Source organism: Helicobacter sp. 23-1044, assembly GCF_053654695.1.
Genome location: NZ_JBSIUQ010000006.1, coordinates 56,570 through 111,953, shown reverse-complemented (window position 1 = coordinate 111,953; position 55,384 = coordinate 56,570). Strand labels below are relative to the sequence as shown.

Genomic DNA, 55,384 nt, shown 5'->3' with positions numbered 1-55,384 from the left:
TGCAGAGCGCACTTTTTGGCGACTTTGAGCGATGAAACAAAGGTAGGCGTGGAGTTTGAGTTTGTCGCAAATAATGGCGAGGGCAACGCAGCGCAGGAAATGGAGCTAATGCGCGCCTGTAAGCACGCGATTACGGCGAATTCGACTTTTAGCTGGTGGGCGGGATTTTTGATGGAAAATCCGCAAAAAATCGTGATTATGCCAAATCGCTATTTTAACGATGGGCGCGAGTTTTCAAAGGGTGATATTGCTATAAATTTTAAAGGTTCGGTGATGTTAGACTCGATAACAGGCGAAGTTTTGTAGATTCGCAGAATCTAAAAATATTTGTCATTACTAGCGCGATAACGAAGTATCTCAAAAAATGATTAGAGATTCTTCGCTACGCTATCGCTTCGCTCAGAATGACAAATTTTTGGATTGCTTCGGCGAATCTACGATTCTCCTCGCAATGACAGATTATTTTACAATTTGATTCGCGCTGCAAATCACAATCGAAGTAATGGCGGTTTTTGCGAAGCAAAAATAAAAAATAATTAGCGACTAGCGCGGAAGTATTTTGGATGAGAGCCAACGGGTTGCGAGTGAAACGAAGCAAAAATCGGGGTTGCGAAGCCACGAGCGAGGAAATAGAACTAATGGTTCATTGACGAAGCGAGTGGCGAGTCTCCCCGATTTATCGCCAAAAGACAACGCGCACTATGTTTTCAATATCCGCATCGCATTTGACAGCGCGATTAGCGCCACGCCCACATCGCCAAACACCGCTTCCCAAATGTTTGCCACGCCAAAAAGCCCTAGCACGATAAAAACCATTTTCACACCTAGCGCAAAGCCGATATTTTGCCAGATTATGCGCTTTGTTTTTCGTGCGATTTTTATGGCGGTTGCGATTTTTGATAGACTATCATCAACTATCAAAATATCCGCGCTCTCTTTGCTGACATCGCTTCCCACGCCTCCCATACTTATGCCTATGTCCGCACAAGCGATACTTGGGGCGTCATTTATGCCATCGCCCACAAATACGCTTTTGCCCTTTGAAACGCGCGAATCGCGTGAAAATTCGCCAAAGATTCGCGCCTTTTCTTCGGGCAAGAGATTATAATGCACTTCATCTAGCCCCAAACTCGCGCTGATTTCTTTTGTTGCAAACTCATTGTCGCCTGTAAGCATTGCCATTTTCTTCACGCCCAAATCGCGCAATTCACGCACCGCACGGACACTATCGTCCTTTAACTCATCTGCTATCATTATATAACCCGCATATTTGTCATTTACAGCAATATGCGCCACCGTGCCTTGAATCTCGCAGTTATCGTGCGCCACATTGAATTTATGCAAAATCTTATCATTCCCCGCCAAAATATTTTGATAATTGCAAGTCGCTTTTATGCCCATACCGCTTATGTTTTCGTGCGTTGTGTGAGTGCAAGAATGTGAAATAGTGTGGCTATTTACGCGCTTTTCATACTCTGCCTTTATCGCTAGGGCGATTGGGTGATTTGAGAAATTTTCCGCGCAAAAGGCATATTGCAACACTTCATCTTCGCTAAAACCATTTTGCGCTTCGATTTTTATAATCTTAAAGACACCCTTTGTGAGCGTCCCTGTCTTGTCAAAAGCGATGTGGCTAACTTCGCTTAATGCCTCCAAATAATTCGCGCCTTTGATTAAAATCGCATTTTTGGACGCCGCCCCGATTCCCCCAAAATATGCGAGTGGCACAGAAATCACAAGCGCACACGGACAGCTAACCATTAGCACCACAAGTGCGCGGTAAATCCAATCATTAAATGCGCCAAACCCAAGCAGTGGCGGGACAATAGCCACGCAAAGCGCAAAGAAAAACACGATAGGCGTGTATGTTCTTGCGAATTTTGTGATGAAACTCTCTGCCTTTGCTTTGTTTTGAGTGGCATTTTGGACTAAATCAATGATTTTTGCGACACTCGAATCCGCATATAACTTCGTGGCGCGGACTTCTAAAACGCCATTTAGATTGAGCGTCCCGCCTAAAATTTTGCTATCCTTTTTTGCCAAAACGGGGATAGGTTCGCCTGTGAGTGCCTTCGTGTCGATGGTGCTTTCTCCGTTTATCACAATGCTATCAAGCGGGATTTTTTCGCCCGGATACACGATAAAAATATCGTCCTTTTGCAAATCTTTTGGCGCAATGTTTGTGATTTTAGATTCGCGCTTCAAATGCGCGATATTTGGGGCGATTTGGAGCAGCGATTTTATGGATTTTTTGGAGTTATTTAGTGCCATTTCTTGAAAAAATTCGCCTGTGCGAAAAAATAGCATTATAGCCACCGCCTCTTCATAGGCTTCTATCGCAAATGCCGCGATTGTGGCGATAAACATTAGCGCGTTTTCATCAAAAAAATCGCCTTTTTTGAAGTTTGCAAAGGCGTTTATGAAAATCTCTTTGCCTGAGATGAGATAGATTGCCACAAGAATGATGATTGCGCCGTATTGTAGGACTTGGATTTGCGTAAAGTGTAGTGTTGCCACCGCACCCAAAAATATCGCAATTAAAGTCAAAAGAAACGCTAATTCTCTTTTTGTGCTGAAATTCGCAGAATCTTCGCACTCCACGCGAAAATCACAGCAAGAGCAAGGTTTTGGTTTTAGCATAGAAACTCTTTATTTTAAGATTCTGCGTTTTGGCGCAAATTGCGTTTTTGGCGCAATTTGGCGTTTTGGCGCAAATTTAAGGGGCGGATTTTATAGAAATTATGCTTAAAATCTCGCTAGATTCTGCGAAAAACGCAGAATTTAATATGAAATTTACCCACCCCCTTAATCCCCCTCCGCAAGGGAGGGGGAAATTAGATTCTGTAAAATTCGCAGAATCTGCCCTCATTTCGTCATTGCGAGGCGCACGAAGCGAAGCAACCATCCAAAAAAATAAAATGGATTGCCACGAATGGACTTCGTCCATTCTCGCAATGACGGAAAAAATGCGAAAATTCGCAGAATCTCGCAATGACGGATTTTTTTGCACTTTGATTTGCCTTGCGAAGCACAATCGAAGTAATTGCGGTAGTGCTTTCGTAGTTTTTGCTAAATTTTGGGCGTGAGACTAGACTAGCGGTCTGCGAATGCCCGAAATTTAGCAAATCTGCGGAATGATTACCCAAGAACAAATTGCCAAAAAATTCGCAGAATCTTAATAACTTTTAATGCTATAATTCCCCTTTTCGCAAAGAAATTATTTTCACAAAAAAGGACGCACTATGAGCAAAATTTTGCTAATTGAGGATGATTTGGAAATGCAGGGATTGATTGTGGCGTATCTCACGCAAAGCAAATACGAGGTTATCCCCACGCACCTGCCTTCAAAGGCGTTAGAGATTTTGGAGGGGCGCACAAATATTGATTTAATCATTTTGGATTTGACTTTGCCTGAAATGGACGGACTAAAATTATGCAAGCGCATTCGTAAATTAACGCAAGCACCCATCATCATTTCATCCGCGCGGGGCGATATTTACAACAAAGTCGAGGGATTTGATTTAGGTGCGGATGACTATTTGGCGAAGCCCTATGAGCCTGTGGAGCTTTTGGCACGGATAAATGCCCTGCTTCGGCGACTAAAACCAAAGAGCATTAAAGTCGGCAGTATTGAGATAAACGCAGAATCTCGCGCGGTGATTGTCGATGGGATGAATGTGGATTTGACGCCTACGGAGTTTGAGATTTTATTTTTCCTAATTGAAAATCGCCAAAAGCCGATGAGCAGGGAGCAAATCGCAAATAGCATTTCATCGATGGGTGAGGATTCTACGCTACGGAGCATTGATACGCATATTCGCAATATTCGCAGTAAAATCAATGATAACGCGAAGGATGCGAGGTTTATTCAGTCGGTGTGGGGGATTGGGTATAAGTTTTGTGTGTAGATTTTGGTGGGGCAATTTGCCTTTGGGTTTTGGCAATTTGTTCTCGGGTAATCATTCCGCAGATTTGACAAATTGTCACAAGGCACGGACACAAAAGTCCGCTATCCTTGTGTCGATTCACCAAAAACTACGAAAGCACTACTGCGATTCCTTCCGTTGTAGATTCTGCGAATCGCAGAATCTAATGAAAAAAATGCAGATTCTGCGACAGATTCTGCGAATCAAACACAAATCGCAGAATCCGCCACCACGCCGTCATTGCGAGGCGCACGAAGCGAAGCGAGTGCAACGAAGCAATCTAATAACATCAAAAAAACAATGGATTGCCACGATTCTGCTTCGCAGAATCTCGCAATGACGGAAACAGCGCACTAGATTCTGCGATTCGCACGAAAATCGCAGAATCTCGCATTTTCTCGCGCAATCTCACAATCCCAAATTTTAATCAATTTTAATCAAAGCAAAATTTAGTAAAATAAATTCAGCAAATTCAAAGCAAAAAACAAAAAAAGGATTTATTTGCAGTTAAAACATAAATTTTTACTTTTGGCGGTGATTTTATTTGTGGCGTCTCTTGCCTTTGCGTATCGCACAAGTGCGCTGATTTACGAGAGTGAGAGCAAGCGACTGCAAAATGAAATCGTGGTTTTTGCCCAAAGTATCATTCCGTATTATCTAAATGGCAATTTGAGCGTGGTGGAAAAATTTAGGGAAAATTTTGGTTATAAAAAACTGCAAAACGCCCCAAAGGACGCAAAGATTTTATTCGCAGAATCTAATGGCATTTTGGAGTTTAAAATCTATGAGTTTGGCAAAATGATTGGATTTAGCGTGAATTTTATGGATGATGCGCTTTACTTAGCGAGGGATAAGGATTTAGGTGCGTGGGATAGGTATAAAAGATTTATGTTGCTTTTTCAATCTGCGCTAATTGCGCTAATTTTATTTTTTGTATTTTATCAGATTCTGCGTCCGCTTCAAGTGCTAAAAAACTCCATCGATGAACTAAAAAGCGGGGTTTTCGCTAAAAAATTGCACCCGCATTCAAATGATGAAATTGGCGCACTTTTTCGGGCATTTAATGAGATGAATGAAAAAATCACCAAAATGATAAAGGCACGAGAGTTAATCACGCGAAACATCGCCCACGAACTTCGCACGCCACTTGCCAAAATCAAACTTGCATTAGAGCTAAAAAGTGGCGATGAGCTAAAAAAAGATTTGCAAAAATACATAAATTCGCTAAATCGCATTAGCCAAAGTATGCTAGAATTTGAGCGCATTCAAAGCGAAAACTTTAAATTGCGAAACGATTATTTTGAGAGCGAAAGCGCGGTGTTTGAGGCGTTGAAGGATTTGGATGATAGGCTGATTTGCCTAAATGTGATTAAAAGTGTGAAAATTAAGGGCGATTTGCATTTATTTTCCATCGCAATCAAAAATCTAATCGAAAATGCGATAAAATACGGCGAAAATGGCGAAGTTAGCGTGGAGCTAAATGAAAATGGCATTTTATTTACAAATAAAGGACAGATTCTGCGAAATGATATTTCATACTATTTTGAGCCGTTTTATCGTGGCGATATCACGAAACAAGGCTATGGCTTGGGATTGTCGCTTGTGAAAGAAATCGTTTTGCTGCATAAGATGAGTATAAATTATCATTACGATTGCGGAAAGCATAATTTTTATATCAAATGGTGAAAATAAATGAGAGTTATAAACTTTTTTTACGAAAATGACGAGAGTTTGGCGGAGAGATTAAGCGCGATTAAAAGCGAAAAAAATATTTTTATTCAAATCTTTTGCGGGGCATCGTTGCGAAAAAAGGCACTGCCTTTGCTATCATTTATATCGCAGAATCTCCCACAGGCGAAGGTTTTATTAGCATCATCCTTTGCGGAGATGAGCGATGGAGAGTATAAAAGCAACTCTATTTCAATCTCTATTTCCATCTTTCAAAAAACAAATATCAAAACTTTGAGTTTTGGCAATGAAAATCCCACAAATATCGCTGATAAAATCGCAATAAGCACCACAAAGCAAACCAAAATGGTAATTATATTTTGCAATGGGCTGCAAATAAACTCCGCCATTCTTTTAGAATCACTCACAAAGCAAATCCCGCAAGTTGTGATTGCCGGGGGAAATGTAAGCGATGATTTGCACTTTGGCAAGTGCTTTGTAGGGAGTGATAAAGGCATTGAAAATATCGCAGTTAGCGTGGCGATTTTGGATAGTGAAGTGCTTAAAATTTATAGAGATTATATTTTTGAATACAACCGCATAGGACTTGATATGGTGGTAACTCACGCAGAAAATGGCGTAGTTTATAAAATCAACAATCAACCAATAATGGACATTTACAAGCGATATTTGGGAAAATACATTAGCGATACTTTGCCTGAGAATGGATATCAATTCCCGCTGACATTTTTTGATGGCGATTTGCTCGTGGGGCGAACGGTGTTTGGGAAAACAAAGGAAGGCGGACTAATTTATGGTGGCGATATAAAAAAAGGCACAAAAGTCAAATTTGGCGTGGCAAGTAGCTTGGATATTATGACTGAGATGAGTAAGCAGCTAATCTCGCTCTCATCGCAAAATATCGATGCGTTTTATGTGTATTCGTGCGTGGGGCGGTATTTGTATTTCAAAGATACGATTTTGGATTACAATGTCAAAATGTTTAATAATATCGCGCCGATGGCGGGATTTTTCACCTTTGGGGAGTTTTATCACAAAGGCAATAAAAATTACTTGCTAAATAATACAAACACCTTCATCGCCCTAAGCGAGGGCACAAATGAGCCAAAGTCAAACACAATCCACGAGTTAGACGCACAGCCAAATACCGCCGATACGATAATTTATGGATTGCGAAATCTTAGTAGCGTCTCAAATAGCGATTATTTGGAGATTATGAGTATTTTCAAACAATATAAAGATTTGCTAGAAAAGTCGCTAATTGTGATATATTTTGATAAAAATGGAAATATTATCGATGCGAATAATTTATTCTTAAATATCGCAAAATACGCAAAAAGCGAGATTGTCGGGCGGAAGTTTGGCAGTATTATTGCAGCAGATTCTGCGAATAATATTAGCGATATTTGGAATGCGATAAAAGAAAAGCAAATCTTTTCAGGCATTATAAAAAGCAAGGCAAGCGATAATAGCGACTTTTACACAAAAACCATCATAAAACCCATCTTTAACAAGCAAAATGAAATTATGCTTTATGTTTGCTCGATGGATGATGTGACGAACTTTGAGGTAAATAAGCAAAATTTAGAGCGAAGCGTCTCGGTGCTTACGGAAACTTCGCTAGAAAAAAACATAATCATCGATAATTACAACTCGCTTTTGGATAGAAGCACAGCAATGGTGCGAATAAAAAATGAGCGATTTATCGAGGTAAATAAAAGTTGCGAAGAGATGTTTGGCTATGATAGGCAAAGTATGATAAATAAGCACGTCTCGCTGATTTTAAAACCAAATAAAGATATGTCAGCCATCATCGGCAAAATCCGCAAAACTCTGCAAGAAAAAGGTTATGAAAAATTATATATGGACTGCGTGGATAGCAATAATAAAACGATTTTCGTCCAAGTGTATTTGATGGGGATAAAGTCGCATAAAAGTAGCACTTATGATGAAGCCTATGGCATTTTGCATAATGTCACAGAGCTATTCCAAATGCAAAAAGAGCTAGAAGATGTCCAAAAAGAAGTCCTTTATGCGATGGGGACGATAAGCGAGGGGCGTTCGCGCGAGACGGGCAATCATATCAAGCGCGTGGCGGAATTCACCTATTTGCTTTCAAATCTCTATGGATTGGATAAAAAAACCGCCGAGCTTTACAAAATCGCCTCCCCAATGCACGACATAGGCAAGCTAGCAATCCCAGACCATATCTTGCATAAGCCGGGCAAACTCACAGATGAAGAATTTGCAGAGATGAAAACCCACGCACAAAAGGGCTATGATATGCTTTGCTTTTCAAATCGCTCGATTTTAAGGACGGCAGCTGAAATCGCGCTCACACACCACGAATGGTGGAATGGAAATGGCTACCCAAATAAATTAGAGGGCGAAAATATCCCAATTTGTGGGCGAATCGTAGCTGTGGCAGATGTCTTTGATGCGCTAAGCCACGATAGATGCTACAAAAAAGCGTGGCCCATAAATGAAGTCATCGAGCATTTTATCAAAAATAAGGGCGTGCAGTTTGATGCGAAAATCGTGGATTTGTTGCTCGAAAATATCGATGAGTTTTTGAAAATCAAAGAGAGGTATGCGGATACATTTTGCGAGTTAGAGGGCGGGGGACATTAAATGTTTGGCAATTTGTTCTGGGGTAATCATTTGCGTTGTTTTGGCACAAAATTTCGCTCAATGGACGCCCAAGTCCTATTTCGCTCATTTCGCGCCAAAACAACGCAAAGCACCACCGCCATTACTTCGATTGTGATTCGCAATGCGAATCAAAGCGCAAAAAATCTGTCATTGCGAGGCAGTTTGAGCGAAGCGAAAACAACGAAGCAATCCAAACAAAATTTAGTCGCGCAAAGCGCACCCAAAACTCGCCCGCTTCGTGGTGCAAAAAATCGGTTTCAAACGAGCAGTAGTGCGAGTGCCGATTTTTTGCTAGAAGCGGAAAAGCGAGGCACTCCCCCTAAAAGCGAAAAAGCGGCTGCTTTTTGGGAACACAATTTAAATGAAGTCGGGGGGAGCGGGAGCGGGGTGCAGCCCTTTTTGCGAAAAGATTCAAGTGAATCGAATGCTAAAAATGGCGCAACTATCGCAGATTCTGCGAATCAAATAAAAAATGCAGAATCCCAAATTCTCCCCCTCCCTTGCGGAGGGGGACAAAGGGGGTGGGTAAAATTCAACCTTTCGTCATTGCGAGATTTGCCTTTGGCAAATCGTGGCAATCCACAAAAAAAATATTTAGTTTCTACGATTCACACAAAAATCGCAGAATCCACCCCAAAATCGCAGAATCCACACGCAGAATCTAATAAAAAAACCCAAATCCACGCGGAAGTATCTTTGAGTGATTTTGTGGGTTTTGGAGCGATTGGGCGCGAAAATAGGACATTAAGTCCATTGAGCGCACAAGAGCGAACAATCCCGCAAAAGCACCAAAGAGACAACGCGAAAAGAATCTATATGCAAGGATAACGCTATGCTTCGTTTCGCTCCCTCCCCTACCGGCGATATGCACATCGGCAACCTACGCGCTGCGATTTTAAACTATATCATCGCAAAACAGCGTGGCGAAAAGTTTTTGATTCGCATCGAAGACACGGATAAAGCCCGAAATATCGATGGCAAAGACATTGAGATTTTGCAAATCCTAAATCTCTTTGGGCTTTTTTGGGACAAATTAGTCTATCAAAGCGATAATTTTAAGATTCATAACGATTTAGCCGAGCGACTTGTGGCGCAAGGACAGGCATTTTATTGCTACGCCACAAAGGATTTTTTAGACAAAAAGAGAGATGAGGCATTAGCGCAAAAAAGGGCATTTCGCTATGATGATTCGTGGGCAGAAATTTGCAAAGGTGAAAACAAAAACCCTGTGATTCGTTTGAAAGGTGATTTGGGCGCGGAATCTATAAGTTTTACTGACGAGATTAAAGGCACTTGCACTTTTAGCCAAAATGAAATCGATAGCTTTGTGATTATCCGCGATGATGGTGTGCCAACCTACAATTTCGCGTGTGCGGTTGATGATATGATTTATGACATTAGCTTTATCATTCGTGGCGAGGACCACACGAGCAACACGCCAAAGCAGATTTTGGTGCATAAAAAGTTAGGCTATGAGCGCGAAATCAAATACGCGCACCTGCCGATAATCCTAAATGATTCGGGCAAAAAGATGAGCAAAAGAGAGAGCGAATCAAGCGTGAAATGGCTTTTGGAGCAGGGATTTTTGCCCCGCGCGATTTTGAATTATTTGCTTTTGATGGGCAATAATCCGCCAACTGAGATTTTTACGCTTGATGATGCGATAAAGTGGTTTGATTTATCGCAACTCTCAAAATCCCCCGTGCGCTTTGATATGAATCAACTACGCCACATAAATCGCGAACATTTAAGGCGATTAAGCGAAAACGAAATTGGGTTATTGCTTGAATCATCAAGTGCGATTTTAGGCAATTTGTCTTTGGGTAATCATTGCGTAGATTTGCAAAATTTCGGGGCTTCGCAGACCGCTAGTCTAGTCTCAGCCCCAAAATTTCGCAAAAACTCCACAAGCACTACCGCAAATACTAGAATTGATTTAAATACACCCGAATCGTCATTGCGAGGCAGTTTGAGCGAAGCGAAAACAACGAAGCAATCCAAAAAAAATAATCCGTGCGATAGCACCGAATCTCGCAATGACAAAATAAGTGGCAATTCAAACGAATTTATCAAATCTCTTGGCAATCTTGGCAAAATCTTTTTAGAAGAATCCTCCACACTAAATGAGATTCGCGACAAAGTTGAGCGGATTTTTATCCCACGAGATTTTAGCGATTTTGAGTTTGCAGATAATGCAAAAATCTTAAAAAATGCAATTTTGGCGGAGCTAAATGCAGAATCTAGCAAATTCGCAGAATCTACCCACCCCCTAACCCCCTCCGCAAGGGAGGGGGAACAAATTGATTCAATCTCCGCAAGGGAGGGGGAACAAGTTGATTCAATCACCGCAAGGGAGGGGGGAGCATTCGCAGAATCTTCCGCAAAGTCAAATCAAAACGCCACTTCAAGCGCATTTGCCGACTTTGATTCACTAAAAAGCACCCTTTTGCAAAAGTGCGATTTTAAGGGCAAGGCGTTTTTTGCGCCACTTCGATTTTTGCTCACAGGTGCGCACAAAGGACCGCATTTGGATATTTTGTATCCGCATTTGCGCCCATTTTTGGCGCAAATTTTAAAGGATTAGCAATGATTCGCCCATTTTTGGCACACATTTTAAAGGATTAAAAAATGGTTTTAAGCACATTTTTAAGCGCGGTGGCGCAGATTTTGCACTTTGTTTTGACTATCTACACTTGGATTGTCATAATCGCGGCACTTTGCTCACTAGTCCAAGCAAATCCGTATAATAAAATCGTGCAGATTCTCTACACGCTCACAGAGCCGCTGTATGCGTGGATTCGCCGTTTTATCCCCACTATTTTTGGTGGCATTGATTTTGCTCCGTTTATTGTGATTATTGTTTTGAAATTTGTGGATTTATTTTTTGTAAGGATTTTATTTAACTATGCGCAGAATCTCTAAAATTTTTATCAGTTTTTTGCTTTTTTGTAACGCTATAAATGCACTCACGCTTAGCGAGATTGAGAGCAAAGAAAAGGGCGTAGCACGGGACTTTTATCTATATTTATATTTGCAAGAAAATAGCAATTTAGACGCAGAGTCTATGCTAAAAATTTATCATTTAATTGACAATAAAATCCCAAAAATTATGCAGCTTTTAAAAATCCCAAAAGATTCGCTCCCCAAAGATGCGCAATGCAAGGCAAAATCGCTAAAAGATTTGCAAAAAAGCGATGATGAGTGCTTTAACTTTGGAGTGAAATTAGACTACGCCACGCAGTTAAGCGCGAAAGATTTAGCGCGAATTACAAATCCAAAAATGAAAAATCGCATTGAGATTTTGCGCGAAAAAAGCGGGATTTTAGATTTGATTTTGACATTAGATGGGGCGGAGTTTAGCGCGATTTTTAGCGCGGTTAGCAAAAAAAATGCAATTTTTAATGTCGCCCCAAAAAATCCGCAAAATCTATCAAACAAAAATTTCGCCCAAACAATCTACAACATTGTCATTAGCAAAAAGTATCCAAACTTTACAAATGCCTTGCTTGGCGCAAAAATCGAAGGTGTGAATGATTGGACATTTTACGCGCTTGGGTTAAATGAGCTCACAAACGGCGGCAGCGCGAAAAAGGCACTTGCATATTTTGAAAATGCCGCAAATAGCGCGAGTTTCAAACTAATGAAAGATAAATCGCTCTTTTGGTGCTACAAAATCGCCGAATCGCTTGAAGATTCAGCGAAAAAAGATTCCATAAAAAAAGATTCAACGACACAAATTTCTCCCAAAAAAGACGACTTTTTAGCGCAGTTAGCGCAAAGTTCGCATTTTAATCTTTACTCGCTTTATGCGGTGAAAAAGCTAGGCACAAAGCCAAAATTTCACATCATCGATGAAACAAATGAGATTTTTAAAAATATCGCGCCACCAAAGCAAAATTTCGACATAAGCGACCCATTTGCGTGGCAAAAATTGCGAAGCGAAATCATTGCCACAAAGGACAAAGACGCGCTAATCAAACTCGCCAAATCGCTGTATTTCAAAGACAATATGCCACATTTGGTGTTCGCGCTAAATCGCTATTTTGACTTTAAGAAAAGTTTTTTTGTGAAACCTTACAAGGGCGATTTGAAGTTTGATGATGAAAATCTCGTATTCGCGGTGGCAAGGCAAGAAAGCGCGTTTTTGCCATCTGTGATTTCTCGCTCTTACGCGCTTGGTATGATGCAAATTATGCCTTTTAATGTGGAGAGTTTCGCAAAGGCGCTTGGCACGGAGAATATCACTTATGAAAGTATGTTTAACCCGCAGATTGCGCTAAAATTTGGGGATTATTATTTAGCGCACCTTAAAAAAGAGTTCGCCCACCCGCTTTTTGTGAGCTATGCGTATAATGGCGGACCGACTTTTATTCGCAACTTTTTAAAGGACGCCAAAAATTTTAGCGCGAAAAATGCCTTTGAGCCGTGGATAAGTATGGAGTTTATCCCATTTGAAGAAAGTCGCTTTTATGCGTGTAGCGTGATGGCAAATTACATAATTTACCGCGAGATAGATGGCGAAAATGTCGATATGGACGCATTTTTTAGGGAGACGCTTCGATAGATTCTGCGATTAGATTCTGCGAATCATATAATTTTCGCAGAATCTCGCAAATTTGTAATTTTTCGCAGAATCTCGTAAATTCGCATTTTTTTTCGCAGAATCTCGCAAATTTCGCAGAATCTGCAAATAAAAATTCACAAAAATTTAATACTTTTGCCCTAAAATGCAATTTATTTTTAAAATTAAGGTAATTTTGTGAAATTAAAAGTGCTACTTTTTTGCATATTTATGGCGAGTGCCGCAGCAGAGCAGTTTGGCGGATTTTTGGAGTTCGTGTATGATGAGGCGTCAAAACTGCACCTAAATAAATCCCAGCAAATCGCGCTTAATGAAATCATCAAAAATCATCACAATTTCCTGCGCCAATGGTATGTTGATATGAAAAAAAATAATGAGCAGATTTTGCAAAAATTCACCACTTCAAATCTCCCGCACAGCGCGATAGAATTCACGCACGGGAGGCAGCTCTCCGCCGAGCGCATCGATGCGGAATATAAATTTATATTAGAAGTGTATGAAATGCTTGATGAGACGCAAAGGAAGGCATTTCGGGAGAAAATGGGACGCTAGATTTTATTTAGATTCTGCGAAATGTGCGAGATTCTGCGAAAATCGCAGAATCTTTGCCATTCAAATCATATTTTTTGCTAAAATCTCGCAATTTTTTCACAAAGGATTCCTATGCAGCTAATCGATGGTTTTGGGCGCACAATCGATTATATCCGCATTTCAGTTACGAAAAATTGCAATTTTCGCTGCCTTTATTGTATGCCAAATACGCCCGAGATTATCGATGAGCGCGTGATTGCGCTCCCGCAAATGCTAGAATTTCTAAAAATCGCAATGGACTTTGGCGTCCGCAAAATCCGCATTACAGGTGGCGAACCGCTTTTGCGAAAGGATTTGAGTGAGTTTATCGCCGGGATTTACGCGCACAAGGGCGATATAGAAGTCGCACTCACCACAAACGCCTATTATTTGGCGCAAAACGCGCTAAAATTAAAAGAGGCGGGATTGAAGCGCATAAATATTTCGCTTGATAGCCTAGATTCAGCAAAAATAGCGCAAATCGCCCAAAGGGACGCGCATTCAAAGATAATGGATGGCATAATTGCCGCCAAAAACGCAGGACTAAAAATCAAACTAAATATGGTCCCACTGCGCGGGATAAACGATGATGAAATCGCCGAAATGCTTTTGTTTGCGCAAAAAAATGGATTTTTGCTACGATATATCGAGTATATGAGCAATTCTTTCGCAAACGGGGCGATTTGCGGTATGCGAAGCGATGAGATTTTGGCGAAATTAAGCGAAAGATTTAGCGTGAAAATGCTAAAAAAAGAAAATTTTGGTCCCGCGAAATTATATGAATTCACCCCCAAAATCGCAGAATCTAGCGGAGATTCGGCGAATCTCAAACTCTCCCCATCCCTTGCGGATGGGATTCACAAAAATATCCCCCCTCCCTTGCGGAGGGGGCTAGGGGGTGGGTTCAATCCAAATCCCACAGATTTTGCGAATCAAAACGGCGTTTTTGGCATTATCGCCCCGCACAACGATGATTTTTGCACTTCTTGCAATCGCATTCGCATAACAAGCGATGGCATAATCTGCCCCTGCCTTTATTTCGAAGACGCGGTGGATTTAGGGGAGGCAATCAAAAACGGCGACAAAGACGCGATGAGAGCGGGTTTGCTAAAAGCAATCGCAAACAAACCCGAAAAAAACAAATGGAGCGAAAACGCAATATCAACTCGCGCATTTTACGAAACAGGCGGATAATGCAAATTTAAGCAACGCAAGATTCTGCGATTTAATGCGAGATTTTAACGCGAGATTCTGCGGATTTTAGGGCGATTTTTGAATAAATCGCAGAATCTGCGATTGATTTTGGGCGAGATTCTGCGAAATTATTACGCCGTCATTGCGAGGAAGTGCGTGGCACTGACGAAGCAATCCACAAAATAAAGCGAATCGCCACCACTTCGTCATTGCGAGGCAGTTTGAGCGAAGCGAAAACAACGAAGCAATCCAAAATTAGATTCTGCGTTTTTTGCAAATTTCACACTAGATTCTGCGTTTTTTGCAAATTTCGCACTAGATTCTGCGAAATTTCACAGATTCTACGGCAGATTCTGCGATTTTCACAAAATCAAAAATTTCACAAAATCAAAAATTTCGCAAAAATCCTAAATTTTCACTCGTCCCTCCATCGCCCTTTGCAAAGAGAGTTTATCGATATTATCTAGCCCCACGCCCGTTGGGATGCCCTGCGCGATTTTAGAAAATGTGAGATTTGCGCCCTGCAATTTGTCCTCGATATAAAGCATCATCGCCTCGCTACTTAAAGACGGCGAAAAGGCAAAGATGATTTCGCGCTTTTCATACTCGGCGATTTTAGCGCGAATATCGGCGAAATCAACCTCTTTTACGCTACTAATCACAAAGTAGCTCCCGCCAAAAACGCCCATTTCTTCAAGCGTCAAAATATCTTTCGCGCTACTTACAATGCAAAGACTTTGATGATACAAACGCGCCGAATCTTCGCAAATCGCGCAAATTTTGCCCTCCGCCATCCCGCCACAAATCTCGCAAACCTGCACTTGCGAAATCGCGCTTTCAATGCAGTGTGCGATATTTAACGCTAACATTTTATTTTCAATCGCAAGTGTGTAGGCGATTTTGAGTGCGGATTTGCGCCCGATGGTGGGGATTTGTTCGAGTTGCTCGACAAGTAAGTTAAATGATTTCATATTTAATTTTTAAGCAAAAAAAGTGCCAAAGGTTTGCGAGATTCTGCGTTTTATAAAATTTTCGCACGAGTCGCAGAATCTCTCCACGAAATTCGCAGAATCTAGATTGCCACGACTTGCAAGCAAGTCTCGCAATGACGAAGCGGGGCAAAAATCTCACTTCCCAAAATGCAAATTATTTGCCTTCTGCATTTGCTTTGGCGTAATCCCATATTTCTCGCCAAATCGCTTGATAAACCACGCCATCGAGTTGATTTTCAGCTCTTTGCAAATCTCGGTGACATTTTTATTGCTAAATTCAAGCAGTAGTTTTGCCCGCTCAAACTTCTCATTATCAATCCACTCTTTGGGCGAAATGCCAAAACTCAACTTAAAATTACGACTAAAAATCGACAAATTCATCTCAAAAAAGTCCGCCATCTCGCGCACATTGGCAAACTCTCTGCCGTTATTATTTAGCAAAGTCGCAAACAAAGGGCAGTCCTCAATAATCTCGCGAATATACCCCGCAAACACCATATCCTCGCGGTTTAGCAGTAGCAAAAATAGCGTCTCCATCTTTAACTTTATGATTTCTTTGAAAATATTGCTATTTAGTTGATTTTTATGCGCAAAATAGACTTTTAACGCCATAATTTGCTCGTTGATATAATCATCGCTTGAAATCTTGTAATGCTCGCATTTCGCGCCATTTTGAAGCAAATCAAAAACGAAGCGATGTTTGCTTAGAAATTTCAGCAAAAAGATATTTGAAAAAAATATGCAGTAAGATTGATAAATGCCCTGCTTTGCTTCATTTTTGGCGTCTAACTTGCCCTTTTTGATGAATAAAATCTCATTTTCATTTTGCATAAACTCGCCATTTGCCAAAATCTTGCGCCCTTTTAGGATAAACATAATGATATTTCGCGATGCGTTGATTTGGATTTTGCCCGTGCTTGTGCCTTTGTAGTTTAGTGCCAAAATCTCATCATAGTCCAAAAAGTCCTGTGTGTAGCGGTTTTCCCCCAAATGCTCATCGCACAAAATGTTGTTTTTTGTCTCCATTTTTACCCCCTAAATTTTCCAAAACAATGTAATTTTAGCAAATTTTTGGCATAAATGGGCGAGATTCTGCGATTAAATCGCAGAATCTGTGTTGCTCTCCGTCATTGCGAGGAAGTGCGTAGCACTGATAAAGCAATCCATAAATTAAAACGAGTCGCCACACTTCGTCATTGCGAGTCCTTGCGTTAGCAAGGCGAAGCAATCCACAATTAGATTCTGCGATTTTTGCAAAATTCACACTAGATTCTGCGAGATTTTACAGATTCTACGATAGATTCTGCGATTTAAACCAAACTCCAATTTACCCCTGCGATGCCTTTGGCGCACAAAAATTCATTGCATTTGCTAAAATGTCCGCAACCCACAAATCCACGCGCTAGTGGCGATGGGTGCGGTGCTTCAAGCACTAAATGTCGGCGCGAATCTATGAGCGATTTTTTGCCCCGTGCGTAGTTGCCCCAAAGCATAAAGACGATATTTTCGCGCCTTTGTGAGAGAATCTCAATCACTTTGTCGGTGAAAATCTCCCACCCAAAGCCTTTGTGTGAGAGTGCTTTGCCAAGCTCCACGCTTAAAAGCGCGTTTAGCAAAAGAACGCCCTCCCTTGCCCACGCGCTCAAATCGCCATTTTGTGGCGAATCTATATTTAAATCGCGCTTGATTTCTTTAAAGATATTTTTAAGCGATGGCGGAGGTGTAACGCCACGGGGGACGCTAAAAGATAGCCCCATAGCTTGTGCTATCCCGCGCTCTACGCCGTGATAAGGGTCTTGCCCCAAAATGACGACTTTCACGCACGAAAACGGCACGAGATTGAAAGCATTGAAAAGCAATTTTGGCGGTGGCAAAATGGTGGATTTTTTGAGTGCGTCATAATATTTGGCGCAAATCTCCGCAAAATAGGGCTTGTCAAACTCATCTTGCAAGACATTTTTCCACGAATCTTCGATTTGAACTTCCATAAAATAACCTTAAAAATTTTTAAGATATTTCGACTTTTTCAAAGTCTTAATCAAAAATTGAAATTAGATTCTGCATTCGTAGAATCTAATATAGATTGCCACGAAGTCGCTCAAAGTGCGACTTCTCGCAATGACGAAAATTTTAGATTCACGCCGATTTGCAACTGATTCGCGTTAGCGCAATCACAATCGAAGTAATGGCGGTGTGGCTTTGCACGAAGTTTGCCCCGTTGCTAGGAAATAGAACTAGTGGTTCATTGACGACGCAATGGGGCAAACTTCGTGTGAATTGCATACCCCAGAACAAATTGAGCGCACGAATCTACTCAATAATTTTTGGCACGATAAAAAATCCACCCTCCGCCTTTGGCGCGTTTTTTAGGATAGATTCGACTACTTCACTTTTGCGTGGAGTGTCCTCTCGCATTGGCGTTTTTGCGCTTTTATGCGGAATCTCCGCGCTTAAATCCACCGCATTTAGATTTTCTACGAAATTCAAAATTTCGCTAATCTGCCCCTTAATCGCCTCTTTTTTATCCTCTGGCACTTTTAACGCGCTTAATTTTTCTAGCTTTTCTAGCAATTTATCATCGATTTGCATTTTTGCTTCCTTTAATTTTTAGATTCGCGGGTCGGCGATATAGCCTAGCAACGCGCTTTTTGCTACCACAGCGGAGTTTGCCAAATACACCTCCGAGCTTTTTGCGCCCATTCGCCCTACAAAGTTGCGATTCGTAGTTGAAATGCACTTTTCATTATCGCCCAAAATCCCCATATACCCACCTAAACACGCGCCACAAGTAGGATTACTGATAAGCGCACCGCTATTTAGCAAAATCTCAATCAAGCCCTCTCTCTCCGCTTGTCGCGCAATCGCCTGAGTGCCGGGCGTGATTATTAGGCGCACATCTTTGTGAATCTTTTTGCCCTTCAAAATCTCCGCAGCCACGCGCAAATCGCTAATACGCCCATTAGTGCAAGAGCCGATAAAGGCTTGGTCGATTTTGATTTTATCGGCGACAGCTTGTGAAATGGGCTTCCCATTTGAAGGCAAAAACGGATAAGCCACAAGCGGTTCTAACGCGCTTATGTCAATGGTGATTTTTTGCTTGTAGTGGGCGTTTTCATCGCTTTTGTGAATCACAGGTTTGCCACGCAAAGATTGGCGTGAATCCAAAAACGCCTCCGTAATCTCATCTACGGCGACGATTCCGCTTTTTGCCCCCGCTTCGATTGCCATATTGCAAATGCTAAATCTATCGTCCATTGCGATATATTTTAGCCCTTCGCCTGTAAATTCTAGCGCGTTATACAGCGCACCATCAACGCCAAGACGGCGAATCACCTCCAAAATCAAATCCTTGCCATAAACGCAGGGTGCGCTCTTGCCGACAAATTCGACTTTTATGCTTTGGGGGATTTTAAACCAATTTTTGCCCGTCATCATCGCAAAAGCTAAATCCGTGCTTCCCATACCTGTGGCAAACGCGCCTAACGCGCCGTGAGTGCAGGTGTGCGAATCCGCGCCGATAATCACATCGCCGGGCAGGACAAGCCCCTTTTGGGGCAAAAGTGCGTGTTCGATGCCCATATCGCGCTCATCAAAGAAATATTTTAGATTTTGCTCTTTTGCAAAGTCGCGGTTTTTTCGCGCTTGATTTGCCGATGCGATGTCTTTGGCAGGGATAAAATGGTCTAATACTAAAAAGAAATTATCGGGCTTTGCGAGTTTTTTCGCCCCTGCTTTTTTGAAAGCTTCGATAGATAGGGGCGTGGTAATGTCATTGCCGATTACCATATCAATGTCGCATTCGATGATTTCATCGGCGAAAACGGCGCGATTCGCGTGTGCTGAAAAGATTTTTTCTGTGATTGTTTGTGGTTTTTGTGGCATTTTTGGCTCTCCATTTTTAAAAAAATTTTGAAATTTTATCTATAAAAATATAAAATTTTTTAAAAAATCTTAAAAAGGCGCAAAAAATATGGCAAAAAAATTTCAAGCAAAAAAATTTCAAATCGGCATCATAGGAATAAGCGGATACACGGGATTAGAACTAGTCAAATTGCTACTAAATCACAAATTTTTTGATTTGAGCTATGTTGCAAATTCAAGTGGCGAATCTTCGCTATACGCGCTTTATCCAAACCTAATCAATGTCGCACCAAACTTGCCCGTGCAAAAAATCGATTTTAGCGCAATCAAAGGGCTAGATTTGGTGTTTTTAGCTCTGCCACACAAGGAATCAATGAGCGTTGTGCCACGCATTTTGGAGCTTGGCGTAAAGGTGGTTGATTTAAGCGCGGATTATCGCTTATGCGCGGAAAATTACGAAGCACACTATTGCAAACATAGCGATTTAAAAAACCTATCAAACGCCGTCTATGGCTTGGTAGAGTGGAATCGTAAATCAATTAAAGGCGCAAATTTAGTGGCAAATCCGGGCTGTTATCCTACGGCATCTTTGCTTGGAATCCTCCCATTTATCGCGCATTTGGGCGATTTTAGCATTTTTATTGACGCAAAAAGTGGCGTAAGTGGCGCGGGGAAAAAACTCACCGAAAATTCGCACTATCCGCAAATAAATGAAAATATGTTCGCATATTCGCCATTTACGCACCGCCACAGCATTGAGATTAAGGAAAAATGCGAGTTTTTTGGGCGCAAAATCGCAGAATCTAGCACGAAAAAAGACTTGCGCGGAAGTATTGTGGATGAGACCCAACGGGTTGCGAGTGAAACGAAGCAAAAATCGGGGTTGCGCAGTTGTGAGCAAGGAAATAGAACTAATGGGTTCATTGACGAAGCGAACAACAAAACAAGGCGAAGCCGAAGTTTCTTTATTCAGTCTCCCCGATTTATCACCACAAGACAACGCGATTCTGCGATAAAAATTAACTTTGTCCCGCATTTAAGCCCATTCACACGCGGAATGTTAGTTTCAATCTTTGCGCGTTTAAAAGAGCCACTAAATCCACTAGAAATTTTACGCAAATGCTACAAAAATGAGCCTTTTATCCGCATTAGCGAAAATCCTGTGAGTGTGAAAAACACCGCTGGAAGCCACTTTTGCGATATTTTTGCGCTTTGTGATGGGTGCGATTTGTTTGTGAGTTCAAGTATCGATAATCTCTTGCGTGGGGCAAGTTCGCAAGCATTAGCGTGTGCGAATCTTGCGCTTGGCGTTGATGAGATTGAAGGTTTGCCAAAAATCGCCTATATGCCGTAATTTTGCGTGGTATCTAATCAAATGTTAGAAATTCAAAATGACGCGATTTTTATTGCGGATTCGCATACGCAAATCAGTGCGCAAAATACGCGCGATTCGCTTATTTTGGCATTGCAAAAAATGTGTGATTCACACCACGCTCCATCGCAGATTTTTTTGCTGGGTGATATTTCAAACATTTTGGTAGGCAATCTAAAATCAAGCGTAAAGTCTAATGAAACGCTCTTAAATGCGATAGATTCGCTATCCAAAAAGGCGCAAGTGATTTATTTTGCGGGTAATCACGATTTTAATTTGGAGGGCATTTTGCCAAATGTGCGAAAAATCCCGCGCAAAAATCAACCACTACTTGCAAAGTTTGGCAAAAAGTGCGTTTTAATCGCGCACGGCGATATTTTTTTGGATAAAAAATATGAAATTTATATCAAAATTTTGAGTGCGAAAATCACGGGTAAAATCTTGCAAATAGCGGATTTTGCGACTTTTGGGTGGCTTTATAGATTTATCGAAAAAAAAGTGCAAAATAAAAAGATTCGCTTTTTGCGCGGAGATTCTGCGATTTACGAGCTAATTAGGCGCAGAATCAAATGCTACCAAACTTACGCAAAATCGCAGAATCTAAACATAGATTTAATCATCGAGGGGCATTTTCACTTGGGGAAAATCGTGGATTTTACGCTAGATTCTGCGAATAACGCAGATTTTGCAACTTCGCAGAATCTAGCAGATTCTGCGCTAAAATATATCGCCCTACCCGCTTTTTTACAAGAAAACAGCGCGTTTAAAATCGATAAATGTGAATTTATAACATTATAAAACGCAGAATCTAGGCGATTTTCTTGCGAAATTTAGAATAAAAATTATATAATCCGCAATTTTAAAATGCAGAGGTATTGAAATGGACGAAATGCAAGAGATTTTAGAAGATTTTCTAATCGAAGCCTTTGAGATGATAGAGCAGTTGGACCAAGATTTAATCGAGTTGGAGCACAATCCAAACGATTTGGATTTGCTAAATCGCATTTTTCGCGTGGCGCACACGATTAAGGGTTCAAGTTCGTTTTTGAATTTTGATGTGCTAACCAGCCTTACGCACAATATGGAAGATGTGCTAAACAAAGCACGGCGCGGAGAATTGCAGATTACACCTGATGTGATGGATGTGGTGCTTGAATCAATTGATATGATGAAAGGACTGCTAAATGCGATTCGCGACACGGGGAGCGATAAAACTGACATTGACATTACAAATATTATAACAAAACTGCAAAATATCTCACAAGGGCAAAATTTCGCAGAATCTAGCGGAGAAAAGGCAGATTCTGCGAATGTAGATTCTGCGCTAAAAGATTCTGCGACTTCTAAAACCTCATCAGATTCTGCACCTAAAATCGCAGAATCTAACGCAAAAACGGCAGATTCTGCGCTAGATTCTGCGCCAAACTCTTTGGCAAATGATGATGATTACTCGAAATTATCGCCACAGGAAGTTGAGCAAGAAATCGAGCGACTTTTAAAACTCCGCCAAGAAGAGGACAAAGCAAGGCGGATGGCGAAAAAACAAAATGCGCTAGATTCTGCGAAACCCACAAAGCAAGTAGATTCTGCGCCAAAATCGCAAACCATATCGCCAAAACCGCAAACCCCACCCAAAAAAGATGACAACGCAGTAACCACCGCAGTCGAGCAAACCGTCCGCGTGGATGTGAAGCGATTAGACCACCTAATGCGCCTTATTGGCGAACTTGTGCTTGGCAAAAATAGACTAATTAGCATTTATGATGAAGTCGAGGAAAGATACGATGGGGAGCAGTTTTTAGAGGAATTAAATCAAGTTGTAAGTGCCGTATCTATCGTAACTACGGACTTGCAGTTAGCGGTTATGAAAACTCGAATGCTGCCTGTAAGTAAGGTATTCAACAAATTTCCGCGAATGGTGAGAGATTTATCGCGCGATATGGGGAAAAATATCGAGTTAATCATCAGCGGAGAGGAAACGGAGCTTGATAAGACGATTATCGAGGAAATCGGCGACCCGCTAGTGCATATTATCCGCAATTCCTGCGACCACGGCATTGAGGCAAAGGATGAGCGCGTAAATGCAGGAAAAAGCGAAAGCGGGAAAATCGAGCTAAAAGCGTATAACGAAGGCAATCACATCGTTATTGAAATCGCCGATGATGGCAAGGGATTAGACGCGGAGGCACTCAAACAAAAGGCGTTAGAGAAAAATATCATAACCGAGCGCGAAGCGGATATGATGAATGATAAAGAGGCGTATTCGCTAATTTTTAAGGCGGGATTTTCCACCGCAAAAGTCGTCACAAATGTCAGTGGGCGTGGCGTTGGAATGGATGTGGTGAAAACAAATATCGAAAAGCTAAATGGGATGATTGATGTAGAATCTGCGCTAGGGCAAGGGACGACTTTGAAGCTGAAAATCCCGCTAACTTTGGCAATCATTCAGGCGTTAATTGTCGGTGTGCAAGAGGAATACTACGCAATCCCGCTTAGCTCGGTGATTGAAACCGTTAGGGCAAATCAAGATGAGATTTATATCGTAGAGGGGCGGAGTGTGCTTCGTTTGCGGGATGAGATACTCACACTTGTGCGGTTAAGCGATATTTTCAAAGTTGATAGCGTGATAAAAAATGCAAGTGAAATGTATGTCGTAGTGATTGGACTAGCGGAGAATAAAATAGGCATAATTGTGGATTATCTAGTCGGGCAAGAGGAAGTCGTCATAAAGTCGCTAGGATATTATTTAAAAGGCACGGAGGGCATCGCAGGGGCGACAGTTCGAGGCGATGGCAAAATCACGCTAATTGTCGATGTCGCAGGGATGATGCACTTAGCAAAATACGCAAAAGGGACGATTAGCACCCTGCAAGAAGAGGCAGGCGAAGCGGTGGAGAAAACAAAGGCGAGTGATTACATAATCCTTGCCGTTGATGATAGTCAAGTCGATAGGTCGATTATGAAAAAATATCTATCCCCACTTGGTGTAACCGTGATGGAAGCGCAAGATGGCGTCGAGGCATTAGATATTATCAAAAATGGCGAGCAAGTCATTGACGCGGTGCTAGTGGATATTGAAATGCCTAGAATGGACGGCTACACTTTGGCAAATGAAATTCGCAAGTATAATAAGTTCAAAAATCTCCCGCTAATCGCCGTAACAAGTCGCAGTAGCAAAACCGATAGAATGCGTGGCGTAGAATCTGGGATGACAGAATATATCACAAAGCCCTACTCTGCGGAATATTTGGTAAATGTCGTAAAACGAAATATAAATTTTAATCTATAAAAGGACGAAAAAATGACTGATGAAAAAATCAAAGAAATCTTTCAATCACAAAGTAAAAAGCACATCGAAGCTGAGCCAGAGGATATATTGCAAATTGTAGGATTTTTGGTAGGGAGCGAGGAATTTGCCGTGCCGATTTTAAATGTGCAAGAAATCGTCCGCCCCATCGAATACACGCGAGTGCCCGGCACTCCGCCGTATGTGCTTGGTGTGTTTAACTTGCGTGGCAATATTTATCCGCTTATAAACCTCCGCGCGAAGTTCAATCTCCCCACGATTAAGCAAAACAAAGATATGCGCTACATTGTGATAAAGCATAATGATGAAATCGCGGGATTTGTGATTGACAAGCTAACTGAGGCGGTAAAAATCAGCGAGAAGGACATCGAACCTACACCCGAGACGCTAAATGAAGATGCTAATTTGATTTATGGGATAGGAAAACAAAAAGATAGGTTAATTACCATTCTAAAAGTTGAATACTTACTAAAAAGGGCTTTTTAAGATTGCAAATTATTTTGGAGGGGTTGTTGCAATCTCTTCAAAATATAGACACAAAAGACATTATGACTCAAATCTACTTCATAATTTCTTATGACAATCTCTTAGCATCCCATCTAACATCATCAAGTGTAATAACATTTAGAGTTTGCACCCTAAATTCGTCTTTCGACAAGCGAATATTAGAAGAAAAATGTTAATTTTTTGTCAATAAATAGCAGAATCTATTTAATAATTTTTATTATTTTACTAGATTCTGCGCTATAAACACGCATTTTAGGCATTCTCCCAAACAAAAATTTTTATCAAAATCATCAAAAATTATTAGAAATTTTATATTTTTTTAGATTCTGCGAATCTTTTGCACCCGCAGAATCTTATATAAAATTCGCAGAATCTGGCATATTTTTCATAAATTCTGCGATTTTTGCAGATTCTGCGCCTAATTTCAATCGCCCTTAACTTAATTGCGCGGTTTTTTCGTTTTCATTCAACCACACAAACACCCTTGCCACCGCCAAATACGCCCCTTCATCGATAAAATCATCGACTTCGATACTCATTAGCAAATCCGCCAACTCTTTGTTTTGAAAAATGGGAATGTCAAACTCCCGCGCCTTTTGGATTAAAATCTCTGCAAATTTGTCTTTGCCCTTTGCCACAACCTTTGGTGCGCTCAAATGCTTGTTGTATGCGAGTGCTACGGCTTTTGTGGCGTTTTGAAAATTTTGCATTTTAGTAGCTCATCAAAATATTATCGATTTTTTGCCAAATCGCAGAATCTGCCCTAGATTCTGCGTTTTTATCCGCAAAATCGCCCAAATTCGCACCTAAATCGCCCATATTTTTCACTATATGATACACACTTCTCACAAAAATATCCGTCTCAATATTCACGCGCCTTGCGGGTTTGTATGTGTGAAAAAGCGTGTTATTAAAGGTGTGTGGGATAATAGTAAGGCGAAAATCGCGCGAAGTAACCTCGTTTATGGTAAGACTCACGCCATCGATTGCTACACTGCCCTTTGGCACGAGCATTGCACGAATCTCACTAGGATATGCGATGATAAAATCAAAGCCGTTTTCACTGCGCTCCACGCGCAAAATCTCACCAACGCTATCAATATGCCCCTGCACGATATGCCCATCCAGCCTATCGCTAACGCGCAAGGCTTCCTCCAAATGCACTTGTGCGCGTGGTTTTAGCAGATTTTCTAGCGCGATACAATCCCTAGTCTCTTTGCTTAAATGTGCGCGAAAAATATCGCCATTTAGGGAAATCGCAGTCGTGCAAACGCCATTTATTGCGATACTTGCGCCGATTTGCGGACGCAGTGAGCTACGAATCGCAATCACTTCACCGCCAAAACTCTCCACCACGCCGATATTTTTCACTAGTCCGCTAAACATTTATACGCCCATTCTTATAAAAATTTTGATATTATTTTAGCAAAATTTTTTGGGAGCGAAGTTTTGAGTGTGAAATTTATTGACACGCATTGTCATTTGGATAGCGCGGATTTTGTGGGCGATTTGGACGAGATTTTGGATAGTTGCGCGGATTTGGGCGTGGGAAAAATGCTAATCCCGGGCGCAGATTTGGCGGATTTGCCAAAGGCGATTTCTTTGGCTGAAAAATACGCACAGATTTATTTTGCGATAGGCATTCACCCAAATGAGATTGAATCGCTAAATTCACGCGCTTTGCAGACTTTGCGCGAATCGACAAATCACAAAAAATGCCTTGCGGTGGGCGAAATCGGACTAGATTATCACTACAAAAATGATGAGCCGACAAAAAACGCCCAAGAGCGTGGCTTTCGTGCGCAACTTGAACTTGCAATCGCCCTAAATCTGCCCATAATCATTCACACACGCGAATCGAATGCGGACATTGTGCGAATCTTGCGTGATTATGAATCCGCCCTAAAATGCGTGGTTTTTCACTGCTTTGGTGGCGATATGAGTTTGGTAAATGCGCTAAAATGCCCTTGCTACTATGGAATCGGCGGTGTGATTAGCTTTAAAAATGCAAAATCCTTGCACGAATCCGCCCCAAAACTGCCACTTGAAGGCATAGTGCTTGAAACAGATGCGCCATATCTTGCGCCTACGCCGTATCGTGGGACGCGCAATAGCCCCGCATTTATCCCGCTAATCGCCGAGCATTTGGCAAATCACTTGCATTTAAGCACAGAAAAAATCGCAGAGATTAGCACAGCAAACGCAGAACGCGCCTTTGGGTTTGGAGAGTAGATTTATGTGAAGTGCAGAATCTGAAATGTTTTAAGAAAGTTTTAATTTGATTAAAACTACAATTCGCAAGTTTTATTTTTTTTAAAAGGGCGAAATTTGAAAATTTTAAGCGCGAATCCATTCAGCAAATTCAGCAAATCCACTAAACTTTACTGCGAAAAAACGAAATGGGGGGGGGATTTGTCCTTTATTTAACTGATTTTTTACGCCACTTATCCAAAACTCACGCATTAAATTGTAAAAATCTACTAGACTCTATCATTGCGAGGCGCGTGAGTAAAGCGAACGCAACGAAGCAATCCACAAAACTTCACACCACACACAAAGGAATCCAAATGATAGTTTGAAATTTTTTAGCGCGAAATTAGCGCATTTGTTTTTAGTCGGCGGTTAGCAAACACGATTCGCCCCAAAAGGCGAATAAAATTTAATATGAAAGGACAAAAAATGGCAGCAGCAAGAGGGACAAAAGGCAGAGCTAGGACTTATGCACAAGCGCAGGGCGATAGGAAACGAAGCCTTACAAACAAAATGAAAGCGATTAGAAAAGGCACAGCGGCGTATAAAGCGTATATTAAACGCAAGAGAAGCAAATAATGGAGGTGCAAAATGGCAAAATATAATCCAAAATCAAAAGATGAGTTAGTAGAACTCATAAGCGATGAGAGTGTGAATTTAGGCGACATTGATACGAGCGCGATTGATGATATGTCATATTTGTTTGAGGATAGCGAACGCACGGATTTTAGCGGGATTGAGAAATGGGATTTGTCAAAAATAAAAAATTTAGGTGCTATGTTTGAGGGTATGAGCGTTGATTTAGCATCTACAATATGTGAAAAATTTTAAAAAGCATATTTGGTTGAAGTCGATGAGGACGACATAATCGTCCAAACAATTAGCGAATATCCTAATCGCCTAAAAGCAACTATATGGATAAAAAATAAGCGGTTGCTTGTTTATGGTAGATACAAAGAAATGGGCGCAGAATATCTCAGTGCCATAGGTTATCAGCCTGATATAAGTTTGGCGGATTTAGAGGAACTTATAATTGATAATGATTTAGCCATTGGCGAAGTAGATTTATTGCTACGAAATGGCGTCCGCAAGGCAGTTGCTGTTAATATGAATGAGGATTATTGTTTGAATAAGTTGCTTGGCATATATGATACGAGATTAGAAGCGTTAGATTCAGGCAAGGTTGGCGAAAATGAAACGCTGTTTTTGGGTTATCAACCGCACATTGAAGTTGAAACCTTTATCGGCAGAAAAGTAAATGATATGCGCTATATTTTGCAAGGATTAAGGTGGCTAACTTGGGGTGCTGATTGTTGTTGGTGGGTTGAAATAGATAAGGATAATATTATCAAAAAGATAATTAAGGGATTTTATAATAAGGAAAAGGCTAATGAATATGAATCCAAATTGCCAAATGCAGATAAGGGCAATTCTTTTGAATTTGTAGATAGCAAAGGGATATGGGACGATGACGACGAATGCGATGATGAGGATTGGGAGGACGATGAGTAAAACTTTTTGGCGAATCTTTGATGAGATTCGCCACATTTAAATTTCAACACAAAGGATACACAATGACAAATGAAAATAATGAAAATGTAGAGATTCGTGGTGATTCAAGTGTGGATTCAACCGAATCTGCTCCAAAAACTTTGCTTTTAAGTGAATTTATGCGCGAAAGCGGATTAACCCCAAATGACAAAGGGCAATTTATGCCCGATAAAAACAGCTTAAAATGCTAGTAAATTGCGTTGATGACAGCACGGGCGAACTTATAAGCCTTGCAAAAATCGACACGAGCAAAGTTACAAATATGAAAGCGTTGTTTTATAAAAGTGCGCGGAGCGATTTTAGTGGCATTGAGGATTGGAATGTCAGCAATGTCGTGGGCTTTGAGTTGTGCTTCGCGCAGTGCAAAACCTTTAATGCTCCCTTAGAAAAATGGGGCGATAAGATAAAAAATGCGCGGACTTTTGAAGCGATGTTTTGGGGTGCGGAGAGTTTCGATAGACCTATCGGGGCGCATTGGGATACGAGCAGTGCGACAAATATGATAAGAATGTTTTCTTAAGCAAAGAGTTTCAACAACGGCGGACAACCCTTTGGCGATAAATGGAAAATGGATAAAGTCGGCTGGACTTGGGAAATGTTTTGGAATGCGGAGCGATTCAATCAGCCCATAAATCATTGGATTATGTCTAGCGTAACGAAGTGTTTTACAATGTTTATGGGTGCAAAGGCGTTTAATCAGCCTTTGGATAAATGGGATTTGTCAAATGCTGTGGCTTTGGGAAGTATGTTTAATAAGGCAGAGAGTTTCAATCAAGATTTAAGCGCGTGGGGCACAAGACTTGGCAAAGCGCAAAATATGAAAAGAATGTTTGCGGATACGAAGTCGCTAAATCGCACTTTTGCTTGGAAAATCAATGAAAATTGCGACATTACAAATATCACAAAGGGCAGTCTATTACAGCTTGAAATTACGCAAATTAGTGATGATGGCAAAGAGCAACAAAAAGAAATTTTGCAAGATTCAAGCCAAAATGCGCTAGATTCAAGCACCACACAAAGCAAAAAATTTGCTAGAAATGTGGGCGAATTTAGAATTTATAGAGTTGCTAATATCCCAAATAGCTTAAATAAATTAAGCGAATCAAAGAAAAAAGATTGTTTGTATAGGTGGATACCTGAAAATATCAAAGCAAAATATGAAATATTTTTTGCAAAGGGCAATGGTGGCGAGATTGTTTCGGCTACGGATTTGGATTGGGAATTTGTATATTATAGAATTTTTGGATATTGCTTTGTAGTAGAAACTGATGATTTTAAACTACCGCAAGATAATAAGCTAAAACAAATCCTTGCAATAGAGCAAAGAAAAGATGATGAGGAATTTGATGGATTTGATTTTGATTCGCATAAAAAAGACTATAAAAATGATGATATAGAAGTCATTTTAGAATACAAAGAACATATAATGCGAATCTATAATGGCGATACAACGCAAACAAACAGCTATCGAATCCTAAATCTTATCGGTTCTTTGATATTGGCAAAAGCTTATGAGACAAAAATGGAATATTTCAATAAAAAAGCGAGAGACAAACAAACAAAACTTACAAATTGCCACAAAGAGATTTGCGAATTTGACTTGCAATATTATCAAAATATGCCCGTAAGTGCGGATTTGTCTGTATTGCAATTTTGGAATCAACTATCCCAAAGATATAGCATAGAATCCAAGCATAAAGAATTAAAAGAAACCATTAAGCAAGTAGCCGAGATTGTCAATGAAAGCAATCAAAAGAAATTTAATTATCTTATGCTTGCGGTTGCTGTTTTCTCCGCTATCGGTGCGATACTTGCAGCTGTGCCCGTAATAAAAGGACTTTAAATGGAGCTTTTTGATAAAATTTTTGGCGCAAGTAAAGATTCGGCACAAGATTCAAAGCAAAATTTGGCAAAAGATTCATCACACGATTCGCGCGATTATGGGCGATTTAAAAAGGCGTTGAATGACTTTAAGGCATTTTATGGTTTGGATTGTGGTTTAAAAGAACTTGATAGATATTTGTGGAAAGCGGGGAAGGCGCACTTTGCGAAGTATAAGAAATAAATAGATTCTACGAATTTCACTAGATTCTGCGCCAAATTTGCAGAATCTAAATTTTAGATTGCCACGATTCTGCAACTTTTAACAAAGTCGCAGAATCTCGCAATGACGAAATATAGGTAGATTCTGCAAAAAACTCATAGATTCTGCGTTTCACACCAAAAGCGCAGAATCTTCAAAGATTCGCAGAATCTACGCTAGATTCTGCGATTTTTGCCTTCATCAAAACACATAAAAACAAAGGCGCGATTCAATAAAAATCAAAAATTGCTGATATTTTAAGTTTATTTCACTACAATGCGAAATTTTATTTTCAAAATAAAGGGATTTAGTTTGAAGGCAATTCTTTTTTATGCTTTATTTGCGCTGTGTGCGCTAAAAGCAGACTTTTATGATACCAGCGCAAAGGCGCAAAATATCCTATCCATCTTTGATATTGATACCGCTTATCAAATCGACAGCGCGTTTTTTGAGCAATATTACGAGAAAACCATCGGGCAAAATTGGGAAAATTTCGTGGCGATTTATGATAACGGATATGATTACATCCCTATTTTGCGCCAAATGCTAACTGATGCGGGCGTCCCGCAAGAATTTTTATTTTTGGCGATGGTGGAGTCGCACTTCTCAACCCGCGCATATTCGAAAAAAAAGGCAGTGGGACTTTGGCAGATTATCCCAAGCACAGCGAAAAGTTTGGGACTTCGCATTGATGATTTTATCGATGAGCGAAAAGACCCGATAAAATCCACAGAAGCCGCGATAAATTATCTCAAACAGCTCAAAAATCAAACGGGCAAATGGTATCTTGCCGCGATGGCGTATAATTGCGGAATTGGGCGACTTAAAAAGGCGATTGATAGCGCGGGGAGCGATGATATAAATGTGCTGATGGACTTCATACCGCCTGAAACGCGCAATTATATCCGCTCGATTTTATCGATAAATTTGGCATTTAGCAATGTGAATCGCCTAAAATCACAAGACAAAGAGCACTTTTTAAATCGTGGCGCGACAATCACCATCGCCTCAATCAAAGTCCCCGCCGGCACGGACTTTATCTCTATCGCAAGAGGCGCGGGACTGCATATTGACACACTTCGCAAGTATAATCGCCACTTTAACTACAACTTTCTCCCGCCAAACGGCGATGAATACGATGTGTATCTGCCCTATGAAAAACTCTTAAATTTTAAGAAAAATTTTAAACCGCGCAAGGCGGATTTATCGAAGTTTTATATCGTGTATATGGTGCAAAAGGGCGATAGTTTGTATAGCATTTCGCGCCGCTACAATGTCAGCATCGATACAATAAAAAATACAAATAATCTCAAAAAATCCCAAATTGCGATAAATCAAAAGTTGATGATTCCGCTTTATAATCAAAAGCAGTTCGCTAGGAAGTAGATTCTGCGATTTTGTGTGAATCGCAGAATCTCACACGCAAAATTCGCAGAATCGCAGAATCTCGCGTGAAATCCGCATTTTTCGCAGAATCTCGTGCATTTTCGCAGAATCTCGCAGAATCTACCGCAGATTCTGCGTTTATGCTTTATTTAAGGCAATTTATATTAAACTCACATCTTTTTTTGAAGGATTGCAAAATGAAAGTATCGATGAAAATTTTAGGTGTGATTTTAGTGGCGACTTTTATCGCTGGGTGCGCGAATACTAGCACTTATCGTGGCGGAATTGGCGCGTATCAAAGCTATGATGGATTTGATGAATACATAAATCGCCACAAAGAAGGTAATAAAAATCGCACAAACAGCACGGAAGGCAAGGCGAGAGTGGAGTCTGAAATCCCACCGCCTGAAAATATAAAGTTTGGTTCGGCGAGGGATAGCGATGCGATTCAACGCGCAACGATGAAGCCATATCAAATCAACGGCAAGTGGTATTACCCACAGCGCGTCCAAATCGGCGAGAATTGGGATGGCATCGCATCTTGGTATGGACCAAATTTTCACAACAAAAAGACTTCAAATGGCGAGATTTACAATATGAATCTCCACACCGCAGCGCATAAAACTTTGCCGATGAATACGATTGTAAAGGTGTATAGCTTGGATAGTGGGCGCACTACGATTGTGCGAATCAACGACCGCGGACCCTTTGTGGAGGGGCGAATCATTGATTTATCAAAGGTGGCAGCGCAGGATATTGATATGATAAAAACAGGCACAGCACGGGTAAATATCGAAGTGATTGGCTTTGGCGGAATCGTCTCAAATGACGCGGCAAGCAACTCTACGATTATCAAAGATATGGTAAATTCTAGCGAGTTTAAGGACGAGTTTAAAACAGGGGAAAGCGAAAAAGTCATCACAGGTGGGATTTTCTCCGTGCAAATTGGCGCATTTAGAAAACGCGCAGGTGCTGAAACTTACCAAAACACGCACAATTATGACAATTATCGCACGATTATAAAAGAGGGCGAGTTTGAGGGAGCGACTATTTATCGCGTGTTTATCAGCGGATTTAAAAGCGAGGCAGAGGCGCGAGACTTTATCAAAGCGCAAAAAGTCGAGGGATTTTTTGTTAGGGATTAGCGTAGATTGTGTAAGATTCGCGCCTTTTGGAGTGCGAATCTAAAATGGAGGCAAAAATGAAAAAAATAGAGAGAAAAACAAAAGAGACGGACATAACAGCAAAACTAAAACTCTACGGCAGTGGCGAATCGCGCATTGAAACGGGCATAGGATTTTTTAATCATATGTTAGAGTCCTTTGCTAAACATAGTTTGGTGGATTTGGAGCTAAATTGCAAGGGCGATTTGGGCGTGGATTCGCACCATAGCGTGGAGGATTGCGGGATTGTCATCGGCAAACTTTTAGGCGAATCGCTCTATCCTGTGAAAAATATCGAGCGATTTGGCTTTGCAAGTGTGGTGATGGACGAATCCTGCGTGGAGTGTTCGCTAGATATTGCGAATCGGGCGTTTTTGCACTTTGATATGCCATTTAACGCGCTAAAATCAGGCAAAATCACTCCGCAAAAAGTGGGCGCGTTTGATTGTGAGCTGGTGGAGGAATTTTTTCGCGCACTTGTGAATAACGCCAATCTTACGGCGCACATTGTCTTTAAACGCGGTAAAAATGCCCACCACATAATCGAAGCGGCGTTTAAAAGCTTTGCCGTAGCATTGCGAAATGCGGCAAAAATCAATGAGCGCGTGAAAATGCCTAGCACAAAAGGGACGCTGTGATTGAGTTGCTTTGTATTGATGTAGATGGGACGCTAACGGATGGGAGTTTGGTGTATGGTTACATAAGCAATTCGTCTCTTACGCAATCTTTGCGGGAGCTTGAAAAATTCTCATTCGATAGGCGACTAGCCTTATCTCAATCGAATTTTTCGGCGCAACCCACAAACCTTGCGCAAGATACTAGAATTGCAAACGATTCAAAAAAAGATTCGTCATTGCGAGGCGAATCGATAGATTCGCCGAAGCAATCCAAAAATTCCCCCTCCCTTGCGGAGGGGGATAAAGGGGGTGGGTTAAAAGCGCAAAAAAATAGTAGCGCGAAATTTTCAAATAGCGACTTTACCCACCCCCTAACCCCCTCCGCAAGGGAGGGGGGAGAAATTACCGAAATTGCCAAAGTTTTCAATGTCAAAGATGGACTTGCTCTTGCCTATTGGCGTAAAATTTTAAATCGCAAAGTTGCCATTATCACGGGCAAAGGAAGCGAGATTCTCCGCATTCGCGCAAGTGAATTGCAAATCCCAAGCGACTTAATTTTTATGAATATCAAAAACAAAGGCGAGATTCTGCGAAAATTAAAAAAAGATTTCGCGTTAAATTCAACCCAAATTGCGTGTGTGGGCGATGATTTAAACGATATTTCTATGTTTGCTGAAGCGTCCCTAAATTTCGCGCCAAATGACTGCGCGAACGCCTTTAAAACTAGCGCGAAAAATCTACCAAAAATCACGATTTTAAACGCCAAAGGTGGCGAAGGCGCGGTGCGGGAGGCGATTGAGCTAATCTTACAAAAAGAGCAAATTTATGAAGATTTTATTGACTTTTTTGCAAAGCAAATTTAACGCAGGAAGTGGCGTTACGGCGTTTTTCATCGCGCTTCTTGCGCTTAGCATTGCCATTGTTTTGTCCTTTGACACCGCGCCACACGCTAAACAAATCGCCCCGCAGAAGCTCCCAAAGATTGAGATTTTTAATTTCACCGCTTATGAGATTGACAAAACCGCCTTGCTAACGGAGCTAATCGCCAAAAATGCAAAGCAATTTGAGCTGCCCGATAAAAGCACGCAAGAAGAGCTAACTGAAATGACACTAAAACGCAACGGCACTTCGTTTGACACGCTCTCCGCGCCAAGTGCGAGAAAAGTGGGCGATGTGATTTACTTTGATGATGGCGTGAAAAATCTGCGCGATGGATATGAAGCGCACAGCGACATTGCGGTGTATGATTTGCGCTCCAAAGTCCTAAAAGGGCGCGATAATTTTTACATAAAAAGCGCGTTTGAGGATATCAAAGGACTGCATTTTAATTACGAAAATGGCGTGATTCAAGCACAAAATATCCACGCAAAAATCAAATTAAGGGGCGCGAAATGAGAGCGATGATGATTTATGTAATGGCGATTTTTGCGCTGCTTGCCGATGATGTGCTTGAAATTACCGCTTTGCATTTTAGCGCAGATGAAAAAAGCGGGATTATCGAGCTAAATGAAAATGTGGAGATTAAAAAGGGCAAAGATGAGCTGTTCGCGCCAAAAGTGGTGGTAAAGGTGGATAAAAATCGCAAGCCACAGCATTATTCGGCGTTTGGCGGGGTGAAGTTTAAGGTCCGCACGAAGGATAAGCGCATTTTAAGCGGGAGTGCTAGGGAGGCGCACTACAACGCGCTAAATGGGCAATATCACCTAAAAGGCAACGCGAAGGTGAAAGAGAGCGATAAAATTAACGAAGTGGTGGGCGAAGAGATTATCATCAACAACGAGGCGGGGTATCTCAATATCACAGGCACGAAAAACCGCCCTGCAAAGGTGATTTTTCAAATGGATGAGCAAGATGATAAGAGTAATTGACGCAAGGTTCGTAAAATCCTGCGAGAAGCTCTCCCAAGCACCGCAAATACAATGCGCTGAAATCGCCATTTTGGGGCGAAGCAATGTCGGCAAAAGTTCGCTCATAAACGCGCTTTTAAATCGCAAAAATTTGGCAAAAAGCTCATCCACACCGGGCAAAACTAGACTAGTAAATTTTTTTGAATCAAAGTGGAGGGTGGATTTTACAAAAGATTCTGCGATAGATTTTGCGAAAGATTTTGCAATAGATTCTGCGAAAGGCAACAAAAATTATAAAAACGCAGAATCTACTTCACTTCGTCATTGCGAGGCACGAAGTGCCGAAGCAATCCAAGATTCTGCGAATCGCACTTTATTTTGTCTGACTTCGCGAAGCGAAGTATCTCTTTTAGATTCTGCGAATCTGTCGCCTAATTTCAATTCAAAATCCCTTATTTTTTCGCAAAAGGGCTGCACCCCGCTCCCGCTCCCCCCGACTTCATTTAAATTGTGTCCCCAAAAGCTGCCGCTTTTCGCTTTTAGGGGGAGAGCCTCGCATTCTCCGCTTTTAGCAAAAAATCGGCGGTTGCACTACTGCAACCTTGCTCCCGATTTTTTGCACCACGAAGCGGGCGAGATTAAGGGTGCTTCGCACGAATCTTTTTTAGATTCTGCGTTCGCAGAATCTAATAAATCTTGTCATATTGAGCGAAGCGAAATATCTCAAAAAAATAGAGATTCTTCGCTCGTTTCACTCGCTCAGAATGACAATTTGGAGGCAGATTCTGCGTGTCAAATAAAAAACGCAGATTCTACCCACCCCCTAGCCCCCTCCGCAAGGGAGGGGGGACAAATTGATTCAATCTTCGCAAGGGAGGGGGGATTTTTGCCACAAACCGAATTTGCAATCCATATTTTGGATTTTCCCGGTTTTGGCTATGCCAAAGTCAGCAAAATAGAAAAAGATTCGTGGGACAAAAATTTGAGCGAGTTTCTAAAAAAGCGCGAATCCATCAAACTTTTCATTCATTTAATCGACTCGCGCCATAAGGATTTAAAAATCGATGGCGAAATTTTGGCGTTTTTAAATGCCTTTAAGCGGGGAGATTCTGCGATTTTGCAGGTTTTCACAAAGGCGGATAAATTAAGCAAAAATGATTTAGCGAAACTAAAACAGCAAAATAAACTTTATCACGCAATTAGCGATAAAAACAGCACGGAGATTCTGCGCTGTGCGATTTTGCGGACGATGTATAATATAAATTTTTAGGGGGTAAAAATGGAGTTTGTGATTTCAAAGCCCACTTTGCGCGACATTCCTGCGATGCGAAGCCTCATTTTGCCCGAAGTGCAAAAAGGCGTGATTTTGGATAGAAGTGAAGATGAAATGGCAAGTGCGATTCGCTCTTATAGCGTTGTGCGGGTAAATTTTGACAATCCAAACAAAATTGTCATTTTGAGCGAAGCGAAAAATCTAAAAAATAGAGATTCTTCGCCTACGGCTCAGAATGACAAAATGGATTGCCACGATTTGACGAAGTCAAATCTCGCAATGACGGAAAATGACGCATTAGATTCTGCGAATCGTGCAAAAAACGCAGAATCTAATGAAAAAAATCCGTCATTGCGAGAAAATGAGCGTAGCGAATTTTCGTGGCAATCCAATAAAAATCAATCGTGCGAAGCACCAAAAACTCGCCCGCTTCGTGGTGCAAAAAATCGGATTCAAACGAGCAGTAGTGCGAGTGCCGATTTTTTGCTAGAAGCGGAAAAGCGAGGCTCTCCCCCTAAAAGCGAAAAAGCGGCTGCTTTTTGGGGACACAATTTAATAGTCGGGGGGAGCGGGAGCGGGGTGCAGCCCTTTTTGCGAAAAGATTCAAGTGAATCAAATGCTAAAAGTGGCGAAAATATCGCAGAATCGCAGAATCTAAAAAGAGATTCTTCGCTTCGTGCTTCGTGCTACGCTCAGAATGACAAAATGGATTGCCACGAAAATTCTTGCGAATTTTCTCGCAATGACGAAATTATTGCAGATTCTGCGAACCGCATAAAAATCGCAGAATCTAACGCAATTTCGCAGAATCTAATCGCAGAATCTCGCAACGATATAAAAATCGCAGAATCTAGCGATATTGACACAGCAAACGCGCCCATTATCGCCTTTGCTGCGCTCCAAATCTTATCTCCCACGCTTGCTGAGATTCGCTCTCTAATCGTAGGCGAATCTTATCGCAGAATGGGACTTGCCACGCATTTAATAAATCACATTTTAGGCGAAGCAAGGGCGTTAAATCTAAAAGAAGTTTTGGCACTCACTTACCAAAAGGAAGTTTTCGCTAAAATCGGCTTTGTAGAAATTGCCAAAGATTCTCTGCCAAATCAAAAAATATGGGCGGATTGTATCAAATGCAAAAAGTTTCCTATATGCGACGAAATAGCTCTACTCAAAACTTTGTAGATTCTGCGCTGTTTTTTGCGGTGCTGTTGATTTATGATGCTTTTAGCTCGGCGTATTTGTTTTTGCCACCGCTTTTTGGGATTTTGTTTTTGAGTTTTGTGCGGTATTATGAGAGTGGGCGGTATTACTCGCTGTTTTTTTTCACGCTAATTTTGTGCGTGATGGAGGCAAATAAGGGACTTTCGCCGATGATACTTTTTTGCGTGTATTGCTTGGCGTATATGTTTTTGCATAATAAAATTATTAAGATTTTTAAATATGTCAATATTTTTGAGTTAATTTACATTCCATCTGTTTATTTTGCATTGCTTGTTTTGAACTCATTTTTTGGCGCGAGTGTGCCGCCGCTTTGGTTTTTGGCGTGGTATTTGATATTAGAAATCTTACTAATGGTTGGGATATGGATACTAAATACAAAATAATTTTAAGCTTTATGGGCGCAATCTTGCTAATAATTGCCGCAAGACTTTATTATATCGCCATCATCAAACACGAGCATTTTGTAAGTATCGCGCAGAAAAATATCATTAGAGTTGAGATGCAAATCCCCGCGCGTGGGCAGATTTTGGATAGAAACAATAAACCTTTGGCGGTAAATGAATTGGGCTATGCAATCGCGCTAAATCCATATTTGGGACGAAAGAAAAATGAGGCGAAATTGGAGGGGGAGATTCTGCGAATTATTGCGCATTTTCCGCATTTTGAGGCGCAGAATCTAAAAGAAATCTATCTATCAAAATACTCCCCCTATAATCATCATCCCATAACAATCATCGATTTTATCCCATATAGCGAAATGTTAAAGAGCTACACGCAACTCTCCCAAAGCGACAATATTCGCATTACAAACGCCACCAAACGCCACTATCCAAATGACACGATGGCAAGCCATATCATCGGCTACATTGGCTCTGCAAATCAGCAAGAGATTTATGATAATGAAATGGCAAAATACACGGGGCTTGTTGGCAAAATTGGCATTGAGCGATATTACAATGACTTTTTGCAAGGCAAATTAGGCTACATAAGAACCAAAGTCGATGTGCTAAATCGCAATGTGGAGATTTTGGAGGAAGTGGGCGCAAACAAGCGATTTGATATGAATCTGGCACTTGATATTGACTTGCAAAGGCATTTGGATTCGCAGTTTGAGGGGAAAGCGGGGGCGACTATTGTGATGGACGCCACAAATGGCGAGATTTTAGCAGCGGGAAGCTACCCTGAATACAACTTAAATGACTTTGTAAATGGTATGAATGAAGAGCAATGGAGCGCGATTCGCGATAGTCCCGCTACGCCGTTGCTAAATAAAATGATAAATGGAATGTATCCGCCGGGTAGCGTTATCAAAATGGGGCTTGGGCTGTCGTTTTTGGAATATGGCGACATTGATGAGCGGACAATCATCGAAACACCGCCATTTGTGGAAATCGGCGGCGTGAGATTTAGAGATTGGAGTGAAAAGCACGGAAGCGCGGATTTGATAAAGGCGTTGAGACGAAGCGTAGATGTGTATTTTTATCGATTGAGCTACAAAATCGGCATTGAAAATATGGCAAAAACGCTCAAAACAATGGGGCTTGGCGAAAAAACAGGCATTGATTTGATAGGCGAATCGCGCGGAATCTTGCCTACGCCATATTGGAAACTAGGCACACGCGGGGAGCCGTGGCGAATCGGCGATACGATAAACGCATCAATCGGGCAGGGCTTATTTTTGGCAACGCCTATTCAAATCGCACGATATACGGCACTAATCGCCACAGGGACTCTGCCTGTGCCACGCTTTGCGCAAAAATTGGGCGAAAATAGCGCGTTAGTAGAGAGCAAAGATGTGCTAAATGATTTTCAAAAAAGCAAACTCCCTGCATTGAGATTAGGAATGTATCAAGTCTGCAACGCAGATGACGGCACAGCGCGATACACGGGCTTTTTGTCGCAAATCACAATGGCTTGCAAAACAGGGACAGCGCAAGTAGTGGGAATCCCAAAGGACATTTTACAGCGAATCCCCGAGCGTGAGTTGGAATACTATCATCGCTCACACGCGTGGATAACGGCGTTTATGCCATATAAAAATCCAAAATATGTAATCACCGTGCTAGTAGAGCACGGAGGCGGAGGCTCAAGTAGCGCGGGACCGATACTTGCCTCCCTTGCAAACAAAATGAAAGAATTGGGATATTTTAAAGAAGTGGGCGTGAAATAGGCGTGAATCGTGAAATTTTTAAGGTATTTTTGTGAATCCTAAATCTAGTCTTAATGTCGCGCAATTAGGGCAGGTTTTTACTCCGCAAAATATTGTCGCTGATATGCTAAAACTTGTGCGAAGCGTAGAACGCGTAGAAAATCCGCGATTTTTAGAGCCAAGCTGTGGCAATGGCGCGTTTTTCACACATTTGCCAAGCAATACAATCGGTATTGAGATTGATAAAGCACAAATACATTGCTATGCGTTTTTGCAAACCACTCACAATGGCACAATTTCCCCCTCCCTTGCGGAGGGGGATAAAGGGGGTGGGTTTTATGATTTGGAAATAGATTTTACCCACCCCCTAGCCCCCTCCGCAAGGGAGGGGGAATCCATAGATTGCCACGATTTTGCAATCTTTGACACAATCACAAAATCTCGCAATGACGGCACAATCCTAAATACAGACTTTTTTGCCTACCCTGTGAGCGAAAAATTTGACACAATCATCGGCAATCCCCCGTATGTGCGCTACCAAGACATACTAGATTCTACAAAGTCGCTTCTAAAACCCTTTAGCGACATATTTGATTTGCGAAGCAATCTTTATCTCTTTTTTATTTATAAATGCGTGTTGCATTTGCGCGACAGGGGCGAGTTAATCTTTATCACACCACGCGATTTTCTAAAAAGCACGGCAAGCGTGAAACTAAATGCGTTTCTTTATGCGCAAGGCAGTATCACGGATTTTGTGGAACTTGGCGATAAGCGGATTTTTAGCAAAGCTCAGCCAAATTGCGTTATTTGGCGGTTTGAAAAGGGTGATTTTTCACGCAAGTGTAGTTGCCAAAACCTGCAAGATTGCCACGAAAAAAAGATTTTTAACTGCATTAGTGGGCAGATAATTTTTACGCGCAAACGCTATGAAATCCCCTTTAGTTCGCTATTTTTTGTCAAAGTGGGCGCGGTAAGCGGGGCGGATAGCATTTTTGCAAATGAAAAATTTGGCAATATGGATTTTGTCTGCTCATTTAGCGCAAAGACGGGCAAGACAAAGAAAATGATTTATGGGGATTTTGGCAAAAATTGCGCGTATTTGGCAGAATTTAAATCGCAACTAAAAGCGCGCAAAATCAAAAAATTTGATGAGCATAATTGGTGGGAATGGGGGCGCGACTACTACAAAAGCGAATCGCCACGAATCTATGTAAATAGCAAGACACGCAATAACAAGCCCTTTTTCTTGCACCCTTGCAACGCCTATGATGGCTCGGTGCTAGCGATTTTCCCGCGCTTTGAAGTGGATAATGCGGGTTTGCAAAAGATTTGTGAAATGCTCAATAATGTGGATTGGGAAGAGCTAGGGTTTGTGTGCGATGGGCGATTTTTGTTCTCACAGCGGAGTTTAGAGAATTGTCTGCTTGGAAGTGAGTTTGGCGAAATCTATGAGTGTGCGAATCTAAAAGCAATTTCGTAGATTTGCTATATAAAGGCGACAAAGGGCAAAATTATGCTAAAATCGCACAAAATTTTAAAGGGCAAAAATGCAAAATGCAAATCTAAACAACAAAACAATCCTAATCACAGGTGGCACGGGGAGCTTTGGCAAGGCGTTTGTGGGAAAAATCTTAAAGGATTTTAACCCCAAAAAAGTCATCATTTATAGTAGAGATGAGTTGAAACAATTTGAAATGGCGCAGAGTTTTGATAGTCCGCAAATGCGCTTTTTTATCGGCGATGTGCGGGATTTATCGCGCCTAAAAACCGCGCTAAATGGCGTGGATATTTGCATTCACGCAGCCGCGCTAAAACAAGTGCCGATTGCCGAATACAACCCGTTAGAGTGCATAAAGACAAACATTATCGGCGCAAGTAATGTCATAGAGGCGTGTTTGGAGAACAAAGTTGCCAAAATCATCGCGCTATCCACTGACAAAGCCGCAAATCCTATCAATCTCTACGGCGCGACAAAACTCTGCTCGGACAAGCTATTTGTGAGTGCGAATAATATCAAGGGCAGTTTGGATTCAAAGTTTAGCGTGGTGCGCTATGGCAATGTGGTGGGGAGTCGTGGCTCTGTCGTGCCGTTTTTTAGGGGGCTAATCGCAAATGGCGCAAAAGAACTGCCCATAACAGACTCTAAAATGTCGCGATTTTTTATCACGCTGAGTTCTGGCGTAGATTTTGTCATAAAATCGCTTTTGCGAATGCAGGGCGGGGAGATTTTTATCCCAAAGATTCCTAGTATCAAAATCGTGGATTTGGCAAAAGCGTTAGCACCAAATATCCCGCACAAAATCACCGGGATTCGCGCTGGGGAGAAGCTAAATGAAGTGATGATTCCCCGTGATGATGCGAGGCTGTGCGTGGAGTTTGAGGATTTTTATTTGTTGAAGCCCACGATTAACTTCAACACGCCCATTGATTATACTAAAACCGCGCTTGGTGAGCGTGGAGTGAGCGTTAAAGCGGACTTTGAATATAGTAGCCACACGAATGATAAATGGCTAAAAGGTGATGAAATTTTAAAAATTTTGGGGTAGATTCTGCGAGATTTTGCTAAAATGCGGAATTTATTTTAAGGATTGCGAATGCAAAAATATGCCATAGTCGCGGGGAATGCGCCAAGTTTAGCGGAAATTGATTATTCGCTGTTGCCAAGCGGACAAGATTCTGCGAATAGTGCGTTAGATTCTGCGAACAGCGCAAATTTCGCAGAATCTACTACAAATCCCCCCCCCGTAGCGATTCGCAGAATCTGCCTTGCGATTCGCAGAATCTGCTAACAAATTTCGCCATTTTTCGTTGCAATCAGTTTTATTTTGAACGCAAATATTATTTAGGCAAAAGGGTCGATTTCGCCTTTGTCGTGCCAAATTATTTGTTAGAAAATCACTTCACACACAGCGTATTAAAGTTTAGGGGCGAGTATGAGATAGGGCGCACCATCGCCACCACCATCGGGTTCAAATCGCCCGATAGATTTTACTGCGACCATTCGCATATTTTCCCTTATATCAAAAGTGGCGAGACATATTTGGCGCAATTAGAGGCATTCTATAACTTTATGAAATTTAATGAGTTGCATTACAATGCCCGTCCCACGAGCGGAATTTATATGTGCGCGGTGGCAGTGGCGCTTGGATTTAGAGAAATTTTCATCGCTGGGATTGATTTATATCAAAGCAGTGCGACTTATGCCTTTGATAGTAATACGCCAAATGTGCTTAAAAAAGACCCGAATTTCGGACCTCTGGGCGATATGCACTCACTTGCAATCGACTTAGCGGCATTAGAATTTTTAGCGAAAAATTATGGAGTGAAATTTTACTCCATTTGCCCAAATTCGCCTATTTCAAAGTATATTTCAGTGCCAAAAGCGCAAAATAAAGTCCCCTTCATCGCAGAATCTAAACCCACAAATTACACAAAAGACATAATCATCCCAAGCGAAATCGCCTACCAAAAGTTATCTTACGAGCGAGAATGCGCGCAGTGGGGATATTCCTCGCCTTATGCGCCATCGCAAAATGAACTGCCCTGCAAAAAAGTCCTGCGCGAAAACAGCGCATTTTGCTTTTTAAAGGACTTGTGGCGACTGCCAAAGCATATATTTGATTATTTGCAAGAAAAACGCGCCGTAAAACGGGGGGGGGGGGGGAATCCCCTTTGGAGAAAAGTAAATGTCCGCGCACTCCGTAAGATTCTGCACTTTGCTTTGCAATATTGCATATTTTCTGTCATTGCGAGATTTTGCAAAGCAAAATCGTGGCAATCTATTCCAAACGCCGTCATTGCGAGATTTGCCAAAGGCAAATCGTGGCAATCTAAAAAAAGATTTAGATTCTGCGATTTTATGCGAGATTCTGCGTTTTGCGCGAAATTCGCAGAATCTAATATTTTGCGATTTGCGAATTTTTTCGCAGAATCTCAAACATTCGCAGAATCTAATCTATTTTTCGCAAAATCTCACGCATTCGCAGAATCTAATTTATTTTTCGCAGATTCTGCGACTTTGGATACTTTGGCAAAAGAGCGTATTTTGGTGGCGTGTAATGGTTGATTTTAGCGCGAGTTATAAATGCCACAAGCGAGATTCTTTGCTCGTTTCACTCGCTCAGAATGACAATTTGGAGGCAGATTCTGCAAAATCCGCCATTATCGCGGGAAATGCGCCAAGTTTGGCACAGATTGATTATTCTCGCTTGCCACTAAATTTTGAAGTGTTTCGCTGTAATCAATTTTATTTTGAGAAAAAATATTATTTAGGTAAAAAAGTCCGCGCCGTTTGCTTCGCAAATCAGGCATTATTTGAGCAAATCTACACAATGCTTCTTTTAAATAATCGCGGGGAATACAGCGTAGATTCTGCGTTTTTGAATAATTTTTATGCTTTTGGATTGGAGGGGGCGGAGTTCTCGCAAAATATGGAGATTTTCACCTCCGCATTTAGGCAAAATATTTTTATAAATCGCATTTTTGATGGCGCACACTCGCATAAAATCGCGGAATTTTTGGAGTTTGCCGTGCTAAATCAACTCTATAATTTCGCCCACCCAACAAGTGGCATTTGGTTATGCGCGATTGCTGTGGCACTTGGATTTAGGGAGATTTATATTGCTGGGATTGACTTTTATCGTGGGGAAAAAGTCTATGCGTTTGATACTTTGGCGCGAAATTTTTGCAGTTTTGATACAAATATGCGCGATTATATCACCGCAAGAGAACAGCACAATGCCCCGCACACGGAGGGTTATCACAGCAAGGCGTTTGATTTGCAGTGCTTGGAGTTTTTGGCAAAGCACTATGGCGCGAAATTTTACTCGCTTTGTCCGCAAAGTCCCATTTCGCAGAATCTCCCCCTTGCGCCAAAGACAAATAATTCTTTTATCCCGCAAGATAAACCAAAAGATTTTATAAACGATGTGCAAATCCCGCCAAAAGAAGCGTATTTGCAGTTTTTCTCACCGCATTTTAAAGAACGAGTGAAGCACATCAAAAGTCCCGCGCGGATAAAGACAAACATTTATTTTAGGGCGTTAAGGGATGCTATGCGATTATTTGGCGACTTAAAATTATTTTTAAAGCACAGAAAGGAGCGCGATAAAAATGATGAAAGCATTTAACATAGGCAATTTACATATTTCAAACGAAACGCCACCGCTTGTGATTCCAGAGATTGGCATAAATCACGGCGGAAGCTTGGAAGTGGCGAAGCTAATGGTAGATTCTGCGATTAACGCAGGGGCGAAAATCATAAAGCACCAAACGCATATAATCGAAGATGAAATGAGTAGCGAGGCAAAATCCGTTATTCCGGGCAATGCAAAAATAAGCATTTATGAGATAATGAAAAAATGTGCGCTAAGCTACAAAGATGAACTTGCGCTCAAAGAATACGCCGAATCTAAGGGACTAATCTATCTCTCCACGCCATTTTCTCGCGCTGCGGCAAATCGCCTAAATGATATGGGCGTTTTGGCATTCAAAATCGGCAGTGGCGAATGCAATAATTACCCGCTTCTTAAACATATCGCAGGATTTAAAAAACCCATAATTTTAAGCACAGGAATGAATAGCATAGAATCTATCGCTAAAAGCGTGGAGATTCTGCGAAATGCACAAATCCCATTTGTCCTGCTTCACACGACAAATCTCTATCCCACGCCACCAAATTTGGTGCGACTAAATGCGATGATTGCACTAAAAGAAGCGTTTGACTGCCTTGTGGGATTAAGCGACCATAGCATAAGCAATCTTGCGTGTTTGGGTGCTGTCGCACTTGGTGCGTGTGTGGTGGAGCGACATTTCACAGACACTATGGAGCGAAGGGGACCTGATATTATCTGCTCGATGGATGAGTTTGCCTTGCGTGAGCTAATAACACAAAGCAAAGAAATGTTTATCTTGCGTGGGAGTGAAAATGAAGCAAAAGTCCCTACCAAAGAAGAGCAAGTAACCATAGATTTTGCCTTTGCAAGTGTGGTTAGCATCGCCCAAATCAAAAAAGGCGAGGTGTTGAGTGAGAAAAATATTTGGGTAAAGCGACCTAGCAAAGGTGGCATAAGCGCAGAGCATTACGAATCTCTTTTAGGAAAAGTGGCGTTAAGAGATATTCCAAATGATACGCAGATAAAGATTTGCGATATAGGCGAATAAATATGCTAGATTCGACACATAAAAAACGCAAAATTGTCTTTGTCAGTGGCACTCGCGCAGATTTTAGCAAAATCAAATCTTTGGCGTTGAAAGTCGAGCATTCGGCTGATTTTGAAGTCTATATCTTTGCCACAGGTATGCACCTAAGCAATCACTTTGGGCTAACGGTGCGCGAGATTGAAAAATGCGGATTTAAGCATATCCATAAATTTATAAACCACGATAGATATTATCAAATGGACTTAGCATTAGCGCACACAATCGATGGCTTTGCAAAATTTATCGCTGAATATAAACCAGACTTAATCATAGCACACGGCGATAGAATCGAGCCACTCGCAGCTTCAATCGCAGGTGCGCTAAATAATATTTTAGTCGCTCACATTGAGGGTGGCGAAGTCTCAGGCACGATAGATGATTCTTTGCGCCACGCAATTTCTAAACTCTCTCACATTCATTTGGTAAATGATTGCGTGGCAAAAAGGCGACTAATGCAATTAGGCGAAAGCGAAAAGTCCATTTTTATCATCGGTTCGCCTGATTTGGATATTTTGGATAGCACAGATATTAGTTTGGAGGTGGCAAAAAAATATTATGACATAGATTTTGAAAAGTATGCGATTTTGCTGTTTCACCCCGTAACGACCGAAATAGATTCTATGCAAATCCAAGCAAATGCGCTATGCGAAGCATTAAAAGAGAGTAGGCAAAATTACATTGTGGTGTATCCAAATAATGATTTGGGATTTGAGCAGATTTTGGAAGCATATAAATCTTTGGAGCATTTGGCGCAATTTAGATTTTTCCCAAGTATTCGCTTTGAGTATTTTATCGCGCTTTTAAAGGGAGCGGATTTTTTAATCGGTAATTCTAGTTGCGCTTTAAAAGAAGCACCGCATTTAGGGATTCCTAGCATAAATGTCGGCACACGGCAGAGCAATAGAGCGGGACTAAATCTGCCAAGTGTGATAAATACCAAATGCCAAAAAGAAGCGATTTTAGGGGCAATAAGAAAGGTTAAAAATTGTCATATTGAGCGCAACGAAATATCTCAAACCTCTTTTTGTCATACTGAGGGCGAAGCCCGAAGTATCTCTAAATCGCAAGAAAAGAGATATTTCGCTAACGCTCAATATGACAATTTGGAGGTAGATTCTGCGAATTGTGCAGTAGATTCTGCGGTAGATTCTGCGCCACGCCACAAATCCGCAGAAGTATTTTTTGATTTACTAAAACGCGGTGTTTTTTGGGAGCAAAAACTCCAAAAGCAATTTGTAGATTTGGAGCATTTGCGATGAGAGTGCTACAAAAACTATTTAGATTCTGTGATAAACGCGATATTTCGTTGCAAAATCTAAATAATTTCATCCCAAAAGATATTTTAAATGCACTAGATTCTGCCCCCTCCCTTGCGAGTGATGATTTTGTGATTTCCCCCTCCCTTGCGGAGGGGGATAAAGGGTGTGGGTTAAAATCTCAAAATAATAGTCCCGCAAAAATTTTAAATAGTAAATTTACCCACCCCCTAGCCCCCTCCGCAAGGGAGGGGGAACAAATCAATTTAACCTCCGCAATGGAGGGGGAATACAATTTAGATTCTGAAAATCACGCTTTGTTTTGTCTGACTTCACGAAGCGAAGTATCTCAAAAAAATAGAGATTCTTCGGTTGCTACGCAACCTCAGAATGACAAAATATTTACTAATTTCGCAGAATCTAATATCGGGGGGGGGGGGGAATTCCCTTTTAGAAACTATTTTAGGATGCAAAATGTCTTATTATAAACTCGACTCCCACACCAAATCCGCGCATTCTCCGCTAAATCCGTGGGCATTTATCCGCGTGAAAAACGAAGCGCGGACGCTAAAAGCAAGTCTGCACTCGATTTTACCTGCATTTCAGCGCGGAATTATCGCATATAACGACTGCACCGATGGTAGCGAAAAAATCATTTTAGATTTTTGCGCCAAAAATCCATCATTTCTGCCAAAAAAATATCCGCACAAAATCACGCTAGAAAATCCCGCCACAGCGCAAAATATGCTACATAATTATTATAATTTCGCGCTATCTTTCATCCCAAAAAAGCAGTGGTTTATGAAGATTGACTGCGACCATATTTATGATGCAAAAATGCTTTATAAAACCTTCTATTTAGCGCGCAGTGCGAAAGATTGCGTGGTTTATCCGCGAGTGAATTTCATCGTCCAAAATAATCAAATTTTCATCCAAAATAACGGCGAAAATGGCTATATTTTAGGTGGCGACCAGCTTTTACTTTGCAATGAAAACATTTCATTTGCCCCGCGTCTCACTTCAAAATCTTCGCAGTGGATGGATAAAAATGACAATTCGCAGAATCTAATTAGCGAAATTATGCTTGCCCCGCGCAATTTGCGAATGGTTTATGCGCCGTTAATGCAGTGGCATTTTCCAGCAATAAAGGCGCACAGACGCGAGTTTGTAAAGCATTTGGACTTGATACCACTAAGTGAATTTATCGCTAAAAACTCGCATTTGCTTGGGCGAAAAATCCCGCGCGAATATGTGAGCGATGAAGTGATTTTGAAACTTTATAATTTATTTGATTTGGAGGCATAAGATGGTTTTAGCGTTGATTCCCGCAAGGGCTGGGAGTAAAAGTATCAAAAATAAAAATTTGGCGTCTCTTGGTGGCAAACCGCTACTTTTTTATGCGATAGATTCTGCGAAAAAGGCGCGTTGCGTGGATAAAATCGTGGTAAGTAGCGATGGTGGCGAGATTTTGGATTACGCGACTTCGCAGGGCGTTTTTGCGCTAAATCGCCCAAGCGAACTCGCGGGAGACTTCACGCAAACTAGCGAAGTTGTGGCACACGCTTTGGGGCATTTTAGGGATTTTGATGAGATTATTATCTTGCAACCCACTTCGCCTTTTAGGGATTCTGCGGATATTGAGAGCGCGTATAAAATCTTTAAAAGCAACAATGCAAACGCGCTAATTAGCGTGGAGTGCGCGGATAATAAGATTTTAAAAGCATTCATCGCAAATGAAAATGGCGAACTGCGCGGGATTTGCGACAATCAAATGCCTTTTATGCCACGCCAAAAACTGCCAAAGGTTTATCAAAGCAATGGCGCGATTTATATCATCAAAAAAGATGCGTTTTTAGCGCACAACACGCTTTTACCGCCAAAGACGCATTTTTATGAGATGAGCGAGTCGCTTGATATTGACTTGCCAAGCGATTTGCAGAGGGCAAATGAAATTTTAAAAATGGAGGATAAAGATGAAAATAGCAAATGTGAGTGAGTTAAAAGATGGCGTAAATGAAGTGTTTGCGGGGGCAAAAAAATATTTTATTTACAAAAATGGCGTGGAAGTCAAGGTGTATAGTGCGGTGTGTCCGCATCAAGGGGCGATTTTATGTTTTGACAATTCGTCTTTGGGTAATAGCAATTCGTCTCTCGCGCAAGATACTAGAATTGCGAATGGTTTAAAAAACGCAGAATCTACCCCTGTTTTGTCATTGCGAGGCGCACGAAGCGAAGCGAGTGCAACGAAGCAATCCAAAAGATTTGCGAGTGAAGCGAAGCAACCATCCACACAAAATTGTCATATTGAGCGTAGCGAAATATCTAAAAAAAATAGAGATTCTTCGCTTCGCACTTCGTGCTCCGCTCAGAATAACAAAATAGATTGCCACGATTCTGCTACGCAGAATCTCGCAATGACGGAAAATAATACAGATTCTGCAAATCGCACGAAAAACGCAGAATCTAATGAAAATATCGCAGAATCTGCGCTAGATTCTGCGCCTCGCGATGAAATCTATTGCAAAGTGCATAATTGGCGTTTTTGTGCCAAAAGTGGGGAAGCGACAAATGTGAAAAATGCGAGTTTGAGCGAAGTGGCATTTAGAATCGATGATTTGGGGGATATTTATTTAGATTCTGTAAAAAGCAACAAAATCACAGAATCTAATAAACAAAACGGCGAAAATATCGCAGAATCTGCCCCCACTTCGTCATTGCGAACGAGCGAAGCGAGTGCAACGAAGCAATCCACAGAATTTGCGAGCGTAGCGAAAAATCTCAAAACAAATATAGATTCTTCGCTCATTTCATTCGCTCAGAATGACAAAATAGATTGCCACGATTTGACTTCGTCAAATCTCGCAATGACGGAAAATAATGCAGATTCTACGAATCGCACAAATTTCGCAGAATCTTTCACTAAAAATCCCCCCCCCGTAGCGAAAATTCACAAAACCCCACAATTTCACAAAACCCAAAAAATTCGCCAAATCTCCGCATAACTCTCCATTCTCACGCCTGCCTAGAATTTCGCTACCATAATTTTTCGCTTCTTTGCGACCCGTGGATTATTGGCAGTGCGTTTTTTGGCGCGTGGCGCAATTATCCCACGCCACTTTTAAACGCGCAAAATATCCACACACTCACACAGCGCACAAATGCCATTTGGATTTCGCACGAGCACAGCGACCATTTTCACCCTGCGACTTTAAAATATTTTGATAAACAAACACCCATTTTTGTCCCTGCCTTTGCAAATGGGCGAATGGAAGCGCATTTGCAAAAAATGGGATTTGAAAATATCATTAGTGCGAAATTTGGGGAGCGAGTAAAAATCGCAAATGATGTTTTTATCACCACTTATGAACCTGCTTCGCTGTGGAATGATGCGCAGATTTTGCTTGAATTGGGCGATTTTCACATTTTAAATATCAATGACGCTGGGATAAATCACAAAATCCACGAAAAGATTAAATCCGTAGATTTAATCTGCTCTGCGTTTTCGCCCGGTGCTAGTGGGTATCCTGCGACTTGGACGCACTTAAATGACACACAAAAAATAGAGATTTATGAAAAGTCCCGCACCGCCACACTTGAAATGCTAAAAAAGGCGTGTGAGATGTATGATGCGAAATATTTTTTGCCCTTTGCTTCGCATTTTATTTTAAACCACCCTGCGCATTTGAAATATATGAAACTCTTGCGTAAAAATACGATTTTTGATGTAACTAGTGCTTTTAAGGATAGCAAGGTAGAAGTTTTGCCATTGCTCTTTGGTGATGCGTGGAGTGCAGAATCTGGATTGCAAAAAATGCAGAGGGCGCAAAATCTTTATGATTTTAGCGTGGTTGAATCACACATAAAAAATGATTTTGATAAAGCGGAGTTTGAAACGCAATATCCAAAGGCACAAAATTATGATAAGGCGGTGGTTTTAAAATATTTTGAAAATCTAAATAATATCCCTGAAATGGTGTTTTGCGAAGATTTGGTAATGAGCGTTTATCCTATCGGTGAATCTTGCGAAGCATTTTCTTTTGAAATAAAAAATGGCGTTTTAAAGATTTGTGAAAATCTCGCGACCTCGCCAAATATCACTATGAAAATCCCTTCTATAATTTTAATGCAGATTTGCAAAAATAATGAGAGCTGGGATGAGGCGACAATCGGTTATTGGTGTGAATTTAGTCGCAATCCAGACATTTATCACACGGAATTTTGGCGCATAATGCAGTGTCCATATTATTTGAAAAATCCACACAATGCAGATTCTGCGAATATTACAGCACAAAGCAATGTGGCGTGGGTTTTGGAGAGACTTGGCGAAATTGGTGAAAAAATCTTTGGTCGGTATGGATTGTATTGTCTATCTTGCAATAAAGCATATAGCGAAACAATCGCCCAAGCTTGTGCAATGCACGGGATTGATAATGCTAAATGTAAGCGATTATTGGGCGAATTAAGGGCACATTTGGGATGAGATTTTGAGGTAAATTTGTGAAAATTTTTGTGCGAGATTCTGCGATTCGCAGAATCTGCCCTGTATTTCGTCATTGCGAGACGCACGAATTAAATGAGTGCAACGAAGCAATCTATTTCAGCGAATCGTAAATCAAAGGCGAATCGCTTATTTTGTGTGAATCTAAATGTAATAATTTATTGATTCATATTTTTACATTACGCGAATCTATCTTTTAAATCCGTGTGATTTGGATTGTTTTGATTCGGCGTTGCCGAATCTCGCAATGACGGAAAGGGGTGATTTATTTTTGATTTGTGGATTGCTTCGTTGTTTTCGCTATCGCTCAAACTGCCTCGCAATGACGATTCGGCGCATTTCACCCCAAATCTCACGCGATTTGCCACATTCAACTTCTACTTTTTTACCGCCTCGTTGCAATCCTTATAATCCGCACTTTGCACATTAAATAAATCCACGCCACGCGCAATACTCTCATCATACATTGCGATTTTTTTCTGCAAATGCCCTGAAATTTCTTGTATTCGCGCCATTCGCGCTTGTATTTTTTTAAACGCTTTTTCTAGCAATGCCTTGCGCTGTTTTGCCGTGCGGAAGCCCTGTGCGAACATTTCTGCGTAGCTTTTTATATCCTCCAAACTCATATCCGCATCGCGTAGCCAAACCACCCAATTTACCCACCGCACATCGCTGTCGCTGAAATATTTGACGCCATTTTTGTCGCGCTCAATGCTTGGAAATACGCCCTTTTTCGCCCAAAAGCGCAGTGTGTAGCAGGATACGCCTGTGATTTTTTCGACTTGTTTGATTGTGTATGCCATTTTCGCTCCATTTTGTAAAATAAAAATGTAATTATAAAAGATGATAGTAGGTATAAGTCAATGGTTTTTTGAAAAATTTGGCAAAATTATCGCAAATTTAATGTTGCTTTAAATGTTAAAAAACTACAATCCCGCTTTTAAATTTCAAAAAAAAAAGGACAAAAAATGCCACTATTAGATAGTTTTAAAGTCAATCATACCATTATGCCAGCCCCTGCGGTGCGCCTAGCCAAAACGCTTGCGACGCCGAAGGGCGATAAAATCGCCGTTTTTGATTTGCGCTTTTGCAAGCCAAATGAAGAGATTTTGAGCGAAAAAGGGATTCACACGATGGAGCATCTCTTTGCGGGATTTATGCGGGAGCATTTGAATGCGCCAAATGTCGAAATCATCGACATTTCGCCTATGGGCTGTCGCACGGGCTTTTATATGAGCGTCCTCGGTGTGCCTAGCGAGGATAGCGTGAAAGATGCGTGGGAAGCGAGTATGCGCGATATTTTGAAAACGGACAAAATCCCTGAGGCAAACAAATATCAATGCGGCTCGTTTGAAATGCACTCTCTAAATGAAGCGCAAAAGATTGCGCAATCCACGCTAGAAAAGGGCATTGGCATTATGAATACAAGCGAGTTGCTTTTAAGCGATGAAATGCTTGGCAAGTGATTTTTGGTGATTTGAAATGAGGGTTGAATTAAAAGTCAGCGGAATGCACTGCAAGGCTTGCGTAGATAAAATCACGCGATTTGTGAGAGAAGTTAGTGGCGTGGGCGAAGTGCGCGTGGATTTGGATGTGCAAATCGTGCGCGTGGATTACGAATCGCCAGCGACTTTGGAGGCAATCAAAGAGGCGATTTTGGATAGTGGATTTGAGGTGGAATAGAGATTCTGTGAAAATCTAAAAAACGCAGAATCTCGCATTGTTTTCAAGACAAATCGCAGAATCTCGCAAAAATCACGCAAGATTCTGCGTTTTTGTTGCCTTTCGCAGAATTTACGATTTTTGTTGCCTTTCGCAGAATCTGTGTGAAAATCTACTTTATAAATGCGCTTTTGAATAAGTCTAGCGCGTATTGCGTGGTTTGGGTTTGAATGGCGATTCGAGTGCCGTTAAAGTGCACTTTTTTGATAATGGATTTTTCGTTCCGTTTTTTTACGCCCACAAATATCGTCCCCACAGGCATTTCATCGCTTCCGCCATTTGGTCCAGCGATTCCGCTTGTGGCGATGACAAAGTCGCTTTGCATTATTTTGCTAATTTGCATAAGCATTAAATCCACCACTTCCACGCTATACGCGCTTTTTTGTGCCAAAATCGCTGAATCTACACCCAAAACGCGCGTTTTTATTGCGTTTTGATAACACACGATTCCGCCACGAAATGCGCTACTTGCGCCACTAATTTGACTAAAAGCATAATTGATTAGTCCGCCCGTGCAAGATTCGGCAACGGCAATGCTTTTGTTTTCACGCACTAAAAAGTCAATAATTTCTCTTGCGATATTAGATTCCACGCTACCCACGCAATCTTATGGCGATATTTATATACCAATACAAAAGCCCGATTGTGTAAAAAAATATGCCCACATAGTAGAAATTTCCGCGCGACAGCACTTCGGCAGAGTAGAGAAATAGCCCAAAGCCGATGATTAAAATCACCAAATTCATCACCGAATAAAAGCTAATGGTTTTTCGCAAACTTATGGCAATTCGCACGAAAAGCAAAATGCAAATCACAGAGAGCGCGCAATCAATTATCGGGCGCATAGTAAATGAGTAAGATTCGACACTATAACCAAAGAGAAAAAATATGCTTGTATTCATCGATGGGGAGACTTCGCGCAAATATGTTTGATAAAAATAGCTATCATACACGCGCTTAAAGTATCTATCATAGGCGCGTTGCTTGTAAAAAAAGCTAATAAGCGGCATTAGGATAAAAAACACAAATACCACGCTATCGATGATTGTCTTTTTGATATTGCGGATAAGCTCGCTTGGCTCATCGTAGCTGTAAATATTCATCATTTTATCTAACTCATCTGCGCTGTAATTTGAGAGAATGCTAAGCGCAAAAAGCGCGGTAAAAACCACACTCGCCCCAAGCGTCCAATCGCCATAAAGGCGGGAGCGCACCCTAAATTTCTTTCGTGTGAAAAAATGATACAGCGCAAGTAAAAAGCCCACCACAAGCAAGATTCGACACATTGTGACAAAAAATCCATTTGGTTTTAGCATAATTGGGAGTAAATTATCAAAGTTTGGGATTGCGGTAGAAGTGATAATACCGATAAACAAAAAACTCGCAAAAAAGAAAAAGATTAGCGAAAAAATCATTTCATTTTTTTCGCGTGTGAGCGTGAAATCCATTTGTTTGTCCCCCTTTTGTCGAATCTAAATCATCGTTTTGCCAAAATCATTTGCCAAATCTCAA

Annotated in this window: 68 protein-coding genes and 3 pseudogenes (2 of these 71 cut by a window edge); 52 read left to right on the top strand and 19 right to left on the bottom strand. The window is 41.3% G+C overall.

Annotation, left to right across the window (positions count from 1 at the left end):
• Positions 1-306 carry the 3' portion of an alpha-1,2-fucosyltransferase gene (locus ACWIUD_RS06845; protein WP_454147937.1) on the top strand. Its footprint begins 573 nt before the window's first position, so the window shows 306 of its 879 coding nt (coding positions 574-879); its start codon lies off the left edge, out of view; the stop codon is at positions 304-306.
• A 393-nt stretch (positions 307-699) separates the two neighbouring features.
• Here the strand turns inward: ACWIUD_RS06845 and ACWIUD_RS06840 are convergent, their stop codons facing one another.
• Together ACWIUD_RS06840 and ACWIUD_RS06835 are read right to left on the bottom strand one after the other, a co-directional pair.
• Positions 700-2,640, bottom strand: coding sequence for a heavy metal translocating P-type ATPase (locus tag ACWIUD_RS06840; RefSeq protein ID WP_454147935.1), 1,941 nt, complete (start codon positions 2,638-2,640; stop codon positions 700-702).
• A 76-nt stretch (positions 2,641-2,716) separates the two neighbouring features.
• Positions 2,717-3,010 carry a hypothetical protein gene (locus ACWIUD_RS06835; protein WP_454147933.1) on the bottom strand — a complete coding sequence of 98 codons (294 nt, stop codon included), beginning with the start codon at positions 3,008-3,010 and terminating at the stop codon, positions 2,717-2,719.
• A gap of 232 nt (positions 3,011-3,242) precedes the next feature.
• On the opposite strand from ACWIUD_RS06835, the gene ACWIUD_RS06830 reads away from it, so the two are divergent.
• Both ACWIUD_RS06830 and ACWIUD_RS06825 read left to right on the top strand, forming a co-directional pair.
• Positions 3,243-3,908 carry a response regulator transcription factor gene (locus tag ACWIUD_RS06830; RefSeq protein WP_454147931.1) on the top strand — a complete coding sequence of 222 codons (666 nt, stop codon included), beginning with the start codon at positions 3,243-3,245 and terminating at the stop codon, positions 3,906-3,908.
• Positions 3,886-4,266 carry a hypothetical protein gene (locus ACWIUD_RS06825; RefSeq protein WP_454147929.1) on the top strand — a complete coding sequence of 127 codons (381 nt, stop codon included), beginning with the start codon at positions 3,886-3,888 and terminating at the stop codon, positions 4,264-4,266. The genes ACWIUD_RS06830 and ACWIUD_RS06825 overlap by 23 nt, the downstream gene beginning before the upstream one ends.
• On the opposite strand, the gene ACWIUD_RS06820 is transcribed toward ACWIUD_RS06825, so the two are convergent.
• On the bottom strand, positions 4,216-4,338 hold the full coding sequence (locus ACWIUD_RS06820; protein ID WP_454147927.1) for a hypothetical protein: 123 nt from the start codon (positions 4,336-4,338) through the stop codon (positions 4,216-4,218). The two genes, ACWIUD_RS06825 and ACWIUD_RS06820, sit on opposite strands and share 51 nt — an antisense overlap.
• Positions 4,339-4,427: 89 nt before the next feature.
• Between ACWIUD_RS06820 and ACWIUD_RS06815 the strand changes: the two genes are divergently transcribed.
• The 6 genes and pseudogenes from ACWIUD_RS06815 (at position 4,428) to ACWIUD_RS06790 (ending at position 12,831) form a co-directional block, all read left to right on the top strand.
• Positions 4,428-5,612: an ATP-binding protein gene (locus ACWIUD_RS06815; protein WP_454147925.1), complete on the top strand. Its 1,185-nt coding sequence runs from the start codon at positions 4,428-4,430 to the stop codon at positions 5,610-5,612.
• A 6-nt stretch (positions 5,613-5,618) separates the two neighbouring features.
• Entirely contained in the window at positions 5,619-8,246 is a 2,628-nt protein-coding gene (locus ACWIUD_RS06810; protein ID WP_454147923.1) for an HD domain-containing phosphohydrolase, read from the top strand.
• The gene (locus tag ACWIUD_RS06805) at positions 8,247-9,095 is read left to right on the top strand and encodes a hypothetical protein (protein WP_454147921.1); all 849 of its coding nucleotides are present in this window, start codon (positions 8,247-8,249) and stop codon (positions 9,093-9,095) included.
• 4 nt (positions 9,096-9,099) lie between these two features.
• Positions 9,100-10,086: pseudogene (gltX, locus tag ACWIUD_RS06800) on the top strand (glutamate--tRNA ligase); the annotation flags it as partial.
• 809 nt (positions 10,087-10,895) lie between these two features.
• Positions 10,896-11,189 (top strand): YggT family protein, encoded by a 294-nt coding sequence (locus ACWIUD_RS06795; RefSeq protein WP_454147919.1) that lies wholly within the window; start codon positions 10,896-10,898, stop codon positions 11,187-11,189.
• A gap of 16 nt (positions 11,190-11,205) precedes the next feature.
• A complete protein-coding gene (locus ACWIUD_RS06790; protein WP_454147917.1) occupies positions 11,206-12,831 on the top strand; it encodes a lytic transglycosylase domain-containing protein in 1,626 nt (541 codons plus the stop codon).
• Positions 12,832-12,840: 9 nt separating this feature from the next.
• On the opposite strand, the gene ACWIUD_RS06785 is transcribed toward ACWIUD_RS06790, so the two are convergent.
• On the bottom strand, positions 12,841-12,969 hold the full coding sequence (locus ACWIUD_RS06785; protein ID WP_454135534.1) for a hypothetical protein: 129 nt from the start codon (positions 12,967-12,969) through the stop codon (positions 12,841-12,843).
• Between the two features lie 57 nt (positions 12,970-13,026).
• Between ACWIUD_RS06785 and ACWIUD_RS06780 the strand changes: the two genes are divergently transcribed.
• The 3 genes from ACWIUD_RS06780 (at position 13,027) to ACWIUD_RS06770 (ending at position 15,080) form a co-directional block, all read left to right on the top strand.
• Complete coding sequence (locus ACWIUD_RS06780; RefSeq protein WP_454147915.1) at positions 13,027-13,401, top strand: hypothetical protein; 375 nt, start codon at positions 13,027-13,029, stop codon at positions 13,399-13,401.
• A 111-nt stretch (positions 13,402-13,512) separates the two neighbouring features.
• The gene (gene moaA / locus ACWIUD_RS06775; protein ID WP_454147913.1) at positions 13,513-14,613 is read left to right on the top strand and encodes a GTP 3',8-cyclase MoaA; all 1,101 of its coding nucleotides are present in this window, start codon (positions 13,513-13,515) and stop codon (positions 14,611-14,613) included.
• Between the two features lie 152 nt (positions 14,614-14,765).
• The gene (locus tag ACWIUD_RS06770) at positions 14,766-15,080 is read left to right on the top strand and encodes a hypothetical protein (RefSeq protein WP_454147911.1); all 315 of its coding nucleotides are present in this window, start codon (positions 14,766-14,768) and stop codon (positions 15,078-15,080) included.
• On the opposite strand, the gene recR is transcribed toward ACWIUD_RS06770, so the two are convergent.
• Genes recR through ung form a run of 5 tightly spaced genes read right to left on the bottom strand, consistent with a single transcriptional unit; the run spans position 15,021 to position 17,593 of the window.
• The gene (gene recR / locus ACWIUD_RS06765; protein WP_454147909.1) at positions 15,021-15,584 is read right to left on the bottom strand and encodes a recombination mediator RecR; all 564 of its coding nucleotides are present in this window, start codon (positions 15,582-15,584) and stop codon (positions 15,021-15,023) included. The two genes, ACWIUD_RS06770 and recR, sit on opposite strands and share 60 nt — an antisense overlap.
• 9 nt (positions 15,585-15,593) lie before the next feature.
• Positions 15,594-15,719, bottom strand: coding sequence for a hypothetical protein (locus ACWIUD_RS06760; protein WP_454147907.1), 126 nt, complete (start codon positions 15,717-15,719; stop codon positions 15,594-15,596).
• A gap of 21 nt (positions 15,720-15,740) precedes the next feature.
• The gene (locus ACWIUD_RS06755) at positions 15,741-16,631 is read right to left on the bottom strand and encodes a helix-turn-helix transcriptional regulator (protein ID WP_454135523.1); all 891 of its coding nucleotides are present in this window, start codon (positions 16,629-16,631) and stop codon (positions 15,741-15,743) included.
• 34 nt (positions 16,632-16,665) lie between these two features.
• Positions 16,666-16,869 (bottom strand): hypothetical protein, encoded by a 204-nt coding sequence (locus ACWIUD_RS06750; RefSeq protein ID WP_454147905.1) that lies wholly within the window; start codon positions 16,867-16,869, stop codon positions 16,666-16,668.
• Positions 16,870-16,915: 46 nt separating this feature from the next.
• The gene (gene ung / locus ACWIUD_RS06745; protein ID WP_454147904.1) at positions 16,916-17,593 is read right to left on the bottom strand and encodes a uracil-DNA glycosylase; all 678 of its coding nucleotides are present in this window, start codon (positions 17,591-17,593) and stop codon (positions 16,916-16,918) included.
• On the opposite strand from ung, the gene ACWIUD_RS06740 reads away from it, so the two are divergent.
• On the top strand, positions 17,582-17,761 hold the full coding sequence (locus tag ACWIUD_RS06740; protein ID WP_454147903.1) for a hypothetical protein: 180 nt from the start codon (positions 17,582-17,584) through the stop codon (positions 17,759-17,761). The genes ung and ACWIUD_RS06740 overlap by 12 nt on opposite strands.
• Here ACWIUD_RS06740 and ACWIUD_RS06735 read toward each other — a convergent pair.
• Genes ACWIUD_RS06735 through ACWIUD_RS06725 form a run of 3 tightly spaced genes read right to left on the bottom strand, consistent with a single transcriptional unit; the run spans position 17,742 to position 19,487 of the window.
• A complete protein-coding gene (locus tag ACWIUD_RS06735) occupies positions 17,742-17,888 on the bottom strand; it encodes a hypothetical protein (RefSeq protein ID WP_454147901.1) in 147 nt (48 codons plus the stop codon). The two genes, ACWIUD_RS06740 and ACWIUD_RS06735, sit on opposite strands and share 20 nt — an antisense overlap.
• 27 nt (positions 17,889-17,915) lie before the next feature.
• Positions 17,916-18,194 carry an Asp-tRNA(Asn)/Glu-tRNA(Gln) amidotransferase subunit GatC gene (gatC, locus tag ACWIUD_RS06730; protein ID WP_454147899.1) on the bottom strand — a complete coding sequence of 93 codons (279 nt, stop codon included), beginning with the start codon at positions 18,192-18,194 and terminating at the stop codon, positions 17,916-17,918.
• Positions 18,195-18,212: 18 nt separating this feature from the next.
• Entirely contained in the window at positions 18,213-19,487 is a 1,275-nt protein-coding gene (locus ACWIUD_RS06725; RefSeq protein ID WP_454147897.1) for a 3-isopropylmalate dehydratase large subunit, read from the bottom strand.
• A gap of 88 nt (positions 19,488-19,575) precedes the next feature.
• Here ACWIUD_RS06725 and ACWIUD_RS06720 point away from each other — a divergent pair, with 88 nt between their 5' ends.
• The 4 genes from ACWIUD_RS06720 to ACWIUD_RS06705 all read left to right on the top strand — a co-directional run bounded on the left by ACWIUD_RS06720 (position 19,576) and on the right by ACWIUD_RS06705 (position 24,631).
• A complete protein-coding gene (locus ACWIUD_RS06720; protein ID WP_454147895.1) occupies positions 19,576-20,820 on the top strand; it encodes an N-acetyl-gamma-glutamyl-phosphate reductase in 1,245 nt (414 codons plus the stop codon).
• A gap of 21 nt (positions 20,821-20,841) precedes the next feature.
• Positions 20,842-21,636, top strand: a complete 795-nt coding sequence (locus tag ACWIUD_RS06715) for a metallophosphoesterase (protein ID WP_454147893.1) — start codon at positions 20,842-20,844, stop codon at positions 21,634-21,636.
• An 82-nt stretch (positions 21,637-21,718) separates the two neighbouring features.
• Positions 21,719-24,127, top strand: coding sequence for a hybrid sensor histidine kinase/response regulator (locus tag ACWIUD_RS06710; RefSeq protein WP_454147891.1), 2,409 nt, complete (start codon positions 21,719-21,721; stop codon positions 24,125-24,127).
• Positions 24,128-24,139: 12 nt separating this feature from the next.
• Entirely contained in the window at positions 24,140-24,631 is a 492-nt protein-coding gene (locus ACWIUD_RS06705; RefSeq protein ID WP_454135503.1) for a chemotaxis protein CheW, read from the top strand.
• Between the two features lie 455 nt (positions 24,632-25,086).
• Here the strand turns inward: ACWIUD_RS06705 and ACWIUD_RS06700 are convergent, their stop codons facing one another.
• Both ACWIUD_RS06700 and ribE read right to left on the bottom strand, forming a co-directional pair.
• Positions 25,087-25,362 (bottom strand): EscU/YscU/HrcU family type III secretion system export apparatus switch protein, encoded by a 276-nt coding sequence (locus ACWIUD_RS06700; RefSeq protein WP_454147889.1) that lies wholly within the window; start codon positions 25,360-25,362, stop codon positions 25,087-25,089.
• Between the two features lies 1 nt (position 25,363).
• Positions 25,364-26,038 carry a riboflavin synthase gene (gene ribE / locus ACWIUD_RS06695; protein WP_454147887.1) on the bottom strand — a complete coding sequence of 225 codons (675 nt, stop codon included), beginning with the start codon at positions 26,036-26,038 and terminating at the stop codon, positions 25,364-25,366.
• Positions 26,039-26,107: 69 nt separating this feature from the next.
• Here ribE and ACWIUD_RS06690 point away from each other — a divergent pair, with 69 nt between their 5' ends.
• The 32 genes and pseudogenes from ACWIUD_RS06690 (at position 26,108) to ACWIUD_RS06535 (ending at position 52,132) form a co-directional block, all read left to right on the top strand.
• The gene (locus ACWIUD_RS06690) at positions 26,108-26,884 is read left to right on the top strand and encodes a TatD family hydrolase (RefSeq protein WP_454147975.1); all 777 of its coding nucleotides are present in this window, start codon (positions 26,108-26,110) and stop codon (positions 26,882-26,884) included.
• A 167-nt stretch (positions 26,885-27,051) separates the two neighbouring features.
• A complete protein-coding gene (locus tag ACWIUD_RS06685) occupies positions 27,052-27,231 on the top strand; it encodes a hypothetical protein (protein ID WP_454147885.1) in 180 nt (59 codons plus the stop codon).
• A gap of 100 nt (positions 27,232-27,331) precedes the next feature.
• On the top strand, positions 27,332-27,481 hold the full coding sequence (locus ACWIUD_RS06680; protein ID WP_454135495.1) for a hypothetical protein: 150 nt from the start codon (positions 27,332-27,334) through the stop codon (positions 27,479-27,481).
• Positions 27,482-27,493: 12 nt separating this feature from the next.
• Positions 27,494-27,733: a BspA family leucine-rich repeat surface protein gene (locus ACWIUD_RS06675; RefSeq protein WP_454147883.1), complete on the top strand. Its 240-nt coding sequence runs from the start codon at positions 27,494-27,496 to the stop codon at positions 27,731-27,733.
• A 9-nt stretch (positions 27,734-27,742) separates the two neighbouring features.
• Entirely contained in the window at positions 27,743-28,414 is a 672-nt protein-coding gene (locus ACWIUD_RS06670) for a hypothetical protein (RefSeq protein ID WP_454147881.1), read from the top strand.
• Between the two features lie 62 nt (positions 28,415-28,476).
• Complete coding sequence (locus ACWIUD_RS06665) at positions 28,477-28,644, top strand: hypothetical protein (RefSeq protein ID WP_454147879.1); 168 nt, start codon at positions 28,477-28,479, stop codon at positions 28,642-28,644.
• Positions 28,638-28,973 carry a BspA family leucine-rich repeat surface protein gene (locus ACWIUD_RS06660; protein ID WP_454147877.1) on the top strand — a complete coding sequence of 112 codons (336 nt, stop codon included), beginning with the start codon at positions 28,638-28,640 and terminating at the stop codon, positions 28,971-28,973. Before ACWIUD_RS06665 ends, ACWIUD_RS06660 begins: the two co-directional genes overlap by 7 nt.
• A gap of 48 nt (positions 28,974-29,021) precedes the next feature.
• Positions 29,022-30,296: a BspA family leucine-rich repeat surface protein gene (locus tag ACWIUD_RS06655; protein WP_454147875.1), complete on the top strand. Its 1,275-nt coding sequence runs from the start codon at positions 29,022-29,024 to the stop codon at positions 30,294-30,296.
• On the top strand, positions 30,297-30,518 hold the full coding sequence (locus ACWIUD_RS06650; RefSeq protein ID WP_454147873.1) for a hypothetical protein: 222 nt from the start codon (positions 30,297-30,299) through the stop codon (positions 30,516-30,518).
• A gap of 330 nt (positions 30,519-30,848) precedes the next feature.
• Positions 30,849-31,922 (top strand): transglycosylase SLT domain-containing protein, encoded by a 1,074-nt coding sequence (locus ACWIUD_RS06645; RefSeq protein ID WP_454147871.1) that lies wholly within the window; start codon positions 30,849-30,851, stop codon positions 31,920-31,922.
• A 197-nt stretch (positions 31,923-32,119) separates the two neighbouring features.
• A complete protein-coding gene (locus ACWIUD_RS06640) occupies positions 32,120-33,067 on the top strand; it encodes a septal ring lytic transglycosylase RlpA family protein (protein ID WP_454147973.1) in 948 nt (315 codons plus the stop codon).
• A 56-nt stretch (positions 33,068-33,123) separates the two neighbouring features.
• Entirely contained in the window at positions 33,124-33,723 is a 600-nt protein-coding gene (gene hisB, locus ACWIUD_RS06635) for an imidazoleglycerol-phosphate dehydratase HisB (protein WP_454147869.1), read from the top strand.
• Entirely contained in the window at positions 33,720-34,565 is an 846-nt protein-coding gene (locus ACWIUD_RS06630; RefSeq protein ID WP_454147867.1) for a KdsC family phosphatase, read from the top strand. The genes hisB and ACWIUD_RS06630 overlap by 4 nt, the downstream gene beginning before the upstream one ends.
• Positions 34,528-35,097 (top strand): hypothetical protein, encoded by a 570-nt coding sequence (locus ACWIUD_RS06625; RefSeq protein ID WP_454147865.1) that lies wholly within the window; start codon positions 34,528-34,530, stop codon positions 35,095-35,097. The genes ACWIUD_RS06630 and ACWIUD_RS06625 overlap by 38 nt, the downstream gene beginning before the upstream one ends.
• Positions 35,094-35,570, top strand: a complete 477-nt coding sequence (lptA, locus tag ACWIUD_RS06620) for a lipopolysaccharide transport periplasmic protein LptA (RefSeq protein ID WP_454147863.1) — start codon at positions 35,094-35,096, stop codon at positions 35,568-35,570. Before ACWIUD_RS06625 ends, lptA begins: the two co-directional genes overlap by 4 nt.
• A pseudogene (locus ACWIUD_RS06615) lies at positions 35,554-35,763 on the top strand (GTPase); the annotation flags it as partial. The gene lptA and the pseudogene ACWIUD_RS06615, both read left to right, overlap by 17 nt.
• Before the next feature lie 1,065 nt (positions 35,764-36,828).
• Positions 36,829-38,007: a GNAT family N-acetyltransferase gene (locus ACWIUD_RS06610; protein WP_454147861.1), complete on the top strand. Its 1,179-nt coding sequence runs from the start codon at positions 36,829-36,831 to the stop codon at positions 38,005-38,007.
• Positions 37,974-38,429: a hypothetical protein gene (locus ACWIUD_RS06605; RefSeq protein WP_454147859.1), complete on the top strand. Its 456-nt coding sequence runs from the start codon at positions 37,974-37,976 to the stop codon at positions 38,427-38,429. Before ACWIUD_RS06610 ends, ACWIUD_RS06605 begins: the two co-directional genes overlap by 34 nt.
• On the top strand, positions 38,408-40,216 hold the full coding sequence (gene mrdA / locus ACWIUD_RS06600) for a penicillin-binding protein 2 (protein WP_454147857.1): 1,809 nt from the start codon (positions 38,408-38,410) through the stop codon (positions 40,214-40,216). Before ACWIUD_RS06605 ends, mrdA begins: the two co-directional genes overlap by 22 nt.
• Positions 40,217-40,247: 31 nt before the next feature.
• Positions 40,248-41,675, top strand: a complete 1,428-nt coding sequence (locus ACWIUD_RS06595; protein ID WP_454147855.1) for an Eco57I restriction-modification methylase domain-containing protein — start codon at positions 40,248-40,250, stop codon at positions 41,673-41,675.
• Between the two features lie 67 nt (positions 41,676-41,742).
• Complete coding sequence (gene pseB, locus ACWIUD_RS06590) at positions 41,743-42,741, top strand: UDP-N-acetylglucosamine 4,6-dehydratase (inverting) (protein WP_454147853.1); 999 nt, start codon at positions 41,743-41,745, stop codon at positions 42,739-42,741.
• A gap of 48 nt (positions 42,742-42,789) precedes the next feature.
• Positions 42,790-42,984 (top strand): hypothetical protein, encoded by a 195-nt coding sequence (locus ACWIUD_RS06585; RefSeq protein WP_454147851.1) that lies wholly within the window; start codon positions 42,790-42,792, stop codon positions 42,982-42,984.
• Positions 42,918-44,261, top strand: coding sequence for an alpha-2,3-sialyltransferase (locus ACWIUD_RS06580; protein ID WP_454147971.1), 1,344 nt, complete (start codon positions 42,918-42,920; stop codon positions 44,259-44,261). The genes ACWIUD_RS06585 and ACWIUD_RS06580 overlap by 67 nt, the downstream gene beginning before the upstream one ends.
• Complete coding sequence (locus ACWIUD_RS06575) at positions 44,254-45,324, top strand: alpha-2,3-sialyltransferase (RefSeq protein ID WP_454147969.1); 1,071 nt, start codon at positions 44,254-44,256, stop codon at positions 45,322-45,324. The genes ACWIUD_RS06580 and ACWIUD_RS06575 overlap by 8 nt, the downstream gene beginning before the upstream one ends.
• A complete protein-coding gene (locus ACWIUD_RS06570) occupies positions 45,311-46,357 on the top strand; it encodes an N-acetylneuraminate synthase family protein (RefSeq protein ID WP_454147967.1) in 1,047 nt (348 codons plus the stop codon). The genes ACWIUD_RS06575 and ACWIUD_RS06570 overlap by 14 nt, the downstream gene beginning before the upstream one ends.
• Before the next feature lie 2 nt (positions 46,358-46,359).
• Entirely contained in the window at positions 46,360-47,655 is a 1,296-nt protein-coding gene (gene neuC / locus ACWIUD_RS06565) for a UDP-N-acetylglucosamine 2-epimerase (RefSeq protein WP_454147849.1), read from the top strand.
• Positions 47,652-48,140, top strand: coding sequence for a hypothetical protein (locus ACWIUD_RS06560; protein ID WP_454147847.1), 489 nt, complete (start codon positions 47,652-47,654; stop codon positions 48,138-48,140). Before neuC ends, ACWIUD_RS06560 begins: the two co-directional genes overlap by 4 nt.
• Complete coding sequence (locus tag ACWIUD_RS06555; RefSeq protein WP_454147845.1) at positions 48,127-48,957, top strand: beta-1,4-N-acetylgalactosaminyltransferase; 831 nt, start codon at positions 48,127-48,129, stop codon at positions 48,955-48,957. The genes ACWIUD_RS06560 and ACWIUD_RS06555 overlap by 14 nt, the downstream gene beginning before the upstream one ends.
• 1 nt (position 48,958) lies before the next feature.
• Positions 48,959-49,648 carry an acylneuraminate cytidylyltransferase family protein gene (locus tag ACWIUD_RS06550; RefSeq protein WP_454147843.1) on the top strand — a complete coding sequence of 230 codons (690 nt, stop codon included), beginning with the start codon at positions 48,959-48,961 and terminating at the stop codon, positions 49,646-49,648.
• A complete protein-coding gene (locus tag ACWIUD_RS06545; protein WP_454147841.1) occupies positions 49,626-50,654 on the top strand; it encodes a Rieske 2Fe-2S domain-containing protein in 1,029 nt (342 codons plus the stop codon). Before ACWIUD_RS06550 ends, ACWIUD_RS06545 begins: the two co-directional genes overlap by 23 nt.
• A pseudogene (locus ACWIUD_RS06540) lies at positions 50,615-50,836 on the top strand (hypothetical protein); the annotation flags it as partial. The gene ACWIUD_RS06545 and the pseudogene ACWIUD_RS06540, both read left to right, overlap by 40 nt.
• Before the next feature lie 81 nt (positions 50,837-50,917).
• Positions 50,918-52,132, top strand: coding sequence for a hypothetical protein (locus ACWIUD_RS06535; protein WP_454147839.1), 1,215 nt, complete (start codon positions 50,918-50,920; stop codon positions 52,130-52,132).
• Between the two features lie 197 nt (positions 52,133-52,329).
• Here the strand turns inward: ACWIUD_RS06535 and ACWIUD_RS06530 are convergent, their stop codons facing one another.
• Positions 52,330-52,506, bottom strand: a complete 177-nt coding sequence (locus tag ACWIUD_RS06530) for a hypothetical protein (RefSeq protein WP_454147837.1) — start codon at positions 52,504-52,506, stop codon at positions 52,330-52,332.
• Between the two features lie 21 nt (positions 52,507-52,527).
• The gene (locus tag ACWIUD_RS06525) at positions 52,528-52,953 is read right to left on the bottom strand and encodes a MerR family transcriptional regulator (protein ID WP_454147835.1); all 426 of its coding nucleotides are present in this window, start codon (positions 52,951-52,953) and stop codon (positions 52,528-52,530) included.
• Between the two features lie 165 nt (positions 52,954-53,118).
• On the opposite strand from ACWIUD_RS06525, the gene luxS reads away from it, so the two are divergent.
• Genes luxS through ACWIUD_RS06510 form a run of 3 tightly spaced genes read left to right on the top strand, consistent with a single transcriptional unit; the run spans position 53,119 to position 54,011 of the window.
• The gene (gene luxS, locus ACWIUD_RS06520) at positions 53,119-53,616 is read left to right on the top strand and encodes an S-ribosylhomocysteine lyase (protein WP_454147833.1); all 498 of its coding nucleotides are present in this window, start codon (positions 53,119-53,121) and stop codon (positions 53,614-53,616) included.
• A 16-nt stretch (positions 53,617-53,632) separates the two neighbouring features.
• The gene (locus ACWIUD_RS06515) at positions 53,633-53,833 is read left to right on the top strand and encodes a heavy-metal-associated domain-containing protein (RefSeq protein WP_454147831.1); all 201 of its coding nucleotides are present in this window, start codon (positions 53,633-53,635) and stop codon (positions 53,831-53,833) included.
• A 37-nt stretch (positions 53,834-53,870) separates the two neighbouring features.
• The gene (locus tag ACWIUD_RS06510; RefSeq protein WP_454147829.1) at positions 53,871-54,011 is read left to right on the top strand and encodes a hypothetical protein; all 141 of its coding nucleotides are present in this window, start codon (positions 53,871-53,873) and stop codon (positions 54,009-54,011) included.
• On the opposite strand, the gene ACWIUD_RS06505 is transcribed toward ACWIUD_RS06510, so the two are convergent.
• The 3 genes in view from ACWIUD_RS06505 to ACWIUD_RS06495 are tightly spaced (at most 60 nt apart) and all read right to left on the bottom strand, a layout consistent with a single transcriptional unit that may run on beyond the window.
• Positions 53,985-54,473: a CinA family protein gene (locus ACWIUD_RS06505; RefSeq protein ID WP_454147827.1), complete on the bottom strand. Its 489-nt coding sequence runs from the start codon at positions 54,471-54,473 to the stop codon at positions 53,985-53,987. The genes ACWIUD_RS06510 and ACWIUD_RS06505 overlap by 27 nt on opposite strands.
• On the bottom strand, positions 54,466-55,320 hold the full coding sequence (locus ACWIUD_RS06500) for a hypothetical protein (protein ID WP_454147825.1): 855 nt from the start codon (positions 55,318-55,320) through the stop codon (positions 54,466-54,468). The genes ACWIUD_RS06505 and ACWIUD_RS06500 overlap by 8 nt, the downstream gene beginning before the upstream one ends.
• A 60-nt stretch (positions 55,321-55,380) precedes the next feature.
• Positions 55,381-55,384: the 3' portion of an N-acetylmuramoyl-L-alanine amidase family protein gene (locus tag ACWIUD_RS06495; protein ID WP_454147823.1), read on the bottom strand. 1,268 nt of this gene lie beyond the right edge of the window; only the last 4 of its 1,272 coding nucleotides appear in the window; its start codon lies beyond the right edge, outside the window — the gene reads right to left on this strand; the stop codon is at positions 55,381-55,383.

What these genes read in the sequence shown, in the direction of transcription:
- ACWIUD_RS06840 (WP_454147935.1), bottom strand. Translation starts at nt 2,640, where the DNA reads ATGCTAAAACCAAAACCTTGCTCTTGCTGTGATTTTCGCGTGGAGTGC.
- ACWIUD_RS06830 (WP_454147931.1), top strand. Translation starts at nt 3,243, where the DNA reads ATGAGCAAAATTTTGCTAATTGAGGATGATTTGGAAATGCAGGGATTG.
- ACWIUD_RS06810 (WP_454147923.1), top strand. Translation starts at nt 5,619, where the DNA reads ATGAGAGTTATAAACTTTTTTTACGAAAATGACGAGAGTTTGGCGGAG.
- ACWIUD_RS06805 (WP_454147921.1), top strand. Translation starts at nt 8,247, where the DNA reads ATGTTTGGCAATTTGTTCTGGGGTAATCATTTGCGTTGTTTTGGCACA.
- ACWIUD_RS06795 (WP_454147919.1), top strand. Translation starts at nt 10,896, where the DNA reads ATGGTTTTAAGCACATTTTTAAGCGCGGTGGCGCAGATTTTGCACTTT.
- moaA (WP_454147913.1), top strand. Translation starts at nt 13,513, where the DNA reads ATGCAGCTAATCGATGGTTTTGGGCGCACAATCGATTATATCCGCATT.
- recR (WP_454147909.1), bottom strand. Translation starts at nt 15,584, where the DNA reads ATGAAATCATTTAACTTACTTGTCGAGCAACTCGAACAAATCCCCACC.
- ACWIUD_RS06755 (WP_454135523.1), bottom strand. Translation starts at nt 16,631, where the DNA reads ATGGAGACAAAAAACAACATTTTGTGCGATGAGCATTTGGGGGAAAAC.
- ung (WP_454147904.1), bottom strand. Translation starts at nt 17,593, where the DNA reads ATGGAAGTTCAAATCGAAGATTCGTGGAAAAATGTCTTGCAAGATGAG.
- ACWIUD_RS06735 (WP_454147901.1), bottom strand. Translation starts at nt 17,888, where the DNA reads ATGCAATTCACACGAAGTTTGCCCCATTGCGTCGTCAATGAACCACTA.
- gatC (WP_454147899.1), bottom strand. Translation starts at nt 18,194, where the DNA reads ATGCAAATCGATGATAAATTGCTAGAAAAGCTAGAAAAATTAAGCGCG.
- ACWIUD_RS06725 (WP_454147897.1), bottom strand. Translation starts at nt 19,487, where the DNA reads ATGCCACAAAAACCACAAACAATCACAGAAAAAATCTTTTCAGCACAC.
- ACWIUD_RS06720 (WP_454147895.1), top strand. Translation starts at nt 19,576, where the DNA reads ATGGCAAAAAAATTTCAAGCAAAAAAATTTCAAATCGGCATCATAGGA.
- ACWIUD_RS06715 (WP_454147893.1), top strand. Translation starts at nt 20,842, where the DNA reads ATGTTAGAAATTCAAAATGACGCGATTTTTATTGCGGATTCGCATACG.
- ACWIUD_RS06710 (WP_454147891.1), top strand. Translation starts at nt 21,719, where the DNA reads ATGGACGAAATGCAAGAGATTTTAGAAGATTTTCTAATCGAAGCCTTT.
- ACWIUD_RS06705 (WP_454135503.1), top strand. Translation starts at nt 24,140, where the DNA reads ATGACTGATGAAAAAATCAAAGAAATCTTTCAATCACAAAGTAAAAAG.
- ACWIUD_RS06700 (WP_454147889.1), bottom strand. Translation starts at nt 25,362, where the DNA reads ATGCAAAATTTTCAAAACGCCACAAAAGCCGTAGCACTCGCATACAAC.
- ribE (WP_454147887.1), bottom strand. Translation starts at nt 26,038, where the DNA reads ATGTTTAGCGGACTAGTGAAAAATATCGGCGTGGTGGAGAGTTTTGGC.
- ACWIUD_RS06685 (WP_454147885.1), top strand. Translation starts at nt 27,052, where the DNA reads ATGGGGGGGGGATTTGTCCTTTATTTAACTGATTTTTTACGCCACTTA.
- ACWIUD_RS06680 (WP_454135495.1), top strand. Translation starts at nt 27,332, where the DNA reads ATGGCAGCAGCAAGAGGGACAAAAGGCAGAGCTAGGACTTATGCACAA.
- ACWIUD_RS06675 (WP_454147883.1), top strand. Translation starts at nt 27,494, where the DNA reads ATGGCAAAATATAATCCAAAATCAAAAGATGAGTTAGTAGAACTCATA.
- ACWIUD_RS06665 (WP_454147879.1), top strand. Translation starts at nt 28,477, where the DNA reads ATGACAAATGAAAATAATGAAAATGTAGAGATTCGTGGTGATTCAAGT.
- ACWIUD_RS06660 (WP_454147877.1), top strand. Translation starts at nt 28,638, where the DNA reads ATGCTAGTAAATTGCGTTGATGACAGCACGGGCGAACTTATAAGCCTT.
- ACWIUD_RS06655 (WP_454147875.1), top strand. Translation starts at nt 29,022, where the DNA reads ATGGATAAAGTCGGCTGGACTTGGGAAATGTTTTGGAATGCGGAGCGA.
- ACWIUD_RS06650 (WP_454147873.1), top strand. Translation starts at nt 30,297, where the DNA reads ATGGAGCTTTTTGATAAAATTTTTGGCGCAAGTAAAGATTCGGCACAA.
- ACWIUD_RS06640 (WP_454147973.1), top strand. Translation starts at nt 32,120, where the DNA reads ATGAAAGTATCGATGAAAATTTTAGGTGTGATTTTAGTGGCGACTTTT.
- hisB (WP_454147869.1), top strand. Translation starts at nt 33,124, where the DNA reads ATGAAAAAAATAGAGAGAAAAACAAAAGAGACGGACATAACAGCAAAA.
- ACWIUD_RS06625 (WP_454147865.1), top strand. Translation starts at nt 34,528, where the DNA reads ATGAAGATTTTATTGACTTTTTTGCAAAGCAAATTTAACGCAGGAAGT.
- lptA (WP_454147863.1), top strand. Translation starts at nt 35,094, where the DNA reads ATGAGAGCGATGATGATTTATGTAATGGCGATTTTTGCGCTGCTTGCC.
- ACWIUD_RS06610 (WP_454147861.1), top strand. Translation starts at nt 36,829, where the DNA reads ATGGAGTTTGTGATTTCAAAGCCCACTTTGCGCGACATTCCTGCGATG.
- ACWIUD_RS06605 (WP_454147859.1), top strand. Translation starts at nt 37,974, where the DNA reads ATGCGACGAAATAGCTCTACTCAAAACTTTGTAGATTCTGCGCTGTTT.
- mrdA (WP_454147857.1), top strand. Translation starts at nt 38,408, where the DNA reads ATGGATACTAAATACAAAATAATTTTAAGCTTTATGGGCGCAATCTTG.
- pseB (WP_454147853.1), top strand. Translation starts at nt 41,743, where the DNA reads ATGCAAAATGCAAATCTAAACAACAAAACAATCCTAATCACAGGTGGC.
- ACWIUD_RS06585 (WP_454147851.1), top strand. Translation starts at nt 42,790, where the DNA reads ATGCAAAAATATGCCATAGTCGCGGGGAATGCGCCAAGTTTAGCGGAA.
- ACWIUD_RS06575 (WP_454147969.1), top strand. Translation starts at nt 44,254, where the DNA reads ATGGTTGATTTTAGCGCGAGTTATAAATGCCACAAGCGAGATTCTTTG.
- ACWIUD_RS06570 (WP_454147967.1), top strand. Translation starts at nt 45,311, where the DNA reads ATGAAAGCATTTAACATAGGCAATTTACATATTTCAAACGAAACGCCA.
- neuC (WP_454147849.1), top strand. Translation starts at nt 46,360, where the DNA reads ATGCTAGATTCGACACATAAAAAACGCAAAATTGTCTTTGTCAGTGGC.
- ACWIUD_RS06560 (WP_454147847.1), top strand. Translation starts at nt 47,652, where the DNA reads ATGAGAGTGCTACAAAAACTATTTAGATTCTGTGATAAACGCGATATT.
- ACWIUD_RS06555 (WP_454147845.1), top strand. Translation starts at nt 48,127, where the DNA reads ATGTCTTATTATAAACTCGACTCCCACACCAAATCCGCGCATTCTCCG.
- ACWIUD_RS06550 (WP_454147843.1), top strand. Translation starts at nt 48,959, where the DNA reads ATGGTTTTAGCGTTGATTCCCGCAAGGGCTGGGAGTAAAAGTATCAAA.
- ACWIUD_RS06545 (WP_454147841.1), top strand. Translation starts at nt 49,626, where the DNA reads ATGAAAATAGCAAATGTGAGTGAGTTAAAAGATGGCGTAAATGAAGTG.
- ACWIUD_RS06535 (WP_454147839.1), top strand. Translation starts at nt 50,918, where the DNA reads ATGGAAGCGCATTTGCAAAAAATGGGATTTGAAAATATCATTAGTGCG.
- ACWIUD_RS06525 (WP_454147835.1), bottom strand. Translation starts at nt 52,953, where the DNA reads ATGGCATACACAATCAAACAAGTCGAAAAAATCACAGGCGTATCCTGC.
- luxS (WP_454147833.1), top strand. Translation starts at nt 53,119, where the DNA reads ATGCCACTATTAGATAGTTTTAAAGTCAATCATACCATTATGCCAGCC.
- ACWIUD_RS06515 (WP_454147831.1), top strand. Translation starts at nt 53,633, where the DNA reads ATGAGGGTTGAATTAAAAGTCAGCGGAATGCACTGCAAGGCTTGCGTA.
- ACWIUD_RS06500 (WP_454147825.1), bottom strand. Translation starts at nt 55,320, where the DNA reads ATGGATTTCACGCTCACACGCGAAAAAAATGAAATGATTTTTTCGCTA.